Annotated in this window: 43 protein-coding genes, 2 tRNA genes and 6 pseudogenes; 31 read left to right on the top strand and 20 right to left on the bottom strand. The window is 69.7% G+C overall.

The window, feature by feature from the left end:
- Positions 1-418: pseudogene (locus tag AC2W7K_RS15515) on the bottom strand (P1 family peptidase); the annotation flags it as partial.
- Entirely contained in the window at positions 415-1917 is a 1503-nt protein-coding gene (locus AC2W7K_RS15510) for an aminopeptidase P family protein (protein ID WP_344249806.1), read from the bottom strand. The gene AC2W7K_RS15510 and the pseudogene AC2W7K_RS15515, both read right to left, overlap by 4 nt.
- A gap of 57 nt (positions 1918-1974) precedes the next feature.
- Between AC2W7K_RS15510 and AC2W7K_RS15505 the strand changes: the two genes are divergently transcribed.
- A complete protein-coding gene (locus tag AC2W7K_RS15505) occupies positions 1975-2832 on the top strand; it encodes a PHP domain-containing protein (protein WP_344249804.1) in 858 nt (285 codons plus the stop codon).
- A gap of 157 nt (positions 2833-2989) precedes the next feature.
- On the opposite strand, the gene AC2W7K_RS15500 is transcribed toward AC2W7K_RS15505, so the two are convergent.
- Positions 2990-4462: a DEAD/DEAH box helicase gene (locus AC2W7K_RS15500; RefSeq protein ID WP_344249802.1), complete on the bottom strand. Its 1473-nt coding sequence runs from the start codon at positions 4460-4462 to the stop codon at positions 2990-2992.
- 61 nt (positions 4463-4523) lie between these two features.
- Between AC2W7K_RS15500 and AC2W7K_RS15495 the strand changes: the two genes are divergently transcribed.
- Positions 4524-5156, top strand: a complete 633-nt coding sequence (locus AC2W7K_RS15495; protein ID WP_140955187.1) for a ferritin-like fold-containing protein — start codon at positions 4524-4526, stop codon at positions 5154-5156.
- An 81-nt stretch (positions 5157-5237) separates the two neighbouring features.
- Here AC2W7K_RS15495 and AC2W7K_RS15490 read toward each other — a convergent pair whose 3' ends face one another.
- Together AC2W7K_RS15490 and AC2W7K_RS15485 are read right to left on the bottom strand one after the other, a co-directional pair.
- A complete protein-coding gene (locus AC2W7K_RS15490) occupies positions 5238-5462 on the bottom strand; it encodes a DUF3107 domain-containing protein (RefSeq protein WP_198498562.1) in 225 nt (74 codons plus the stop codon).
- Between the two features lie 188 nt (positions 5463-5650).
- Positions 5651-6250, bottom strand: a complete 600-nt coding sequence (locus AC2W7K_RS15485; protein WP_232623565.1) for a TetR/AcrR family transcriptional regulator — start codon at positions 6248-6250, stop codon at positions 5651-5653.
- Positions 6251-6325: 75 nt separating this feature from the next.
- Here AC2W7K_RS15485 and AC2W7K_RS15480 point away from each other — a divergent pair, with 75 nt between their 5' ends.
- The 4 genes from AC2W7K_RS15480 to AC2W7K_RS15465 are packed head-to-tail and all read left to right on the top strand — an operon-like array spanning position 6326 to position 12687.
- Positions 6326-8422, top strand: a complete 2097-nt coding sequence (locus AC2W7K_RS15480) for an AAA family ATPase (RefSeq protein WP_486006372.1) — start codon at positions 6326-6328, stop codon at positions 8420-8422.
- On the top strand, positions 8419-9561 hold the full coding sequence (locus AC2W7K_RS15475) for a RecB family exonuclease (protein ID WP_486006374.1): 1143 nt from the start codon (positions 8419-8421) through the stop codon (positions 9559-9561). Before AC2W7K_RS15480 ends, AC2W7K_RS15475 begins: the two co-directional genes overlap by 4 nt.
- Positions 9561-12461 (top strand): ATP-dependent helicase, encoded by a 2901-nt coding sequence (locus AC2W7K_RS15470; RefSeq protein ID WP_486006371.1) that lies wholly within the window; start codon positions 9561-9563, stop codon positions 12459-12461. The genes AC2W7K_RS15475 and AC2W7K_RS15470 overlap by 1 nt, the downstream gene beginning before the upstream one ends.
- Complete coding sequence (locus AC2W7K_RS15465) at positions 12391-12687, top strand: PD-(D/E)XK nuclease family protein (RefSeq protein WP_486006370.1); 297 nt, start codon at positions 12391-12393, stop codon at positions 12685-12687. Before AC2W7K_RS15470 ends, AC2W7K_RS15465 begins: the two co-directional genes overlap by 71 nt.
- Positions 12688-12758: 71 nt before the next feature.
- On the opposite strand, the gene AC2W7K_RS15460 is transcribed toward AC2W7K_RS15465, so the two are convergent.
- Positions 12759-13460, bottom strand: a complete 702-nt coding sequence (locus tag AC2W7K_RS15460) for a hypothetical protein (protein WP_486006369.1) — start codon at positions 13458-13460, stop codon at positions 12759-12761.
- 605 nt (positions 13461-14065) lie between these two features.
- On the opposite strand from AC2W7K_RS15460, the gene nudC reads away from it, so the two are divergent.
- From nudC to AC2W7K_RS15445, 3 genes are all read left to right on the top strand, one after another.
- Positions 14066-15043 carry an NAD(+) diphosphatase gene (nudC, locus tag AC2W7K_RS15455; protein ID WP_344249791.1) on the top strand — a complete coding sequence of 326 codons (978 nt, stop codon included), beginning with the start codon at positions 14066-14068 and terminating at the stop codon, positions 15041-15043.
- Between the two features lie 114 nt (positions 15044-15157).
- On the top strand, positions 15158-16483 hold the full coding sequence (locus AC2W7K_RS15450; protein WP_486006368.1) for an ATP-dependent helicase: 1326 nt from the start codon (positions 15158-15160) through the stop codon (positions 16481-16483).
- Positions 16408-17076 carry an HRDC domain-containing protein gene (locus AC2W7K_RS15445; RefSeq protein WP_486006367.1) on the top strand — a complete coding sequence of 223 codons (669 nt, stop codon included), beginning with the start codon at positions 16408-16410 and terminating at the stop codon, positions 17074-17076. The genes AC2W7K_RS15450 and AC2W7K_RS15445 overlap by 76 nt, the downstream gene beginning before the upstream one ends.
- On the opposite strand, the gene AC2W7K_RS15440 is transcribed toward AC2W7K_RS15445, so the two are convergent.
- Entirely contained in the window at positions 17053-17889 is an 837-nt protein-coding gene (locus AC2W7K_RS15440; RefSeq protein ID WP_486006366.1) for a hypothetical protein, read from the bottom strand. The two genes, AC2W7K_RS15445 and AC2W7K_RS15440, sit on opposite strands and share 24 nt — an antisense overlap.
- Before the next feature lie 627 nt (positions 17890-18516).
- Here AC2W7K_RS15440 and AC2W7K_RS15435 point away from each other — a divergent pair.
- Positions 18517-19005 carry a M48 metallopeptidase family protein gene (locus tag AC2W7K_RS15435; RefSeq protein WP_486006365.1) on the top strand — a complete coding sequence of 163 codons (489 nt, stop codon included), beginning with the start codon at positions 18517-18519 and terminating at the stop codon, positions 19003-19005.
- 4 nt (positions 19006-19009) lie between these two features.
- Here AC2W7K_RS15435 and AC2W7K_RS15430 read toward each other — a convergent pair whose 3' ends face one another.
- Both AC2W7K_RS15430 and AC2W7K_RS15425 read right to left on the bottom strand, forming a co-directional pair.
- Entirely contained in the window at positions 19010-19570 is a 561-nt protein-coding gene (locus AC2W7K_RS15430) for an NUDIX hydrolase (protein WP_344249782.1), read from the bottom strand.
- Positions 19571-21163, bottom strand: a complete 1593-nt coding sequence (locus AC2W7K_RS15425) for a zinc-dependent metalloprotease (RefSeq protein ID WP_344249780.1) — start codon at positions 21161-21163, stop codon at positions 19571-19573.
- Positions 21164-21460: 297 nt separating this feature from the next.
- On the opposite strand from AC2W7K_RS15425, the gene AC2W7K_RS15420 reads away from it, so the two are divergent.
- Complete coding sequence (locus tag AC2W7K_RS15420; protein ID WP_344249778.1) at positions 21461-22501, top strand: YlbL family protein; 1041 nt, start codon at positions 21461-21463, stop codon at positions 22499-22501.
- Positions 22502-22530: 29 nt separating this feature from the next.
- Positions 22531-25491 (top strand): annotated as a pseudogene (locus tag AC2W7K_RS15415) (UPF0182 family membrane protein).
- 155 nt (positions 25492-25646) lie between these two features.
- On the opposite strand, the gene AC2W7K_RS15410 reads toward AC2W7K_RS15415, so the two are convergent.
- Together AC2W7K_RS15410 and AC2W7K_RS15405 are read right to left on the bottom strand one after the other, a co-directional pair.
- The gene (locus tag AC2W7K_RS15410) at positions 25647-26672 is read right to left on the bottom strand and encodes an ABC transporter substrate-binding protein (protein ID WP_344249776.1); all 1026 of its coding nucleotides are present in this window, start codon (positions 26670-26672) and stop codon (positions 25647-25649) included.
- Between the two features lie 86 nt (positions 26673-26758).
- Positions 26759-26835, bottom strand: a tRNA-Met gene (locus AC2W7K_RS15405).
- Between the two features lie 216 nt (positions 26836-27051).
- Here AC2W7K_RS15405 and AC2W7K_RS15400 point away from each other — a divergent pair.
- On the top strand, positions 27052-27600 hold the full coding sequence (locus tag AC2W7K_RS15400) for a YceI family protein (protein WP_211977782.1): 549 nt from the start codon (positions 27052-27054) through the stop codon (positions 27598-27600).
- Positions 27601-27810: 210 nt separating this feature from the next.
- On the opposite strand, the gene AC2W7K_RS15395 is transcribed toward AC2W7K_RS15400, so the two are convergent.
- From AC2W7K_RS15395 to AC2W7K_RS15375, 5 genes are read right to left on the bottom strand one after another with little or no spacing between them, the layout of a single operon-like run.
- Complete coding sequence (locus AC2W7K_RS15395) at positions 27811-29091, bottom strand: aminotransferase class I/II-fold pyridoxal phosphate-dependent enzyme (RefSeq protein ID WP_486006364.1); 1281 nt, start codon at positions 29089-29091, stop codon at positions 27811-27813.
- A 1-nt stretch (position 29092) separates the two neighbouring features.
- Positions 29093-29881 carry a histidinol-phosphatase gene (gene hisN, locus AC2W7K_RS15390; protein WP_344249771.1) on the bottom strand — a complete coding sequence of 263 codons (789 nt, stop codon included), beginning with the start codon at positions 29879-29881 and terminating at the stop codon, positions 29093-29095.
- Positions 29882-29890: 9 nt separating this feature from the next.
- The gene (gene rsgA, locus AC2W7K_RS15385; protein ID WP_344249768.1) at positions 29891-30910 is read right to left on the bottom strand and encodes a ribosome small subunit-dependent GTPase A; all 1020 of its coding nucleotides are present in this window, start codon (positions 30908-30910) and stop codon (positions 29891-29893) included.
- 1 nt (position 30911) lies between these two features.
- Entirely contained in the window at positions 30912-32225 is a 1314-nt protein-coding gene (gene aroA, locus AC2W7K_RS15380; protein ID WP_425546716.1) for a 3-phosphoshikimate 1-carboxyvinyltransferase, read from the bottom strand.
- A complete protein-coding gene (locus AC2W7K_RS15375; RefSeq protein ID WP_137827017.1) occupies positions 32212-32709 on the bottom strand; it encodes a DoxX family protein in 498 nt (165 codons plus the stop codon). Before AC2W7K_RS15375 ends, aroA begins: the two co-directional genes overlap by 14 nt.
- A gap of 221 nt (positions 32710-32930) precedes the next feature.
- Between AC2W7K_RS15375 and AC2W7K_RS15370 the strand changes: the two genes are divergently transcribed.
- Together AC2W7K_RS15370 and rsrA are read left to right on the top strand one after the other, a co-directional pair.
- A complete protein-coding gene (locus AC2W7K_RS15370) occupies positions 32931-33545 on the top strand; it encodes a sigma-70 family RNA polymerase sigma factor (RefSeq protein ID WP_137827018.1) in 615 nt (204 codons plus the stop codon).
- Between the two features lie 23 nt (positions 33546-33568).
- Positions 33569-33808: a mycothiol system anti-sigma-R factor gene (rsrA, locus tag AC2W7K_RS15365; protein ID WP_211977778.1), complete on the top strand. Its 240-nt coding sequence runs from the start codon at positions 33569-33571 to the stop codon at positions 33806-33808.
- A gap of 77 nt (positions 33809-33885) precedes the next feature.
- Here the strand turns inward: rsrA and AC2W7K_RS15360 are convergent, their stop codons facing one another.
- The 3 genes from AC2W7K_RS15360 to AC2W7K_RS15350 form a co-directional block, all read right to left on the bottom strand.
- The gene (locus AC2W7K_RS15360; protein ID WP_100227367.1) at positions 33886-33960 is read right to left on the bottom strand and encodes a 50S ribosomal protein bL37; all 75 of its coding nucleotides are present in this window, start codon (positions 33958-33960) and stop codon (positions 33886-33888) included.
- Positions 33961-34092: 132 nt separating this feature from the next.
- Entirely contained in the window at positions 34093-34710 is a 618-nt protein-coding gene (locus tag AC2W7K_RS15355) for a GDSL-type esterase/lipase family protein (protein ID WP_137827020.1), read from the bottom strand.
- The gene (locus AC2W7K_RS15350) at positions 34707-38516 is read right to left on the bottom strand and encodes a multifunctional oxoglutarate decarboxylase/oxoglutarate dehydrogenase thiamine pyrophosphate-binding subunit/dihydrolipoyllysine-residue succinyltransferase subunit (protein WP_344249761.1); all 3810 of its coding nucleotides are present in this window, start codon (positions 38514-38516) and stop codon (positions 34707-34709) included. Before AC2W7K_RS15350 ends, AC2W7K_RS15355 begins: the two co-directional genes overlap by 4 nt.
- Before the next feature lie 101 nt (positions 38517-38617).
- Between AC2W7K_RS15350 and guaB1 the strand changes: the two are divergent.
- The 9 genes and pseudogenes from guaB1 (at position 38618) to AC2W7K_RS15305 (ending at position 48076) form a co-directional block, all read left to right on the top strand.
- Positions 38618-40073, top strand: a pseudogene (guaB1, locus tag AC2W7K_RS15345) (GMP reductase).
- 131 nt (positions 40074-40204) lie between these two features.
- Positions 40205-41637: pseudogene (locus AC2W7K_RS15340) on the top strand (hemolysin family protein).
- Positions 41627-42673, top strand: a complete 1047-nt coding sequence (locus AC2W7K_RS15335; protein ID WP_198498581.1) for a hemolysin family protein — start codon at positions 41627-41629, stop codon at positions 42671-42673. Before AC2W7K_RS15340 ends, AC2W7K_RS15335 begins: the two are co-directional and overlap by 11 nt.
- A 259-nt stretch (positions 42674-42932) precedes the next feature.
- Positions 42933-43910: a M15 family metallopeptidase gene (locus tag AC2W7K_RS15330; protein ID WP_198498582.1), complete on the top strand. Its 978-nt coding sequence runs from the start codon at positions 42933-42935 to the stop codon at positions 43908-43910.
- Positions 43911-43992: 82 nt separating this feature from the next.
- A tRNA-Arg gene (locus AC2W7K_RS15325) sits at positions 43993-44065 on the top strand.
- Between the two features lie 123 nt (positions 44066-44188).
- A complete protein-coding gene (locus AC2W7K_RS15320; RefSeq protein ID WP_486006373.1) occupies positions 44189-44890 on the top strand; it encodes an ABC transporter ATP-binding protein in 702 nt (233 codons plus the stop codon).
- A pseudogene (locus AC2W7K_RS15315) lies at positions 44887-46029 on the top strand (ABC transporter permease); the annotation flags it as partial. The gene AC2W7K_RS15320 and the pseudogene AC2W7K_RS15315, both read left to right, overlap by 4 nt.
- A 166-nt stretch (positions 46030-46195) precedes the next feature.
- Entirely contained in the window at positions 46196-47425 is a 1230-nt protein-coding gene (locus tag AC2W7K_RS15310) for an FtsX-like permease family protein (protein ID WP_486006363.1), read from the top strand.
- Positions 47426-47497: 72 nt separating this feature from the next.
- Positions 47498-48076 (top strand): MFS transporter, encoded by a 579-nt coding sequence (locus AC2W7K_RS15305; protein ID WP_486006362.1) that lies wholly within the window; start codon positions 47498-47500, stop codon positions 48074-48076.
- Here AC2W7K_RS15305 and AC2W7K_RS15300 read toward each other — a convergent pair.
- Complete coding sequence (locus AC2W7K_RS15300; RefSeq protein WP_486006361.1) at positions 48039-48176, bottom strand: hypothetical protein; 138 nt, start codon at positions 48174-48176, stop codon at positions 48039-48041. The genes AC2W7K_RS15305 and AC2W7K_RS15300 overlap by 38 nt on opposite strands.
- Positions 48177-48239: 63 nt before the next feature.
- Between AC2W7K_RS15300 and AC2W7K_RS15295 the strand changes: the two genes are divergently transcribed.
- The 7 genes and pseudogenes from AC2W7K_RS15295 to AC2W7K_RS15265 form a co-directional block, all read left to right on the top strand.
- Positions 48240-48668: an MFS transporter gene (locus AC2W7K_RS15295; RefSeq protein WP_486006360.1), complete on the top strand. Its 429-nt coding sequence runs from the start codon at positions 48240-48242 to the stop codon at positions 48666-48668.
- 49 nt (positions 48669-48717) lie between these two features.
- Complete coding sequence (locus AC2W7K_RS15290) at positions 48718-49719, top strand: hypothetical protein (protein WP_486006359.1); 1002 nt, start codon at positions 48718-48720, stop codon at positions 49717-49719.
- Positions 49720-51154: pseudogene (lysA, locus tag AC2W7K_RS15285) on the top strand (diaminopimelate decarboxylase).
- Between the two features lie 50 nt (positions 51155-51204).
- On the top strand, positions 51205-52512 hold the full coding sequence (locus AC2W7K_RS15280; protein ID WP_198498588.1) for a homoserine dehydrogenase: 1308 nt from the start codon (positions 51205-51207) through the stop codon (positions 52510-52512).
- Positions 52513-52555: 43 nt separating this feature from the next.
- On the top strand, positions 52556-53644 hold the full coding sequence (thrC, locus tag AC2W7K_RS15275) for a threonine synthase (RefSeq protein WP_486006358.1): 1089 nt from the start codon (positions 52556-52558) through the stop codon (positions 53642-53644).
- Entirely contained in the window at positions 53641-54546 is a 906-nt protein-coding gene (gene thrB / locus AC2W7K_RS15270; RefSeq protein ID WP_486006357.1) for a homoserine kinase, read from the top strand. Before thrC ends, thrB begins: the two co-directional genes overlap by 4 nt.
- Positions 54547-54754: 208 nt before the next feature.
- On the top strand, positions 54755-55073 hold a 319-nt coding region (locus AC2W7K_RS15265; protein WP_486006356.1), incomplete at its 3' end, for a Rho termination factor N-terminal domain-containing protein.

Here is a 55073-nt window from a genome sequence, read left to right as displayed (position 1 = left end):
CCGCCGCCGCCCCCTCAGCGGGTGTCGGCGGGGCGACGGGACCGCTGCCGCGACCGAGGTCGTAGAGCGCGGCCGCGGGGACGAGCGGGATGACCGTGCCCGGCGGGTGAGGTGCGGGAAAACCGCGACCCGCCTCGGCGAGGGCCTCCGACACCCCGGCGACGGTGCGCAGACCGATCGCCGATCCGCCGGTGAGGACGATCGCATCGGCCCCGTAGGCATGGGTGCCCGGAGCGATGACGTCGGTCTCGTGCGTCGCCGGGCCTCCGCCGCGCACATCGACGCCGACCGTCGATCCCGGCGGCGGCACAAGTGCGGTGACACCGGTGAGGCGCTGCCGGGTGAAGTCACCGGCATGCCCGAGTCCGATCCCGGGGATCTCGAGGATGCCCCGCCCGCGGGTCGGGGTCGGGATCATCGACCCTGGACCCAGGCTTCGATCTCCTCGCGGGTGCGGGGGAACCCGGCGGAGAGGTTCTCCACTCCGTCGGCGGTGACGAGGACATCGTCCTCGACGCGCACGCCGATGCCGCGGAACTCCTCGGGCACGAGGAGGTCGTCGGCCTTGAAGTAGAGACCGGGTTCGATCGTGAAGACCATGCCGGGCTCGAGCACGCCGTCGAGGTACATCTCCGCCCGCGCCTGCGCACAGTCGTGGACGTCGAGGCCGAGGTGGTGGCTCGTGCCGTGGACCATCCACCGGCGGTGCTGCTGACCCTCGGGGGAGAGCGATTCGGCCGCGGAGACCGGGAGGAGACCGAACTCCTCGAGCCTCGCGGCGATGACCTCCATCGCCGCCTCGTGGAGTTCGCGGAAGCGCACGGTGCGCTGCGTGTGCTCGGCGGCCACGGCGAACGCGGCATCGGAGGCGTCGAGGACGGCGTCGTAGATCTTGGCCTGCACCTCGGTGAACGTGCCCGACACCGGCAGGGTGCGGGTGATGTCAGCGGTGTAGAGGGAATCGGCTTCGGCTCCGGCGTCGACGAGGACGAGATCGCCGTCGACGACGGGTCCGTCGTTGCGAATCCAGTGGAGGGTGCACGCATGGTTGCCCGAGGCCGCGATCGTGTCGTAGCCGATGCCGTTGCCGTCGGAGCGGGCGGCGGTCTCGAAGGCGGTTTCGATGACGCGCTCGCCGCGGCGGTGGGCGACGGCCTGGGGCAGGGAGGCGACGACGTTGTCGAAGCCGGCGCGGGTGATCGCGACGGCCTCGCGCATCGCCTCGATCTCGTGGTCGTCCTTGACCAGGCGCAGCTCGGACAGCGCCTGGGCGAGTTCGGCATCCCCGGCCTCGGAGGTCTCGAGGTCGGCCTGGACCTGCGTGCGGGCGAGGTCGATGACGGAGTCAATGCGGGTGTCGGCTGCGCGCACGAGGCGCACGGAGATCGCGCCGAGGTCCTTCGTGATCGCATCGTCGACGGTCGCCGAGTTCGCGGTCGCGATGCCGGTCATCGTCGCCATCGCCTCGAGGTCGGCGCGCGGGCCCACCCAGTACTCGCCGTAGCGGGCGTCGGAGAAGAACTCCTCCGTGTCGGCGCCGGCGCGGGGACGGAAGTAGAGGGTGACGGTGTGCTCGTCGCCCTCGGGTTCGAAGACGAGGACGGCGTCGGGTTCGGAATCGGCTTCGAGGCCGGTGAGGTGGATGAACGCCGAATGGGCGCGGAACCGGTAGTCGGTGTCGTTCGACCGGACCTTGAGTCCGCCGGCGGGCACGACGAGGCGCTCCCCGGGGAAGGCCGCGGAGATCTTCGCCCGCCGCTCAGGGGTGAACCCGGCGGCCGCGAGGGCCTCGGCGTTGAGCGGGGTGCGATCCCAGCCCTGCGCGACGAAGTCGCGGAATGCGCGGGAGCTGGGACGGTGCGAGCGGTTGTTGACGCGGTCGTTGATCGGCTGGTCGGTCTCCGTGCTGTCTGTCATGCCTCCATTCTAGGCACGCGGTCAGGACGGCTCCGGCGAGTGGATAGACTTGAGGGCATGGTCATCGATCTCCATGCACACACGGCGTTCTCGGACGGGACACAGAGCCCGTCCGAACTCGTTTCCGAAGCCTCGATGGAGGGCATCGACGTCGTCGGCATCACCGATCATGACACGACCGCAGGATGGGCTCCCGCCGAGGAGGCGGCCCGGGTCTACGGCCTGGGCCTCGTCCGCGGGATGGAGATCTCGTGCCGTCATGAGGGGATCAGCGTCCATCTCCTCTCCTATCTCCACGACCCCTACGACACGGGCCTGGCCAGCGTCGTCGAGGAGACCCGGCGGGCCCGCCTCGACCGGACCCACCTCATCATCGACCGGCTCGCCGAGGACTATCCCATCGACATGGACGCCGTGCTCGCCGTCGCCGGCGAGGACGCGACGATCGGGCGCCCCCACATCGCCGATGCGCTCGTGGCCGCCGGGCTCGTCGAGACCCGCTCGGAGGCGTTCGCCTCGATCCTCTCGAGCCACGGCAAGTACCACGTCACCCTGCCGACGATCGACCCGATCACCGCGATCCGCCTCATCGCCGAGGCGGGGGGCGTGTCCGTCTTCGCCCATCCCCGGGCGGCGATGCGGGGTCTCGTCGTCTCCGATTCCGCGATGGCCGACTTCATCGCCGCGGGACTCGACGGACTCGAGGTCGACCACCGGGACAACCCGCCGAACGAACGCGAGATCATGAGGCGCCTCGCTCACGACCACGACCTCATCGTCACCGGGTCGAGCGACTACCACGGCACGGGCAAGCCCAACCGCCTCGGCGAGCATTCGACGTCCGAGCACATGCTCGCCAAACTCCTCGACCGCGCCGCCGGCAGGCCCGGGGGAGTCGAGTTCATCCAGGGGTGAGCGCGGAGTCAGCGCCCTCGATCAAGCGATGGGCGCGTGCACGGCCCGCTGTCCGCACTGCCGCGTGATCGAGCGGGGGTCGCGGGTGCGAGGTTCTTCGGCAGACGACGAACGCCCCGCCGCAGGTGACTGCGGGCGGGCGCCGGTGGTGCCGGTCTCACTCGGTGCCGGTGTCCGAGGCCTCGGCACGGCTCGTGCGACCGACGGGCTTGCCGCCGCGGGTGCGACGACGCTGCCGGTTGCGGCGGGGCTTCTTCGCATCGGTGTCGGCCGCGGAATCGCCGCCGCGGGAGTCCGAGGAGTCGCCGCGACGGGAATCGGACGGGGATTCGCTCTTCTCCCCGCTGCGCCGACGGCGGGCCGGGCGCTTGTCCTCACCGACGTTGTCGGAGGATTCGCCGTGCTTGTGGGGCAGACGCCCCTTCGTGCCCTTCGCGATGCCGAGGTCGGAGAAGAAGTGGGGAGAGGTCGAGTACGTCTCCGCGGGCTCGTCGTGCTCGAGGCCGAGGGCCTTGTTGATGAGCCGCCAGCGGGGCATGTCATCCCAGTCGACGAGCGTCACGGCGGTGCCGGAGTTGCCTGCGCGACCGGTGCGGCCGATGCGGTGGACGTAGGTCTTCTCGTCCTCGGGGGACTGGAAGTTGACGACGTGGGTGACATCGTCGATGTCGATGCCGCGGGCGGCGACGTCGGTGGCGACGAGGACGTCGACGGTGCCGTCGCGGAACGACTTCAGCGCCTTCTCCCGCTGCGCCTGCCCGAGGTCGCCGTGCAGCGCCCGGACGGCGAAGCCGCGGTCGGAGAGTTCGGCGGCGAGCTTGTCGGCGGTGCGCTTCGTGCGGGTGAAGATGATCGTCCGCCCGCGGCCCTCGGCCTGGAGGAGACGGGCGACCATCTCGCTCTTGTCCATCGAATGCGCGCGGTAGACGAACTGCGTCGTGTTCTTGCCCGTCAGCGAGAGGTCCTCGTTGTCATGGGCGCGGATGTGGGTGGGGCGATTCATGTAGCGTCGGGCCAGGGTGATGACGGCGCCGGGCATCGTCGCGGAGAAGAGCATCGTCTGCCGGTTCGCGGGAACGGCGTTGATGATGCGCTCGACGTCGGGGAGGAAGCCGAGGTCGAGCATCTCGTCGGCCTCGTCGAGGACGACGGTGCGGACCTTGTTCAGCTTGAGCACCTTGCGGCCGTAGAGGTCGAGGAGGCGTCCGGGGGTGCCGACGACGACGTCGACGCCGGCCTTGAGGGCATTGATCTGCGGATCGAAGTCCTTGCCGCCGTAGATCGTGATGATGTCGATGTCACGTTGGCTCGACGCGGTGACGAGGTCCTGGGCGACCTGCTTGGCGAGCTCGCGGGTGGGGACGACGACGAGCGCCTGCGGCAGGCGCTGACCGGTGTCGGCCGCGCCGTCCTCGTCCTTGCCGACCACGCGCTGGAGGAGGGGAATGCCGAAGCCGAGCGTCTTGCCCGTTCCGGTCTTCGCCTGCCCGATGATGTCGGCGCCCGAGAGCGCGACGGGAAGCGTCATCGCCTGGATCGGGAACGGGTGGGTGATCCCGGCCGCTGCCAGGGAGGCGACGATCGGTCCCGACACCCCCAGATCAGCGAAATCGGCGTCTGTGTCCGCCATGTCTCAAACTCCTTTTGGCGCCTTCGCGCCCGTGCTGGATGCGAACCGGTACTCTTGAGCTATGCCCGATTCTTACCCCTTGGCCAGTACTGATGCTGCAACGCTTGCGCTGGTCGCGTACGGTGAGCTCACCGCCTTCGAGAGAATGGCGACCAATGCGTCCACGGCTGTGGAGCTCGACGACACGGTGACGCTGTCACGGCTGGCATCGCACTCATTCTCGCACTTCGAAGAGCTTTCGCAGCGCATCAGTGAGTCGGGCCAGGATGTGATCGAACTCTGCAGGATCTTCGAGCCGACGTTCTCCGTGCTGGCGGAGAGGACTCGTCCCCGTGACTGGTACGAGAGCCTCATGAAGGGCTTCGTCTTCGACGGGATCATGAACGACTTCTATCGCATGGCGGCCGATAAGCTCGCAGAACCCGAGCACAGCCTGGCAATTGCTGTTCTCGATGATACACGGGCCGCCGACTTCGTCCGCAATCGGCTGACCGCCGACGTCGGCGAGGACACGCAGCTGGCCTCCCGGCTCGCCCTGTGGGGACGCAAACTCGTCGCCGAAACCCTCGGTCGCGCCCGGCACCTGCTCACCGACCCGGTCCTCGGTATCGACGAGGCCGTCATCGTCGAGGCGATCCCCGCGGTCACCGCGAACCACTCTCGCCGCATGTCGGCCCTCGGCCTCGTCGCATAGGTATAGGTGTCGCATTGGCATAGGTGGAGACACGGCAGAGGCCCGGTCACGATGACCGGGCCTCTGCGCTGTCCGACTGCCTCAGGCGACGCCGAAGCCGACGCGTCGGGAGGTCTCGCTGCCGAGTTCGATGTAGCCCAGCGCCGTCGACGGCACGAAGACCTGGCGGCCCTTCGTGTCGGTGAAGGTGAGCAGAGCCTCGGCCTTGACCGCTTCCTCGATGCGCGTGGCGAGGTCCTGGGCGGACTCGTCCGTGTCGAGGACGATCTCACGCGGGGACTGGCGGACGCCGATCTTGATTTCCATTGTTCTCCTTAACGCGGTGGTAGTCGTCCTCAGCTTAACGTTGCCCTCGCCCCGGTTTCTTCCCGCCTCGCAGGGCTCGGCGCTCGGCTCTCAGCGAACGCGAACGACCGCGGGTGGAGCCGACGGACGCTCGATCGGGGCTATCGTCGGGTCCGCCCTCCGCCCCGGCCGAGCGGCGGGGGCGGTCCTCAGCGGGTGTGGGTCGCGAAGGAGGAGAGTCCGCCCCAGCTCATCTGGGTGAGCAGGTCGACGGTCGCATCGATGTCGAGTTCGTGCGTCGCCTCGATCTGCTTGATGACGACCTCGGCGGTGCCGATGAGCGTGCGGCACAGCAGATCGGCGTCCGCGTCGTCGAGATCGGTGAAGCTCTGGAGCGCACTGACGATGCGGGCGACGGTGCCCTCGCGCATCGTGCGCACACGCTGCTGCGCCTCGGGCTCGTAGACATCGGAGTTGAAGAGGATGACGAACTCCTCGCGATGGGAGATCGCGAAGTCGAAGTACGCCCGGTAGGTCGCGCGGATGCGCTCGCGGGGGTCATCGGTCGAGTTGAGCGCCTGCGCGACCTGTCCGGCCAGGTGCGCGGCCGAGTGGTCGATGAGGGCGAGGTAGAGGTCCTGCTTCGACGCGAAGTGCTGGTAGAGGACCGGCTTCGACACGCCGGCCTCCTCGGCGATCGTGTCCATCGACGTCGTGCGGTATCCCCGATTGGCGAACACGGCGCGCGCCACCCCGACCAACTGGTCACGGCGCTGTTCACGGGGCATTCTCTGCTGCGGACTCGGCATCCCCCAATCCTACGCGAATCCGCCCCGCGACCCGGGAGCGAACACCGTGTCAGCGGCACATGATGGAATACGGGTATGGATGACCAGGCACCCGATCACTCGGCGACGCTGTCCGCGGCGCTGCTCAACCGCGAATCCGCCGCCGTCATCGGACGGCCGGGGACGGGGAAGACGACGCTGCTCGAGGCGGTCTACGGCCGCCTCGTCGAGTCCGTCGATCCCTCGTCGATCCTCGTCCTCACCCCCAACCGCGACCATGCCGACGTCCTGCGCAACACCCTTCCCGTCCCCGCCGAGGCGATCCTCCGGGCCGCTCCGGCCCGGAGCATCTCGTCGTTCGCCTACGGCATCGCCCGCGCCGCCCACGCCACCCGCACCGGGGAGGAGCTCGAGTTCGTCTCAGGCGCGGACCAGGACGTCTTCCTCGCCGATCTCCTCGCCGGCCACGAGGCCGGTCACGGACACACCCCGCACTGGCCGACCGACATCACCGCCGAGGTGCGCGCCACCTCGGCGTTCCGCACCGAGATCCGCGACGTCCTCAACAGGGTGATGGAGTTCGACTTCGGGGTCCGGCTGCCGCCTGCCGACGAACACGGGGAGTACGTCTTCGACGCCGGACGCAGCGCCCTGGAACGGGTCCTCGCGACCCACCCCGACCCGCGGTGGGAGGCCGTCGCAGCGGTGCTCGAGGAGTACCTCGGGATCATGAGCATGCCCGGATACGGGGGCATCGATGCGGCGACGGTGCTCGCCCGCGCGGCCTTCGAGATCCTCCGTGAACCCGCCGAGGTGACCGCCGGGCGGCCGTGGTCGTTCTCTCCCGATCGGGTTCCCTCCGTCGTCCTCGCCGACGGGGTCCAGGACTTCCCCGCCGCCAGCTGGGGCGTCCTCGAGCAGCTGCGCGAACGCGGGACTGCGCTTGCGCTCTTCGGCGCCCCGGAGACGGTGACGGGCCGCTTCCACGGGGCTGACGCCTCCGTGCTCGACCGGGCGGCCTCCGATGCCCGGTTCGAAACTCTCGTTCTCGACCGCGTCGTCGACACCGATCCCGAGCTCGCGGCCGTCTCCGACGGATTCGGCGCACGGATCACCACCCGGTGGGGACTCGGGCACATGCCGCGTCCGCTCATGTCTGCCGCGGGGGAGGACGCGGTGGGGGACGACGCGGCTGCGCCCGCCGGGTCGGAGCTCACGACGGACGAGGCCGTCGAGACCCATGTCTTCGCCGGTGCCGCGTCGGCCCACCGCTACCTCGCCCGACGCATCGCCGAGTACGTCGCCGCCGGGCACTCCCACTCCGATGTCGCCGTCATCTGCCGCAACGCGTCGACGGCACGGGTGACCGCCGGCGAACTCCGCGCGGCGGGCACGCCGACGGCGACGATCGTCCAGCCCCTCAACGTCGACCCGGCGACCGCGCCCCTGCTCGACCTGCTCACCCAAGCGCCCGGCCTGGGCGACGACGACACCCTCACCCGGGTCGCACTGTCCCTGGCCGGCAGCGTCTACATCCGCCTCGACGCCGTGCAGCTGCGCCGCTTCCGCCGCCTCGTCCGCAGCGCCTACCCGGCCGCCGACAGCACGGCATCGCTCGCCCTCGCGCTCCGCGACGCCCCAGCGGACTCACCGATCCCGGGACTGTCGACGCTGTCCCGGATGCTCAGTGCCGCCGCCGACCACGCCGATGCGGACCCGCACACCGCGCTCTGGGCCATCTGGGAGGCCGCCGGCGTCGCCGAACGCTGGCAGACCGAGGCGCTGCGGGACCCCGACGGAACTGCCGGAGCCCACCTCGACTCCGTGCTGCGCCTCTTCACCCTGGCGGAGAAGATCACCGACCGCGGCGGGTTCACCGCCCGCTCGTTCGCCGGCATCGTCGCCGAGCAGGACATCGCCCAGGACTCGCTCGCCCGCACCTCCGGGTTCGCCGACCACGTCCAGGTCGCACCCCGGCCTCGCTTGCCCACCTCCGTGTGCCCTGCGTCATCATCACCGACGTCAACGAGGGGGTGTGGCCCAACCCGAAGCTGCGCGGCGGCATCCTCGGACTCGGCGACCTCACCGCGCTCCTCGCCGGCGACGACCCCGTCACCGCGGACCCCGGCTACCATGCGCACGCCAAGCGCACGAACCTCCGCGAGGAAGCCGAGCTCTTCTACACCGCCCTGACGCGGGGCCGGGAAAAGATCATCGTCACCGCACTCTCGGACTCCGAGTCCGCGCCCTCGGCGTTCTTCGACGTCATCGCCGCAGCCACGTCACGCGGCACCGCCTCGACCGACGGATACACGCTCACCGACGAGGATGAGCTGCCGCCCCTCGACCTCGCCGAGATCGCCGCGCTGGCCCGCTCCCAACTCCTCGACGCCGCCCGCGACTCCGCCGGTGAGGGAGACGATCCGACGCCGGCAGCCGCCGCGGACTGGGCGGCACTGTCGGCGGCGCTGACCGCCGCGGTTCCCGGGTCGCGCGCACCCGGACAGTGGCGGGAGGCCGAGGACGTCACCTCGACGGCACCGCTGTTCACGCCCGACGACGACGTCACCATCTCCCCGTCGCAGGTCGAGACATTCTCCGACTGCTCGCTGCGCTGGTTCCTCACCCGCCACGGCGGTGACCGGGGAGGGACGACCGCGCAGAGCATCGGCACGATCCTCCACGCCGCCGCCGAACACCATCCGACCGGCCCGACCTCGACGATCAGGGAGTACGTTGAACGCGAGTTCGCAACCCTCGAGTTCGCCACCGACTGGGAGCGCGAACGGGAGCACACGGCCGCGATGGCCATGGTCGACCGCCTCGGCGAGTACATCGAGGACGCCCCCGGGTCGGTGCTCGGCGTCGAAGCCCAGGTTCATGCCTCCGGCGTCGACGACCTCGGGCAGGAATGGACGATCACCGGCCGGCTCGACCGGGTCGAAGCGACCGCCGACGGGGTGCGCATCGTCGACTTCAAGACAGGACGGAATGTTCCCGCCGGCGCCGACATGCCCCGGCACGCCCAGCTCGGCGTCTACCAGGAGGCCGTCGACTCCGGGACGCTCACCCTGCCCGACGGCCGGGTCGTCGACGTCGAAGCCGTCGGCGCCGAACTCGTCTTCCTGCGTCGGACGAAGTCGACGAAGCGGCTGCAGGGTGCGGTGAGCGCCGACGAGGACCCGGACTGGGCGCGGGAGCTCATCGGTGAGGTCTCGACGAGGATGCGCTCCGCGGACTTCCCGGCCCGCGTCGACCCGCCGAAGTGCCTGAGCTGTCCCGTGCGATCGTCGTGCCCGGCGATCGGCCCCCACATGCTGGAGGAGTCCTGATGAGATTCAGCGCCGACGACCTCGCTCGGCTCACCGCCGCCGATCCGACGCGCGCGTTCGGTCCGAGTCCCGAACAGCAGCGCATCATCGAAGCCGACCCCGCCCAGACGATGAAGGTCACCGCCGGCGCCGGATCGGGCAAGACCACCGTCATCTCCCAGCGCGTCGTCTGGCTCGTCGCCAACGGGCACGTCGCCCCCGAGGAGATCCTCGGCCTCACCTTCACCCGCAAGGCCGTGGGGGAGCTCGGCAGCCGCATCCGGGTGCTGCTCTCGCGTCTGCGGCACAACCTCGGCGAGGGCAGCGACCTCGCTCTGCCCGGCCTCGACTATCCGCCGGTGTCGACGTACAACTCGTATGCGGCCGCGATCGTCGGCGAGCACGGCGCGAGCATCGGCATCGAACCCGAGACCGTGCTCCTCGACGAGGCGGGTGCCCACGCGATCGCCGCCGAGGTCATCGATGCCGCGTCCGCCGAGGCGGTGCCCGGCAGCTATGCGCGGGACACGATGATCGCCGACATCATCGCGTTCGCCGGGGCGATGAACGACCATGGCCGTGATGTCGCCGAGGTGACCGACTACCTTGAGGCGTGCCTGCGGGCGCTCGTGTCGAGCAAGGGCAAACCCGTCGACCCGAGCGGTCGGCGTCGGAAGCTCGAGGAGAAGATCCGCACGGCGGCCCTGGCCGGGGAGTACATGAGCGCGAAGCGCCGTCATCTCGCCATGGACTTCTCCGATCAGGTGCGGTTCGCCCAGCGCATCGTCGACGAGGTGCCCCAAGCCCTGGCGGCGGAGCAGGCGAGGTGGAGGATCGTCCTCCTCGACGAGTTCCAGGACACCTCCGTCGCGCAGCTCACGCTGCTCTCCACCCTGTTCTCGAGGACAGCGGTCACCGCCGTCGGCGATCCCCGGCAGGCGATCTACGGGTGGCGCGGCGCCAGCGCTGACAACATGATCCGCTTCGACGCGGACTTCACCGACGTCGAGCCGCTGACCCTGAGCACGAGCTGGCGCAACGACCGGACGATCCTCGACGTCGCCAACCGGGTCGCCGACGGGCTCACCGGCAGCCGGGAGACGCCCCTGACGACCCGCCCCGACGCCGGGGTCGGCGACGTCGTCGTCGACGTCTCCTCCGGCGCACACGACGAGTCGTTCCTCACCGTGGGGCTGCGCTCGCTCACCGAATGGGCGGCCGGACTGCCGGAGGGCGCCTCGACTGCGGTGCTGTGCCGCAAGCGCGCGCACTTCGCCCCCGTCACCGCCGCGCTCGAGACCGCGGGCTTCGCCGTCCACGTCCATGGGTCCTCCGGCCTGCTCAGCGACCCGTACGTCGCCGACCTCCGCGCCGTGCTCAGCGCCGCGGTCGATCCGCTGGCCGGGGACGAGCTCATGCGGCTGCTCAGCGGGCGGCTGCTCGGCCTCGGCGCGACCGACATCGCCGCGCTCTCGGCCTTCACCCGACGCCAGGCGAAGGGCCGGGAGACCGCAGCGAAGTCGCAGGCTGCCGGCGGGGGAGAGCTGCTGGCCGAAGCCATCGACGTGCCGACGATCGTCGAGGGCCTCGACGAGCTCATCGACCTTCCTGCCGCGCGGGCCACCGGGCTCAGCGACACCGCCCGCGAGCGTCTCGTCCGCTTCGCCCGGGCCCTGCGCGCGGTGCGGGCGGGCACCGGCACACTCACCTCGGTGGTGCGCACCGCGCTGACGGAGACGGGCATCGACTCCGACATCTGGGCGCTCGGCGACGCCCTGCGCCGGGTCCACCGCCAGGCGATCGACGGGTTCCTCTCCGCCGCCGCCCAGTACTCGGCGACCGCCGAGCGGCCGAGTGTGCCCGGCTTCCTCGAATGGCTCTCGCTCATGGAGGTCAAGGACGCGCTCAGCGCCGCCGAGCCGACCGTGGCCCCGGGAGCGATCAACGTCATGACCGTCCACGCCTCGAAGGGACTCGAGTTCGACGCCGTCGCCGTGCCCTCGCTCGTCGTCAAGGACTTTCCGACCGAACCCCGGGACAAGGAGGGGTGGATGGGACGCACCGCCCTGCCCTATCCGCTGCGCGGGGACCGCCTGCACCTCGTCGACTACGACCTGCGCAGCGCCGAGTTCGAGACGAAGAAGGAACTCGACGAATGGGTCAGCGAGTTCATCAAGCCGGCCGTGGCCGAGGCGCATGAGCAGGAGGAGCGGCGGCTCGCCTACGTCGCGTTCACCCGCGCCAAGCATCATCTCTGGCTCGGCGCCGAGCTCATGGGATCCCGGTCCACCCCCGACGAGCTCTCCCCGTTCCTTCGTGAGGCCGCCGAGGCCGCAGGGCTCAACCCGGAGATCCCCGACCCCGCGGAGGAGTCCGCGGCGGATCGGATCGAGACGACGGTGTGGCCGGTGCCGCGCACCGAGCGGGTCGCCATCGCCGAACGCGCCGGGCGCTGGGTGGAGGCCGCCGGTGACATCGACCTCGAGACCGTCGCGCGCGGGGACTCCCCGGTGGCCGTCCTGGCCAGACGCGCCCAGGCCATCCTCCGCGCCCAGGAGCCGGCGGCGGAGGGACGACTGCCCGACCGCCTGTCGACGACGGACCTCGTGTCATGGCGGCGGGACCCGGAGGAGTTCCGCACGCAGACGCTGCGTCCCGTGCCCGAACCCCCGAGCCGGGCGGCGGAGATCGGCACGAGCTTCCATGCCTGGGTCGAGCGGCACTTCGGACAGGCGAGCATCGACATCGATGAGCTCGAGACCGTGCGGCCGCGACACGGCGCAGCTCACGCGCCTCCAGGAGACGTTCCTCGCCTCGGACTTCGCGCGTCGGCAGGCGGCGGAGATCGAGATGTCCTTCGAGCTCGTCCTCGGCCGGTTCCGGGTGCCCGGGAAGATCGACGCCGTGTTCATCACCGGTGACCATGCCGAGGTCGTCGACTGGAAGACGTCGAAGAGGCCGAACGCGGAGACGCTCGAGGTGATGAAGTGGCAGCTGGCGCTCTATCGGTTCGCCGTCCAGCGGGTCCACCCCGAGGTCACCGAGGTGACCGGGACGTTCTACTTCGTCGGCAGCGACGACGTCGTCAGCTTCTCCGACCTGCCCGAGGAGGATGAGGTGATCGCATGGCTGGCCGTCCACGACTGAGCGCGAGCGGGTGAGTGCGGGCGGACACCACTCGAAATGGGAGCATCGGAGAGCGCACGAGTGCGCGCGGGTCAGCTCCGCTCGGGGCTGCTCGACCGCTCAGTGCTGCGCGCCTGCGCGGAGTCCCCGGGCCGCTCAGCCGTCGGGGACGCCGTCGGCTCGTCAGCGTCGTCCGCTGACTCGGACTCGGCCGTTGACTCGGACTCGGCCGTCGACTCGGCAGCGGGCGTCGACGGACGCCGGCTGCCCGTCGCGTGAGGCTCACCGGCGGCCGACCCGCCCGGACCGGAGGCCGATGACGGCCCGGCGTGCGACCCCTCGGCCACATCGTCCGACGACACCGGCGCCGTCGGCACGTCGGAGCCGTCAGGGTGCAGAAGCACCTGATCGAAGGACGTAAGGAGGTCGGCGGCGTCCTGGATCGCCTCCTCGTCGCCGGAGTCGACCGCTTCGAGGAGCCAGTCGAGGACGGCGAACTCGGCGAGGAGTTCGGCCCGGGTGACGATGTGGTCGTCGGCGCGGGGCCGTGAGCTGCGGTACTCGGTGAAGAACGTCGGCACCGCGGCCGGATCGATGAGCGCGGAGGCTGCGGCGAGATCGATCGCCGGATCCGAGACCCGGATCCGTCCGATCTCCGAGAGGGCGAGCACCCGCTCCTCATCGGTGTAGACGCTCGACTCGTCGATGGCGCCGTGGATGGGCGTGGCGAGGAAGTGCCAGAGCGCGACCTTCTCGAACTCCTCCTCCCAATGCTGGAGGAGAGTCGACGGCACCCGCCCGGTGGCCGCGGCTGATCGAGGCGGTCGAGGATCTGGAACTGGAAGCGGGAGGGCTCCTCGACGGGGAATCCGGCGTCGGAGATCGGTTCCGGGGCGGCCGAGTGGAGCGTCGCCAGCGTCTGCGCCAGCGAGCTCGCCCGCGCGACATCGGCGATCGGCTCGTCACCGACCGGGGCGCCGGGAAGCGGATCGGCGAGGGTGACGGTGACCGCCTTCTCGGTCGCGAAGAGCTTCGGTTCGACCTCGGTGATCGCCCGCAGGTGCGGCCACGTGAAATCGGCGTGCGGATAGGCGAGATCGTAGATCCGGGCCGCCTCGGCGATCGACCCCGTGTCAGCGGACCGGTCGACGCGGGTGTGCGCCGTCGCCACGTACTCGGTCTCGCCGTCGCCGATGAGAATCCTCACTCCCGCATCGAGGGAGGGCAGCGGTGTCCATGTCGTCGGGGAGAAGTCGTCGAGCATCGTCGCCGCGACCGCTGCCAACTTGAGCGCCTTCGTATCCACCCTTCCCAATCTACCGTCTGCGCCCCGCCCAGGCCGGGGATTGGACCCCTACGCGTGTCCGCCGCGTCAGACCCCTGAGCTATCGTGGAATCCATGGAACCGCTGCCCATGATCACGCCCGTCAGCCTGGCCAGGAACGGCATCGACCGCGATCATCTCACCCGCGGGGCAGACGGCGATCTCACCGAGGTGTGGGCCGGCGGACCGGCCGCGGTGTTCGAGCATCGCGGGTCCCTGCTCGTGGCCGGCGGCGGCCTCTTCCGCGCCGCCCGCGACCTCGTGCCGCATGGTCAGACGGAGATCTACCTCGGCCGGGATGCCGCAGACCAGCGCTACATCGGCATCGGGCTCAGCGACGAGGGGCGCAGCGTCCTCGACACCGCCCTGGCCACGGCCCGCGATCGCGACGCCACCGACCTCCTCACCGCCCCCGGCTCCGGCATCGACAGCACCGAACCCGTGTGGCTGCCGCTGCGCGAACTCGCCGACGCCCTCGACGACGTCGACGTGTCCCTGGCCTGTGAACTCGTGGCGCTGAGCAACTGGCACCGCGCGCACACCCATTCCCCGCGCACCGGCACCCCCACCGAGGTGGTCCACGGCGGCTGGGTCCGCCGTGATCCGGAGACCGGCAGCGAGCACTTCCCCCGCACCGACCCCGCGATCATCGTCGTCATCGTCCATACCGATGCCGACGGCGTCGAACGCGTCCTCCTCGGCAACAACGCCGCATGGCCCGCCGACCGCTACTCGCTGCTCGCCGGCTTCGTCGAACCCGGAGAGACGCTCGAGAACGCCGTGATCCGCGAGGTCTGGGAGGAGGCGCACGTCACCGTCGTCAACCCCCGCTACCTCGGTTCGCAGCCGTGGCCGTTCCCCTGCTCCCTCATGCTCGGCTTCTCCGCCGAGGCGGTGTCGCTGGACGTCGCTGCCGACGAAGCCGAGATCACCTCGCTCAAGTGGTTCACGAGGGAGGAGCTGACAGCGGACATCGCCGCCGGACGCGTGGGCACCCCCGGCACCGTCTCGATCGCCGGCCAGCTGCTGTGGTCGTGGCTGGAGAGTCGGTGAACGCTCGCGCCGCCGACCTCCTCGCCGCCCTCGACGACGAGCAGCGGGCCGTCGCCACCCATTTCTCCTCCCCGGTCATCGTGCTCGCCGGCGCGCACCGGCAAGACCCGGGCGATGACCCACCGGATCGCCTACGGGATCGCCACCGAGGTGTTCCCCGCCAATCACGTCCTCGCCCTCACCTTCACCGCGAAGGCCGCCGGGGAGATGCGCGCCCGTCTGCGCTCCCTCGGCGTGCCGGCCGTCCAGGCCCGCACCTTCCACTCCGCGGCTCTGCGCCAGCTGCGGTTCTTCTGGGACCGCTTCGCCACCGGCGACTTCCCCCGGATCATCGAGAACAAGGCGGGAGTCCTCGGCTCGGTCATGCAGGAGCTCGGCCACGAGGTCAGCCGGGAACTCGCCCGCGACGTCGCCGCGGAGATCGAGTTCGCCGCCGCCTCCCTCCTCGGCGTCGCCGACTATGCGACGAAAGCCCAGGCCAGGGACCTGCCCGGTGATCTCAGCGTCGAGGACATGGTCCGCATCGCCGAAGCCTACTCGGAGGCGAAGACCCGCGGCCGCCTCCTCGACTTCGACGACGTCCTCCTCGTCCTCACCGGCGTCCTCGCGGAGTATCCGGCGATCGCCGCCGAAGTCCGCGAGCAGTACCGGCACTTCGTCGTCGACGAGTTCCAGGACGTCTCCCCGCTCCAGTTCGATCTGCTCTCCCGGTGGCTGGGGCCGCGCGACAACCTCTGCGTCGTCGGCGATCCCGCGCAGACGATCTACTCCTTCGCCGGGGCCGACGCGTCCCTGCTCGAGGCCCTGCCGTCGCAGCTGGCGGCACCGGAGACGATCCGGCTCGTGCGCAACTACCGGTCGACGAAGGCGATCGTCGCGACCGCGAACAGCCTGCTCCGCCACACCTCGCGCACCGCCCTGACCCTGCGGACGGACAACGCCGAGGGCACGCAGCCGCGGATGACCGAATATCCCACCGACGACGCCGAATCGCTCGGTGTCGCACGGGCGATCGCCGCCGAGGTGAAGGCCGGTCGCCGTCCCCGTGACATCGCCGTCCTCTTCCGCACGAACGGGCAGAGCCCGGCGTATGAGCAGGCGCTGACGGCGGCCGGGATCCCCTACGTCCTGCGCGGCGGGGAGCGCTTCTTCGCCCGCAAGGAGGTCAAGGAGTCGATCCTCATGCTCCGGGCCGCGCGCGCCGCCGCGGGTGCGCGACCGCTGCCGGAGATCGTCGCCGAGGTGCTCGTCTCCGCCGGTTACACGCGGACCCCGCCGCCAGCCGGGGCCAGCCGCCAGCGCTGGGAGTCGCTCAAGGCGATCGTCGACCTCGCCGAGACCCATCAGGCCGCAGCGCGCTGCCGGTGCCGCTCGAGGACTTCCTCGCCGACCTCGCCGATCGTGCCGAACACCAGTTCGCACCCGACATCGAGGGGGTGACGCTCGCCTCGTTCCACGCGGCCAAGGGCCTCGAATGGGACAGCGTCCACCTCGTGGGCCTGAGCGAAGGGCTCATGCCCATCAGCTATGCGCAGACCCCGCGGGCGATCGCCGAGGAGCGCCGGCTCTTCTACGTCGCGCTCACCCGTGCCGGTCGCGACCTGTCGCTGAGCTGGTCGCTGGCGCGGCACGAGTCGAAGCAGAAGCCGCGGCAGGCCTCGCGCTTCCTCGGTGAGCTCGGCCGGCTCGAGGAGGCGCCGGGTCAGGCGCGGCGACCGGCGACCACGGTGCGGACGAACCGGTGCCGGACGTGCGGAAAAGTCCTCGTCTCCCAGGTGGAGCGGGCTCTGGGGCGCTGCGCGCACTGTCCTGCCGACGTCGATCTCGAGCTGCTCGATGCCCTGCGCCGCTGGCGGGCGCGCGTCGGACTCGAACAGGGGCTGCCGCCGTATCTCGTGCTCACCGATGCCTCGCTCTCGGCGATCGCCGAACTCCATCCGCGGGATCTCCCCGGACTGGCGCGGATGCCCGGCGTCGGGGCCACGAAGCTCGAACTCTACGGTGAGAGCCTACTGCGCCTCCTCGTCGATTAGGGTCAGCCCGGGTGCGGGGACGCGGCAGTGGCACTGCGGGTGGTAGGAGAGCGCGTCGTCGTCGACGGCGCCGGAGCGCAGATCCACCCGGCGGCGCACCGGCTCCGCCTCGGTGAGGAGGGCGGCCCGGAGCACGAGCACGAGGTGGGCGGCACCGAGTGCGGGCGCGAGCGGATCGGCGAGGTCATCGCGGTCGGTGAGCGCGCGGATGCGCGGGTACTGGTCGAACCACCCCTCGTCGGCGTCACGGAGGAGCAGGCACGCACAGACGGTGCACGGGGTCGCGCCGGGACGGACGAGCCCGGTGATCTCGACGGAGAACTCACCGGCCACGACCTGGCAGTGGTCGACCTCCCGATCGACGAGCCACGTCGCAGTGTGGAGATCGGGAACGAGATGCGACGTCGTCACGACGATCGGATCGGCAGTGAGATCGAGCTCGTCGATGCGGGTTGCGGGAGTGACGGCGAATCCCGCTCGCGACAGCTGCTGGACGACCGCGACGCGCAGCGGGCCGAACACGCCGAGCGGTCGGGCCGCCAGCGCCGCGGCGGCCTGATCGGGGGAGCGGTCGAAGAGGCGAGCGGTGGCGAGGAGATTCGTCCCGCGCCGCACGGCAGCGGCGTCGGAGTCCTCGGGAATGAGCACACCCGCCTCGTCGAGCAGGGTGAGCAGCGACGTCGCCGGCGAGGTCGACGCCGAGGTCCTGGGCCCGGGTGTGGAACTGACCCGATCCCAGACCCATCCGCAGGTCGTCGATGAGGGAGGCGTCGGCGGGGAGGAGGCCGTCGATGAGCACCGGGTCCTCGACACCGAACTGCAGGCACGCGGCGCTCCGCCATGTGATCGGAACGCTGGGACAGATCCGCAGCATCATCCACCTCGCCTCCGTGTCGGGAGACCCAGACTAGTGAATGGAAGCAGGCCGCGCCATGGTGTGCGCAGATCTGTGGAAAACCTTGTGGAAAAACGGTTGAGGACAGGCCGAAAACGCTGTCCGACTTGCCCTCAACCGCATAGTGCCCCAGGCGCTCGCGGTGACTCGTGCGGCTTCCCCTTCCGCACGCATCTCCGGGTTTTCCGGGGTCAAACATAGAACCTATTCCCCATTCGCGGCCCCGTCAATGGCGCTCCGCGCCGCGCTTCGGCCCCATCCTGTGGATAACGTGTGGACAGGTGTCGCTCGTCTGTGGAGGAGGCGCGGACCCGGCGTCGCGGTCGATGTGCCGAGGAGGCGATGAATGCGTAGGTCACTTGAGATTCGAGTGACGATCCGGCGGCGTCGGCGTCTGTGGACGAACGCCGACCGGCCCCGAGAAGCGATACTCAGGAAACTCACAAGTAATCTCGTGTCCGTGGCGTTTCCTATCATGGTGGGATGACTGAGCGGGAGCGGTGGACGGAAGACGGCGTGCTGCGGGCGATCGCCGGGGAGAGATCGTGGTGCGCCGCTCGGCGCGACGGAAGAAGACGATCGCGGTGTCGAAGGAGATCGACACGTACGTGCTCAGCGCGCCGACGCGCTACAGCGTCGAGTCGAACATCGCCTCCCTCACCGACCTCTTCAATCGGCTGGCGGCGAAGGACCATTCCTCGGCCGCCGACCTCGCGGAGATCGCCGAGGAGCTCAGCCGCCGGTACTTCGGCGGGCGACTGCGTCCTGCCTCGATCAGGTGGGTGACGAACCAGAACCTCAGCCGGTGGGCCTCGACGACGACGTCATCGGGGGACATCCGGATCTCCCACCGCCTGCAGTCCGTGCCGCGCTGGGTCCTCGAGACCGTCATCGTCCACGAGCTCGCCCACCTGCAGATCGGGCCGCACTCGAAGGAGTTCCATGCTCTCGCCGACCGGCATCCGCGGCAGGCGGAGGCGAAGCTCTACCTCGACGGCTTCAGCGCAGGGGAGCGGTTCAGCCGCGGCCGGTGATCACTCAGCGGCCGTCTGCGGCGTGGGCCGCGACGGTCGCGCGGTAGAGCTGGGGCAGCCGGGTGACGAGGTCGGGCATGAGGGCGGCGGGCAGCCCGGCGATGGGGAACCACGCGACGTCGAGTGACTCAGCGGAGACGGCCGGGTTCTGCTCGGCCGAGGCGACGGCGCCGTAGACGACGTCGAAGTGCCGCCGGCACGTGCCGAAATCACCGGCGAGATCGTGGACGTGGAGCTCGAGCGGGGCAGGGGAGACCCACCGGAACCGCTCGAGGCCGCTCTCCTCGGTCGCCTCCCGCCGGGCGGCGTCGCGCAGGCTGACATCGCCGGATTCGAGATGGCCGCCGAACTGCATCCAGGCGCCGGCCCGCCGGTGATGGTTGAGCAGGACCGCCTCGGTGTCGGGGTCGACGACGAGGCAGCTCGCGGTGACGTGCTCGCTCGTGCCCGCGCGCACGAGCGCCGAGGCGCCGCGGGACTCGAAGAGCCCGGCGAACGCCTCGGCGAATCCACTCGTGTGCGCGGTGTGCGCGACCTCGTCACGCGCCGTGGAGAGCGCGATCATTCACTTCTCGTCGCGGTCGGTGTCGTTGGTCCCCTTGGGCCCGGGGCCGTCGGAGTCCGCGTCGGATCCCTCCTCGGCCTCGGAGGACGCTTCCCGCTTCGACGCGGACGTGTCATCCGTCTCCTCATCACTCGACGTCGGGTCCGCCGAGGCGGCGGAGCCGGCTGCCGAGGAGTCGGTGCCGGCTTCCTCCTGCGAGTCGGAGTTCGTGCCTGCTCCCGTGCCCGCCTCACCGGCCGACGACGGGGTCGCACCGGACGCGCCGTCGGTGCCTTCGGCGAGGATGCGACTGAGCGCCTCGTCGAGCGTCGAGTCGCCCGCCCATTCGGCCTGACGGCGTTCGCTGTAGCCGAGCGGATCGTCGAGGTCCTCGGTCGTCGGCAGCAGGTCGGGGTGGGTGAAGACGTTGTCGCGCGCCTCGGCGCCGCCCTGCGATTCGAGGTAGGCGAAGAGAGCGGCGGCATCGCGGAGCCGACGCGGGTTGAGCTGAAGGCCCACGAGCGTCGAGAAGGTCTTCTCCGCCGGTCCGGCCGTCGCCCGTCGCCTCCGCAGCGCTTCGCGGATCTGCTCGCGGGCCGGCAGCTTGTCGCTCGCGGCGAAGACGACGACGTCGACCCAGCCGGCGATGACGGCGAGGAGGTTCTCCAGCGTCGTCAGCGCCCGCTTCTGCTCATCGGTCGTCGGCGGATTGAAGAGTCCCTGGCGGATGTTGTCGCTGAGATCGGAGATGTTCGACGGATCGATCGACGAGGCCATCTCCTCGATCTGCGAGGTGTCGACCTTGAGCCCCTGCGCATACCTCGTCAGCGCGGTCTCCACCTGGGCGGCGAGCCACGGGGCGCGTTCGAAGAGGGCGAGATGGGCGAGCTCCTGGGCGGCGAGGTAGATGCGGACCTGGGAGATGTCGACGTCGATCTCCTCGGCGAAGGCGGCGATGTTCGCCTCGACGAGCACGGCCTGATCGTGGGGGAGGAGGGGCAGGCCCACCTCGGTGCCGGTCAGGACGCTCTCCGACAGGGCGCCGACGGCCTGGCCGATCTGCATCGCGAACATCGAATCGCTCATCGTCGAGAACATCGACGAGGCACCGGCGAGGATGCTCTTCATCTCCTCGGGCACCTGCGTCTGCAGGGTGTCGGTGAGCGCCGTCGACATGTTCTCCTTGATCGGGAGGACGAACTTCTGCCACCCGGGCATCGTCCGCTTGACCCAGTCGGCGCGGGTCAGGGTCGCAGTTGCGCGGTTGGCCACGGACAGGTCGGTCGCCTCGGCGAGCCAGAGTTCGGAGAGGCGGAACGCATCCGTCGCGGCATGCGCGGCGTCATCGCTGACCGCGGGATCCGGCGAGGGCACGCTGCGCAGCGCGATCTGCGTCGCCTGCGCGCTCGGGTCGGCTCCCTGGCCGAAGAGACCCTGCATCTGGCTCATGATCGTCGCCATCATCGCCGGGTCGATGTTGAAACCCTGCGGACCGGAGGCGCCCTGGCCGGGACCGCCCGGATTGCCGGGACCGCCCTGGCCGAAGAGCATTCCGAAGATCTGCTCGAACGGGTTCTGCTCGTTGCTGTTGTCGTTGGACTTGTCGTCGCTCATGGTCTCACGCGCCTTCGAGAATCGTAGTCATCACCACGTTAACCTCGGGACATGTGCGAAGCTTCCCAATCGCGCGAAGTTTCGCTCCATGTTCGCACCCGGCGAAAGGGGTGCGTGTTCGCACCGGGCGTAAGGAGTCTGAGAAGTCGCGCGTCGCCTTTCAACTAGACTGGTGACGCGGTGCACCGAAAGGAATCCATGTCAGAGAATGCCCCCCGAGCGGTGCCTGTCCAGGCACCCGCCCCACGGAGCCGATCCCGTCGACGCTCGCCCCGTTTCGCCACCTCGGCGGGGGTCATGACCTACCTGCTCATCGCGCTGGCCGTGCTCATCCCGATTCCCTACATGCTGCAGCTGCCCGGGCCGGTGTTCAACACCCTCGGCGACTACCAGGGCAAGCCCATGATCAGCGTCTCCGGTGCCCAGACCTACCCGACGAGCGGTGAGATCGACATGCTCACAGTGGCCGTCAGCGGCGGTCCCGGTCGCGACACGTACGCGACCCAGGCCCTCGGCGCGCTCATCGACGGTCAGGAGACGGTCGTGCCCACCGAGGCCTACTACCCGCTCGACACGACGCGCGAGCAGGTCACCGAGGCGAACACGGTGGAGATGACATCGAGTCAGGACGTCGCCGTCGCCGCGGCCATGGGCGAACTCGACATGCCCTACACCGTCGACCTCCTCGTCGACGAGGTCACGCCCGGGTCCCCGGCCGAGGGCAAGCTGAACAAGGGCGACCGTCTCGTCTCCGTCAACGGGACCTCGCTCGAGAACGACTCGGCGGCGCCTGCGACGATGAGCACGACCGTACAGGACTCCGACACCGTCGATCTCGTCGTCGAGCGCGACGGCTCCGAGGTCGATCTCAGCCTCGACCCGGCGACCATCGACGGTCGCAATGCCATCGGCATCATGATGCGGCAGCAGTTCGACTTCCCGGTCGACGTGTCCTTCAACGTCGAGGGGATCGGCGGGCCCTCGGCCGGGACGATGTTCGCCCTGGCGATCGTCGACGAACTCACCCCCGGCTCGATGACCGGCGGCAAGCACGTCGCCGGCACCGGCGAGATCGATCCCGCCGGCACCGTCGGCCCCATCGGCGGGGCCCGGCAGAAGGTCGCCGCCGCCACCGCGAAGGGCGCCACGCTCTTCCTCTCACCCGCCGAGAACTGCGCCGAGGTGATCGGGGCCGCCGATCAGTCGCAGATCACCGTCGCCCGCATCGACACCCTCGACGACGCCCGCTCCGCCGTCGAAAGCTATGCCACCGGAGACACGTCCCAGCTGAAGTCGTGCACGTCCGGTGACACCACCAACGAGAAAGGTCAGCAGTGAGCACCACGTCCTCACCCTCCTCCGCGAAGATGCCCGGATCAGGATCACGGCGGTCGCCACTGCTGCTGACACTGGTGTCGGTGGCGATCCTCCTCGTCGCCTTCATCGCGTTCACCCAGGTCTACACCGAGGTCCTGTGGTTCGGTCAGCTCGGCGCCTCCGAGGTCTTCCGCACGATGTGGTTCACCCGCGGCATCACGTTCGCCGCCGGCTTCCTCGTCATGGCCGTGCCGGTGTGGCTGAGCCTCCACCTGGCCTACCGCAACCGTCCCGTCTACGCCCCCACGACACCGCGGCAGGAGAACCTCGACCGCTACCGTGAGGCCATCGAACCCCTGCGTCGGTCGCGACCTGGCGATCCCCGCCGTCGTCGGCATCCTCGCCGGCATCACCGCCTCGGCGCAGTGGAACGTCGTCCTCGAATGGATGAACGCGTCGTCCTTCGGGGAGACCGATCCGCAGTTCGGCATCGACAAGTCCTTCTATGTCTTCGTGCTGCCCGGTCTGCGCCTCGTCGGCGATCAGCTCGGGATGGCGCTCGTCCTCTCGCTCATCGCCGCCCTCGTCGCTCACTACCTCTTCGGCGGCATCCGGCCCGGCGAGCAGCGCGGGGTCATCCTGACGAAGACCGCGCAGTGGCAGATCGGCATCACCGTGGCTCTGCTCGTCCTCGTCCAGGCGGGACGTCTCTGGCTGAGCCGCTACGACCGGCTCACCGGGTCCGGCGGCATCGTGCCCGGCGCGACCTACGTCGACGACCGGGCGGCGCTGCCGGCGATGGCGATCGTCGCGATCGCGGCGGTGCTCGTCGCGCTCCTCTTCGTCTACACCGCGTGGAAGGGCAACTGGCGGATCTCGATCATCGCCACCCTCACCCTCCTCGTCCTCGGCGGTGTGTCGATCATCGCCTACCCGGCGCTCCTGCAGCAGTTCCAGGTCAACCCCTCGCAGCAGAGCCTCGAGTCCGAGTACATCCAGCGCAACATCGACGCCACCCGTGAGGCCTTCGACTTCAACGACATCGAGGTGACCCCGTACGAGCCGAGCACGAGCGGCGAAGCGGGCGCCCTGCGCGCCGATGCCGAGACCGCGGCCTCGATCCGTCTGCTCGATCCCAACCTCGTCTCCGACACCTTCCGCCAGCTGCAGCAGGTCCGGCCCTACTACTCGTTCCCCGCGCAGCTCGACGTCGACCGGTACAACATCGACGGGCAGATGCGCGACACCGTCATCGCGGTGCGCGAGCTCAGCCCGAGTTCGGTGAACAACCAGAGCTGGTACAACCGGGCGATCGTCTACACGCACGGCTTCGGTGTCGTCGCCGCCAACGGCAACCAGCGCAACCCCGACGGCGAGCCGACGTTCATGGAGTCCGACATTCCGCCGCGCGGTGACTTCCCCGAGTACGAGCCCCGCGTGTACTTCGGTGAGAGCTCCCCGGAGTACTCGATCGTCGGCGGCCCGGAGGGGTCGACCCCGCGCGAACTCGACTACCCGTCCGATGAGGACAGCGGCTCCGGTCAGGTCAACAACACCTTCCAGGGCGACGGCGGCCCGTCGGTCGGCAGCATCTTCAACCGCCTCGCCTACGCCCTGAAGTACCAGGACGAGCAGATCCTCCTCTCCGACGCGGTCAACGCCGATTCGCAGATCCTCTACGAACGCCACCCGCGCTCGCGTGTGGAGAAGCTCGCCCCGTTCCTCAAGATCGACGGCGACCCCTACCCGGCGGTCGTCGACGGGAAGATCAAGTGGATCCTCGACGGCTACACGACGGCGAAGGACTACCCGTATTCGACCCCGCAGCCCCTCCAGGAGGCGACCGAGGACTCGACGACCGCCTCGGCGCCGGGAACCGTGGCCACCCTGCCGGACGAAGAGGTCAACTACATCCGGAACTCCGTGAAGATCACCGTCGACGCCTACGACGGTTCGGTCGACATGTACCAGTGGGATGAGAACGATCCCGTGCTCAAGACGTGGATGAAGATCTTCCCGGGCCTCATCAAGCCGCCTCGGACATGTCCGGTGACCTCATGAGCCATGTGCGGTACCCGGAGGACCTCTTCAAGGTCCAGCGTGAGCTGCTCACCCGCTACCACGTGACCTCGGCCAGCGAGTTCTACACCGGCCAGGACTTCTGGGCCCTGCCGACCGATCCGACGCGCCGGGCCAACAGCGGACTGACCCAGCCGCCGTTCTACATGACTCTGCAGATGCCGGGTCAGGAATCCCCGTCGTTCTCGCTCACCAGCTCCTACATCCCCGCGCAGTCCTCGGAGGGCCAGTCGCGGAACAACCTCACGGGCTTCCTGTCCGCGGATGCGGATGCGGGGTCGACGCCGGGTGACATCGCGGAGAGCTACGGCAAGCTCAGGCTCCTCCAGCTGCCGCGCAACACCACTGTGCCCGGTCCCGGTCAGGCGCAGAACAACTTCAACACCGCCCCTGATGTCCAGCGCAGCCTCAACCTGCTGCGGCAGGGTGAGTCGCAGGTCCAGAACGGCAACCTGCTCACGCTTCCGCTCGGCGGCGGTCTGCTCTACGTCCAGCCGGTCTACGTCCGGTCAGCCGGTGACACGTCCTACCCGCTGCTCCAGCACGTGCTCGTCGCCTTCGGTGAGAACATCGGGTTCGCCCCGACCCTCGACGAGGCGCTCGACCAGGTGTTCGGCGGTGACTCCGGCGCCCAGGCCGGTGACGCCGGCACCGAGGGCGGAGGCGGGACCTCCGGCTCCTCGGGCGGCGACGGCGGCGGTGGCGGACAGCCCGCCGACCAGGGCCTCAACGAAGCCCTGCAGGAGGCGCGCCAGGCGATGGAGGACTCCGACGCCGCGCTCAAGGCCGGAGACTTCGAGGCCTACGGCAAGGCTCAGGACCGCCTCAAGCAGGCGATCGACGATGCGATCGCCGCCGATCCCTCGCTCGCCGAGGACGGCGGGGCGACGGCACCGCCCGAATCGCCGGCACCCGATCAGGGAGGCAACTGACCCGACGCGGGAGTGAGCCCGCAGCTCGGCTGACACGACGCCCCGGAAGGAGACATCCTTCCGGGGCCGTCGTCGTCGGGGGACCGGCTTCGGGGGACCGGCTGCGCGGACCGCTGCCGCGCGGAACCGGTTGGGAGAACCGGCTGCGGGGACCGCTACTGTGCGAGGTATCGGTCGAGATCCTCGACGACCTGCTTGGCCCCGATCGGCCCGAGTCCGAGGAACCACACGTCGTCATCGACGCGGTAGGCTCTGCCGTCCCTGACCGCCGGCAGGTTCGTCCACTGGCTCGTCTGCAGCGCCTCGGTCTCCCCGGTGGCGCCGGGTTCGCCGTAGCTCGAGTAGAAGATGACGTCACCGTCGGCCTCGTCGAGCTTCTCGGGGGAGATCTCGACGGCGAGATCATCGACGTTCTGGGTCTCGGGACGCGCGAGGCCGGCATCGGCGAGGATGACGCCGATGAGAGAGGCATTGCCGTAGAGGCGCAGCTTCCCGGGCATGAACCGGACGAGGGAGATCGTCGGATCGCCGGTCACGGAATCGCCCAGGGCCTTGACCTCACGTCCGTACTCGTTGAGCTCGGCCGTCGCCTCCTCTTCGAGGCCGAGGGCGTCGCCGACGAGGAGGAAGTTCTCCTTCCACGGGAACCCGGGGCGGATGGAGAAGACCGTCGGCGCGATCGCCTCGAGCTCGTCGTAGAGCTTCTCCGCACGCAGCTGGCTGCCGAGGATGAGGTCCGGTTCGAGCGAGGCGATCTTCTCGAGGTCGAGTTCGCTGATCGTTCCGACGGTCTCCACGCCCTGCGTCTCCTCGGCGAGGTAGGAGGGGACGGGCTGTGCGCCTTCGGTCGTCACCATGCCCACCGGGGTGATGCCGAGGGCGAGGACATCATCGAGTTCTCCGGTGTCGAGGACGACGACGCGTTCGGGCCGCTTCTCGATCTCCGTGGTGCCGAGCGCATGGTCGACGGTGCGCGGGAACTCGCCGGGCGCGGCGTCGCTGCCGAGTGCGGCGGTCTTCTCATCGGCGGTGCCGAACTCCTTGCCGCCCGCTGCGACGTCGGTGCTGCCGGCGGAGTCGCCCGCGGAATCGTCGGCCGCCGCGCAGCCGGAGGCGAGGAGGGTCAGAGTGAGCAGAGCGGCCGCAGCGGAGAGCGCGCGGGAAGGCTTGGAAGTTTTCACCAGGTTAGTCTAACCTCACCTTGCCGGGGCGTGCGTGAATGAGAAGAACCCCCAGCCAGATGAACTGACTGGGGGTTCTGCCACTGTGGTGGCGGGGGGAGGATTTGAACCTCCGACCTCCGGGTTATGAGCCCGGCGAGCTACCGAACTGCTCCACCCCGCGGCGTGGTCTCAACATTACACGAGCGTAATTCCTGCGCAAAATTCTCGTCGCGTGACCTTTGCCACAAGGTAACCTTGGGTTCACTCGTCCGCCCGAGGGTGAGGGGAGGTCTGCGGGGTCGCACACGCTGCGGCGCGCAGAGCTTGCATGTAGTTGAAAACTGAACTATAGTCATCCGCGTACTTCAAATTTCAACCATAAGGAGAAGCAGAGATCATGACCGCACTTCCCAAGGGACTCACCGCCGGCACCTGGAACATCGATCCGAACCACTCCGAGTTCACCTTCACCGCCCGCCACGCCGGCGTGTCGAAGGTCCGCGGCAACTTCGAGGACATCTCCGGCACCGTCGAGGTCGGCGACTCCCTCGAGGACAGCTCGGTGACCGCCGAGGCCGTCGTCGAGTCGATCAACACCCGCAACGAGCAGCGCGACCAGCACCTGAAGACGAGCGACTTCTTCGCCGCCGACGAGCACCCGAAGCTCACCTTCAAGTCGACCGGAGTCAAGGCCGAATCGGGCGAGGACTTCGAGCTCGAAGGCGAACTGACGATGCGCGGCGTGACCAAGCAGGTCGCGTTCGACAGCGAGTTCCACGGTGTCGCAACCGACCCGATGGGCAACGAGGTGGCCGGTCTCACGGCGTCGGCGACCGTCGACCGCAAGGAGTTCGGCATGGAGTTCTCGGCCGTCCTCGGCGGTGGCGAGCTCCTCGTCTCCGACAAGATCAAGATCGTCCTCGACCTCGAGCTGACGAAGGCCTGATCGCTGCCTGCGACAGTGCCGACCGCATGACGAAGGCGGACCGCTGAGGCGGTCCGCCTTCGTCATGTCTCCGCGTCCGTCGTGTCCGAGACCGGTGAGGGGACATCGAGGGCCGAAGCGCTGACCACGCCGCTGCGACCCTCCACCGGCGGACGGTAGCTGGACAATGACGGCAGAACTGCCGGGCGGCCGGACGAGGGAACTTGCGCGTCAACGGCGGCGCAGCAGGTCCGGATCCGTCCGGAGCGCCTCGGCCAGCAGGGCGATGCGCCGGGCACCCTCGTCGACGTCGGTCGGGGACTTGCAGAACGAATACCGGATCGCACTGCGGTACGTCTGTGCGGCAGTCGATCCCGGCCGGCAGAGCGCCGGCACGGGGATGCCGACGACCCCGTGCTCCCGAGCGAGCAGTTCATTGAGCGCGAACGCATCGAGTTCGGTGAGCGCGGCGAAGTCGACGACCGTGAAGTACCCGGCCGCCGGAATCGACACGGCAGCGCCCGGCACGCTCGCACATGCGGGAACGAGCACCTCGGCGCGGGCCCGCAGCGATTCCCGATTCACAGCTGTGAACCCGCTGCCGGACTCGAGGACGCGAGCGAGGCCGATCTGCATCGGCCCGCCCCCGGTGAAGGTGAGGAACTGCTTGACCGCCTGGATCGCCTCCCGCACCGGCCTCTCGGCGATGACCCAGCCGAGCTTCCACCCGGTGATGTTCCAGCTCTTGCCCGCCGAGGAGACGGTGACGACACGGGCCGGATCGCTCACCGCGACGGCCGGGGGAACATGGTCGGAGGGGGCGAGGATGAGCTCCTCGTAGACCTCATCGGTGAGGACCCACGCATCCGCAGCCGTCGCCGCATCCCCGATGCGCGCGAGGTCATCCGCTGAGAAGACGAAGCCGGTCGGGTTGTGGGGCGTGTTGACGATGATGAGGGAGACCGGGGGAGCGGAGGTCATGACGCGGTCGAACTCCTCCCAATCGGGGTGGAATCCACCGGTCCCATCAGGGAGGATGGGCACCGTCGAGAGCACTCCGCCGGCCGCGGCGACGGCCGCAGGATACCCGTCGTAGAACGGCTCGAACGTCACGACACGGCCCGCGGGGACGAGGGCGAGCACCGCCGCCGTCAGCCCCTCGGTCGCTCCGCAGGTGATGAGCACGTCAGCGGGGTCGACCGCCTGACCGAAGTCCCGGGCCCGCTGTGCGGCGACGGCCTCCCGCAGAACCGGGTGGCCCTGGCCGGGGGCGTACTGGTTGATCCCCTCGTCCATCGCCGCGGTCGTGGCGGCGATGAGCTCCGGGGGAGCGTCGGTGCCCGGCGCTCCCTGGCCGAGGTTGACCGCCCCGGTGGCTGTCGCCAGCGCCGTCATCTGGCCGTAGATCGTCTCGGCGATCGCGCCGTCGCTGCCGATGAGGCCGGCGGCTGCGGCCATTTCCCGCCACAGCGGCGCACGGTCGAGGTTCGGCCTCGTCCGATCCCGGTCCATGTCAGAATCCCTCCGGAGCCACGCGGCCGAGGGCGTCGAGGACGGTCTCGTGGAGGAGGCCGTTCGTTGCGACCGCATTGCCGCCGAACGGTCCCGTCACGCCCGTCGTGCTCGTGAAGGTGCCGCCGGCTTCGCTGACGATCGGGACGAGCGCTCCCATGTCGTAGAGCGCGAGCTCGGGTTCGCACGCGATGTCGACCGCGCCCTCGGCGACGAGCATATAGGAGAGGAAGTCCCCGTATCCGCGGGTGCGCCACAGCCGGTCGGTCAGTGCGATGAATTCCTCGCGGACACCGAGGTCGCGCCAGCCGCCCAGGGAAGCGAAGGAAAGAGACGCATCGGCGAGGTCCCCGACCTCGGAGACCGTGATGCGACGGGCCGGGCCCCCGATCGCCGAGGCGAAGGCCCCCGCGCCCGCGGCCGCCCACCACCGCCTGCCGAGCGCCGGAGCCGAGACGACGCCGACGAGCGGAGTCTCCCCGTCGTAGAGGGAGATGAGCGTCGCCCATACGGGCACCCCGCGCACATAGTTCTTCGTGCCGTCGATGGGATCGATGATCCAGCGGCGTGAGGAGGTCCCGTGCGACCCGAACTCCTCACCGAGGACGCTGTCGTCGGGCCGGGTCAGGCGCAGGCGGTCGACGATCGCCTCTTCGACGGCCCGATCGCATTCGGTGACGGGGGTGAGGTCCGGTTTCGTCTCGACTGTGAAGTCGGCGGCGACGAAGCGGGAGAGGCTCAGGGAGTCAGCGAGGTCGGCGAGGTCGAGTGCGAGGTCGAGGTCGTTCATCCCTCCACTCTAGCCAGCGTTCGACAGCAGCCGGCGCAGCGACTCCAGCCGTGAGACCCCGCCCGGCCCGGCCCGGCCCTCGGCCACCCATGAGTCGAGGCGGCATCCAGGGGCGTCGGCGAGATGGGTGCAGCCGCGCGGGCACTCGGTGGTCGCCTCGGTGAGCTCCGGGAACGCCGCGATGAGACCGTCGCGGTCGACGTGGGCGAGTCCGAAGCTGCGCACGCCGGGGGTGTCGATGAGCCAGCCGCCGGTCGTCAGGGGCAGGCACACGGCCGACGACGACGTGTGCCGACCACGGCCGGTGACGTCGTTGACGTGGCCGGTGGCGCGATCAGCGGCGGGCACGAGCGCGTTCGTCAGCGTCGATTTGCCGACCCCGGAATGGCCGACGAGGACGCTGATGTGATCGGCGAGGCGACCGGCGACGGCGTCATCGGAGAGCGTGCCGTCCTCGCGCAGCCCCGAGGAGACGATGTCGACGTCGGCCATCGAGAAGCGGCGCTCGATGTCCTCAGCGGGGGCGAGGTCGGTCTTCGTCACGACGATGAGCGGAGTGATCCCCGCATCGATCGCCGCGGCCAGAGCGCGGTCGATGAGGCCGTAGGAAGGCTCGGGATCGACCGTGGCGGTGACGATGCCCATGATGTCGACGTTGGCGACGATGACGCGCTCGGTCGGGTCGGTGTCGTCGGCGCTGCGGCGCAGCAGGGTGCGGCGCGGGGTGATCTCGACGAGGCGCGCGAGCGTGCCCTCGTCGCCCGAGGTGTCGCCGACGACCTTGACGATGTCACCGGGCACGACGGCCTGACGGCGCAGATGCGATGCCCGCACAGCGGTGACGGCCCGGCCGTCCTCGGGAAAGGCGCCGGTGTCGTCGGCCAGGACGATCCGGTAGCGTCCCCGGTCGACGGCGGTGACGAGGCCGAGCGCCGCGGAGTCGTGGCTCGGACGGTTCTTCGTCCGCGGCCGCGACCCTTTGCGGTTGGGCCGCGGACGATAGTCCTCGTCACGGAAGATGCGCGCCATCTCAGGCCCCGTGGCCCAGCATGTCCTCCCACAGGAGGGTGAACTCCGGCAGCGTCTTCGCCACGGTGCCGGCATTCTCGATGACGATGCCCTCGGCGACGAGCGCGAGGACGGCCCCGGCCATGACCATGCGGTGGTCGTGGTACGTGTGCCAGGTGCCCGCACCCGGGCGGGCGCCCGTGATCGTCAGCGCCGCGGGCTCCTCGTCGACTCCCACGCCGAGGGCGGTGAGCTCCCGGGTCAGCGCCGCGAGCCGGTCGGTCTCATGGCCGCGCAGATGCCCGATCCCGGACAGGTGCGAGGTGCCGGGGGCCAGTGCGGCGACAGCGGCGACGACCGGGGTGAGCTCGCCGACGGCGGAGAGATCGAGATCGACCGGGCGCAGGCGATGCGGCCCGCGCACCCGCAGACCGTGCCGATCGAGGTCGACGGCGGCGCCGAACGCCTCGGCGATGCGGCGGAAATCATCACCGGCCTGGGTCGTGTGCGCCGGCCACCCGGTGATCGTCACCTCACCGCCGGTGACGAGGGCAGCGGCGAGGAAGGCCGCCGCATTCGACAGATCCGGTTCGACGACGACGTCGAGACCGCGCGGCAGGCCGGGTTCGACGACCCAGTGCTCGTCCTCGGGTTCGCTGACGTCGACGCCGGCATCGGCGAGGACCTCCAGCGTCATGTCGATGTGAGGGCGGCTCGGCACGGCCTGCCCGGTGTTGCGCAGCTCGAGTCCCAGCGGCATCGCCGGAGCCGCGAGCAGGAGGCCGGAGACGAACTGGCTCGACGCGCCCGCGGCGATCTCGAGGTGACCGCCGCGCAGAGCGGAACCGGCATGGATCGTCAGCGGCAGCGAGTCTCCGGTCGCAGTGATGTCCGCGCCGAGGCGGGTGAGCGAATCGATCGTCACGCCCATCGGCCGCACCCTGGCCTGCTCGTCGCCGTCGATGACGACCTCACGACCGGTGGCCGCCGCGATCGGGGGCACGAAGCGCATGACGGTGCCGGCCAGGCCGCAGTCGACGACCGCAGGCCCGGCATCGGCCGCGGCGGAGAAGTCGATGGGAGTCACGTGGAGCGCCCCGTCGACCTCGGTGATCTGCGCGCCGAGGCTGCCGAGCGCGGCGATCATCAGCTGCGTGTCCCGGCTGGCGAGCCAGCCGCGGATCACGGAGTCGGACTCCGCGAGCGCGGCGAGGACGAGGTAGCGGTTGGTCAGCGACTTCGAACCGGGGACCGTGACGACGGCGCTGACCGCGTCGGGCGCCCGCGGCGGACGCCAGTCACCGGTGACGGGCAGGGGAGGCTCAGTCGACGCCAAGGGCACTCATTGCCTGCTTCGACGTGTTCTCGACCGAGGACCAGAGGTCCTCGGCGGCATGCTGCGTGCGCCACCACAGGCCCGGCTTGCCGTCGGTGTCGACGCTGGCGAGCAGCGCGCCGCCGAGCATCGAGGTGCGGGTGAGGGTGCGTTCGAGGCGCTCGCGCTTCTCCTCCTTCGACGTCGCCTTCTCCGCGGCGATGCGCTCACCGATGGTGTCGAGCAGGTAGGTGCCGACGAGCACCGAGGCGCTGAGCCGGGGGAAGCGTCCGATCGCCAGCAGCGAGCCGGCGGCGACCTGGGCGGCACCGGTGGCTCGCGCGACCGTCGTGGCGTCGAAGGGGATGTCGACGCGCTTGCGCGCCTGGGCGAGCAGTGGGCCGATCGAGGCGGTGGCCGCTTCGGGGTGCCGGAGACGGCTGATGCCGTTGCTGATGTAGCCGGCGGCGAGCATGGGACGGGCGATGAGACGAATGGGAGACACAGGGTTCCTTTCTGCGACTGTTGTCGGGCATCTCACCCGCAAGCATAGCCGCTGTCGGGGAATATCGGGACAGCGCCGAAACGTTGACACGACACTGTGAATGACCGGTCGAGCGCCGCGGCCCACCAGGGGTCCGCGGGTGCTGTCACACAGGCCGGGTGAGGAGGACTTTCGTGAGTGCCACTGCCGTGTTGGAGAGAACGGGCGTACCATTGTCGGTGATGACCGAATCAGTCAAAGAAGTCGACGAAACCGAGGCCGAGCGCTCGGCCCGCTTCGAGCGCGACGCTCTCGAATACCTCAACCAGCTCTACGCCGCGGCCCTGAGGATGACACGGAATCCCGCCGATGCCGAAGACCTCGTGCAGGAGGCGTACGCGAAGGCCTACGCCGCCTTCCACCAGTACACTCCCGGCACGAACCTCAAGGCGTGGCTCTACCGGATCCTCACCAACACCTTCATCAACAACTACCGCAAGAAGCAGCGCCAGCCGCAGGAGCACGGCAGCGAGGACATCGAGGACTGGCAGATCGCCCAGGCCGCGAGCCACACCTCCTCCGAGGGACGCTCGGCCGAACTCGAAGCCCTCGACCACCTGCCCGACTCCGACATCAAGGACGCCCTCTCGGCGCTGCCCGAGGACTTCCGCATGGTCGTCTACTACGCCGATGTCGAAGGCCTGCCGTACAAGGAGATCGCGGAGATCATGGACACCCCGATCGGCACCGTGATGTCGCGCCTGCACCGCGGCCGCCGGCAGCTGCGCGAGATGCTCGCGGAATACGCCGCCGATCGCGGCTTCGGCACCAAGGACGCCGAGGGAGGTGCGAAGTGAACAACGGAGACTGCTGCGAGAGCATGCGGGCTGAATCCCTCATGCGCATCTACCATTACCTCGACGGGGAGCTGACGACGACCGAGATCCGCGAGATCTCGATCCATCTCGAGCACTGCCCGGCCTGCCACGACGAGTACGAGATCGAAGCGATGCTCAAGGAGGTCGTGCGCCGGTCCTGCGGTCGGGAGGAGGCTCCTCTGGGACTCAAGGAGAAGATCCGGCGGCGCATCGCCGTCGAGCAGGTGCGCTGGCAGCGCTGAGCGCACCGAGAACGAAGGCGGGGAGAGTCATGATGACTCTCCCCGCCTTGTCGTGCACCCGGTGGTGCACTCACTTCTCAGCTGTTCGGACGCTTGCCGTGGTTGGCATTCGAACGACGGCGATCGCGGCGCTTGCGGCCTCGCTTGCTCATAGCGGTTCTCCTTCGATTGGACGGTTCATTGTTTCACGTTCCCGTGACCGGGACCAAGTCCACGGCACGCGTGTGCGCACCGGATGCCCGGGAGGAGGCAGGAGCCCGTCCGGCCCGGACTCCGGCCCGGTCTCAGGCGTCGTCGCCGATGACGTCGCGCACACCCAGCCACGGGAACCAGCCGCGATGGAGGACCAGCCAGGCGAGCAGTCCGTACCCCTCCTGGGCGGGCAGCCGGTCGTGGGACGAGGCGAGCTCGCGCTGCCACACTGGATGGCCGTGGAGCGGCGTAAACGTGTCGACGTAGGCGATGCCGCGGCGCTTCGCGACATCGGAGAAGCTCGTGTTGAGTTCGGCGATCCCGCGGTTGCGGTCGGAGCCGTGGTCCGGGGGAGGACCGATGACGAATGCGGAGACCTTCCGCGACAGCGCCTCGTCGAGGACATTGGCGACGTCGAGGCGGGCCCGGGCGACCGAGCGCCCGGAATCGAGGTCTCCGGTGCCGAGGGCGAGGACGAGGCGATTGTCGCCCTCGGGGCTGAAGCGCAGGGACGCCTCGGCCATCGCCCGCGAGTGGAGGCCCGCAGAGTCCTCGCTGCCGACCGCCAGCGGGTAGACGCGCAGGCCGGGCAGACTCGGCAGGGTCCGTGCGGTGACTCTGCCGACCCAGCCGAGACCGCGGCCATCGCCGTGGCCGGCGACCAGAGGGCCACCGACCACGGCGATCGTCGTCGAGGTCTCCGAGCTCACTTCTGGAGGACCCGCCCGACGACCTCCTGCTGCTGGAGTTCGTGCACGTTCTTCAGACCCGTCGCCGTCGACGCCGAGGCGGGACGGGAAACGAGGGTGAGATCGCGCCCACCGAGGAGGGGAGTGAGGTTGAGGGCCATGAACGGCCACGCACCCTGGTTCTCCGGCTCCTCCTGCGCCCACACGAGCTGGGCATCGGCCGGGTAGCGGTCGAGCACCGCGGTGATCGCCTCGTCGTCGAGCGGGTAGAGCTGCTCGACGCGCACGAGCGCGGTCGTGTCGTCGCCGTTCTTCTCCCGCTGCGCCAGCAGCTCCCAGTAGAGCTTGCCGGAGACGAGCACGATCTTCTTCACCTTGTCCGCGTCGACGGCCGGGTCGTCGATGATCGCCTCGAACTTCCCGGAGGTGAAGTCCTCGGGCGAGTTCGCCGCCGCCTTGAGGCGCAGCATCGACTTCGGGGTGAAGACGATGAGGGGCCGCTTGTTCGGCGTCAGCGCGTGACGGCGCATGAGGTGGAAGTACGAGGCACCCGAGGACGGGTAGGCCACGGTCATGTTCGACTCCGCGCACAGCTGCAGGTAGCGCTCGATGCGCGCCGAGGAGTGGTCGGGTCCCTGACCCTCGTAGCCGTGGGGCAGGAGCATGACGACACCGGAGTTCTGCTGCCACTTCTGCTCGGAGGAGGAGATGAACTCGTCGATGACCGACTGCGCCCCCTGGGCGAAGTCGCCGAACTGCGCCTCCCACGCCACGAGGGCGTCCTTGCGCTCGACCGAGTAGCCGTACTCGAAGCCCACGGCCGCGTACTCGCTCAGCAGCGAATCGTAGACGTAGAAGCGGGCCTGGTCGTCGCTGAGGTTCTGCAGCGGCGTCCACTCGTTGCCGTTGACGGAGTCGATGAGCACCGAGTGGCGCTGGACGAACGTGCCGCGGCGCGAATCCTGGCCGGCCAGCCGGACGGGGACGCCGTCCATGAGGAGCGAGCCGAAGGTGATGAGCTCGGCGAAGCCCCAGTCGATGCCGCCGTGCAGCGCCATCTCCTTGCGCTTCTCGAGGAGCGCGCGCAGCTTCTTGTGGACCGTGAAGCCCTCGGGGATGTCGACGAAGGCATCGCCGATGCGGGTCAGGGTCTCCGCGCTGATCGCCGTCGAGACGTCGTTGAGCGCTTCGATGTCGCTGGGCTGATGCGGGGCGTTGAACGCCGTGCCCTTGCCCGAGCCGGACTCCGCGGCCTTCGTCTCGGCGAACGCGGACTCCAGCTTCGACTGGTAGTCCTTGAGCGCCTCGGCGGCCTCATCGTCGGTGATGCACTTCCTGCCGACGAGGGATTCGGTGTAGAGCTTGCGCACCGACCCCTTCTTCTCGATGAGGGAGTACATGAGCGGCTGGGTCATCGACGGATCGTCGCCCTCGTTGTGGCCGCGGCGGCGGTAGCAGACGAGGTCGATGACGACGTCGCGGTTGAATTCCTGGCGGTACTCGAAGGCGAGGCGGGCCGCGCGGACCACGGCTTCGGGGTCGTCCCCGTTGACGTGGAGGATCGGGGCGTTGATCGACTTCGCGATGTCCGTGCAGTAGAACGACGAGCGCGCCGAGGCGGGCGGCGTCGTGAACCCGACCTGGTTGTTGATGATGATGTGGATCGTCCCGCCCGTGCGGTAGCCGCGCAGCTCGGAGAGGTTGAGCGTCTCGGCGACGACTCCCTGACCGGCGAAGGCGGCATCGCCGTGGACGAGGACGGGGAGCACGGTGAAGCCGGACTCGCCCTGGTCGATGACGTCCTGCTTGGCGCGCACGATGCCTTCGAGGACGGGGTCGACCGTCTCGAGGTGGCTGGGGTTCGCGGCGACGTAGACGTTCGTCGAGTTGCCCGAGGGCGAGGTGAACGAGCCCTGCGTGCCGAGGTGGTACTTGACGTCGCCGGAGCCCTGGACGCTGTCGGGCGACATCGTGCCGTCGAACTCGCGGAACATCTGGGCGTACGACTTGCCGGCGATGTTGGTGAGCACGTTGAGCCGGCCGCGGTGGGCCATGCCGATCGCGACTTCCTCGAGCCCGGCGTCGGCGGACTGGTTGAGGACCTCGTCGAGGAGGACGATCGCGGACTCGCCGCCTTCGAGGCTGAAGCGCTTCTGCCCGATGTACTTCGTCTGCAGGAACGTCTCGAACGCCTCGGCCGCGTTGAGGCGACCGAGGATGTGGCCCTGCTCCGACCGGGTGAACTCCTGGTGGGGGACCTCGATCTTCGCCTGGAACCAGCGGCGCTGCAGCGGGTCGGCGATGTGCATGTACTCGAAGCCGATCGTGCGGCAGTAGCTCTCGCGCAGCAGGCCGAGGATGTTGCGGAAGGGCATCATCGGCTTGGCGCCGAACCCGCCGGTGGGGAACTCGCGCTCGAGGTCCCACAGGGTCAGGCCGTGCTGATTGATGTCGAGATCCGGATGCGAGCGCTGCCGGTAGACGAGCGGATCGATGTTGGCCATGAGGTGGCCGCGGGTCCGGTAGGCGTCGATGAGCTCGATGACGCGGGCGGTCTTGTTGACGTCGTCCTGGTCCTCGGCGGAGACGTCGGGCACCCAGCGCACCGGCTCGTACGGCAGGCGCAGGGACTCGAAGACGTCGTCGTAGAAGCCGTCCTCGCCGAGCAGGTAGCCGTGGACGAGCTTGAGGAACTCGCCGGAGCCGGCGCCCTGGATGACGCGGTGGTCGTACGTCGAGGTCAGGGTCAGCACCTTCGAGACGGCGAGGTCGTTGATCGTGCGCTGGCTCGCGCCCTGGAACTCGGCCGGGTAGTCGAGTGCGCCGACGCCGATGATCGCGCCCTGGCCCTTGGTCAGGCGGGGGATCGAGTGGACGGTGCCGATGCCGCCGGGGTTCGTCAGGGACACTGTGGTCCCGGCGAAGTCGTCAGCGGTGAGCTTGCCTTTGCGGGCCTTGTCGACGAGGCCGTCGTAGGCGTCGACGAACTGGCGGAACGTCAGGGTCTCGGCGGCCTTGACGTTGGGGACGAGCAGCGAGCGCGTGCCGTCCTTCTTCGGCACGTCGATCGCGAGGCCGAAGTTGACGTGGGCCGGGGAGACCATCGCCGGCTTGCCGTCGCGCACGTCGTAGGAGACGTTCATGCTCGGGAAGTTCTTCAGCGCCCGGATCACGGCGAAGCCGATGAGGTGGGTGAAGGAGACCTTGCCGCCGCGGGTGCGCTTGAGGTGCGAGTTGATGACGATGCGGTTGTCGATGAGCGCCTTGGCCGGCAGCGCGCGCACCGAGGTCGCCGTCGGCACCTCGAGCGACTCCTCCATGTTCTTCGCGATGAGCTTCGCGGGGCCGCGCAGCGGGGTGATCGTCTCTTCGGGGGCGGGCTGGGGCTCGAGTTCCTTCGTCGTGACCTTGGGAACGGACTTCGTCTCCGCCTTGAGCGTCTCGGTCTCCGCCGAGGAGGGCGAGACCCCGCGCGAGGTCTCCTTGTTCGCGGGCACCGAGTCGGGGCGTTCGGCGGTGGCGGCCTCGGTGCTCTGCGGTGCGGCAGCGGCGTCCCCGGCCTTCTTCTCCGCCTGCGGCGCGGACTTCTCAGCCGTCTTCGCCGTCGAGCTCGTGGACTGGGGTGCGGAATCCGCAGCCGAGGAGGATGCGGAGGAGGTCGTCTGCGCCGACTCCGCTCCGTTCGCCTTCTCGTACTCGTCGAAGAACGGCCACCAGGACTTGTCCACAGAGTTCTTGTCTGACTTAAACTGTTCGTACAGTTCCTCGACCAACCACTCGTTCGACCCGAAGTCGTCGACGGTGCGGTTCGGAGTATTGACGGACACGGCGTTGATCGCCTACTTCCTGTTCAAGAATTGCTGCAATACGACACACACCAGCGTAACGCGATGTGCCTGCGAATGTGCACATAGGGGACAATAGTGTTATGCGTTTCATTTCACACCAACCAGAACACGATCTCACGTATTCCGACGTGTTCCTTGTCCCCAATTCCTCGTCGCTGACCTCGCGTTTCGACGTCGACCTCACCTCCACCGATCCGACAGGGTCCCCGACCCCCATCGTGGCCGCCAACATGACCGCCGTGTCGGGGCGGCGGATGGCGGAGACGATGGCCCGCCGAGGCGGTCTGGCAGTGCTTCCCCAGGACATCCCCCTGACCGCGGCCGAGGACACGATCCGCTGGGTCAAGAGCCGTGATCGGATCTTCGAATCCGCGCTCCGCTTCTCACCCGAGGACACCGTGCTCTCCGCGCTTCACGTGCTCGGCAAGCGCGCCCACGGATTCGGCGCCGTCGTCGACGGATCCGGTTCCCTCGTCGGCGTCATCGACGCCGCGAACCTCCGCGACGTCGACCGGTTCACCGCTGTCGGCGAACTCACCGAGACCTCCCCGCAGGTCATCAGGGCCGACGAGATCGACTGGGCCGACGCCCACGCGCTCGAAACGTTGTTCGAGACGATGAACGACGCGCGGACCTCCTATGCCGCGGTCGTCGACGACGCCGGGCAGCTCCTCGGCGCGCTGACGCCGAAGTCGCTCCTGCGCTCCTCGATCTACACTCCCAACCTCGACGCGGACGGGAATCTTCGGATCGCCGCAGCGATCGGCGTCAACGGCAATGCCGCCCAGCGCGCCGAGGCGCTCGTCGCCGCCGGGGCCGACGTCCTCGTCGTCGACACCGCCCACGGCCATCAGGCCAAGATGCTCGACGTGCTCACCGCCGTCGCCGACGCCGACCTCGGGGTGCCGATCGTCGCGGGCAACGTCGTCACCGCCGACGGCGTGCGCGATCTCGTCTCCGCCGGGGCCCAGATCGTCAAGGTCGGCGTCGGGCCGGGCGCGATGTGCACGACGCGGATGATGACCGCCGTCGGCCGCCCCCAGTTCTCCGCCGTCGCCGAATGCGCCGCGGCCGCGCCGAGCTCGCGCGCACGTGTGGGCCGACGGGGGAGTGCGCTACCCGCGCGACGTCGCGCTGGCGCTGGCCGCCGGGGCCTCCCAGGTGATGATCGGCTCGTGGTTCGCCGGCACCCACGAATCCCCGGGCGACCTCCTCGTCGACGGCGAGGGACGCCGGTACAAGGAGAGCTTCGGCATGGCCTCGGCGCGTGCGGTGGCGAACCGGACGCGGACGGAATCGGCGTTCTCCCGGGCCCGCAAGGGACTGTTCGAAGAGGGCATCTCCTCGTCGACGATGTACATCGACCCCGCCTCACCCGGCGTCGAGGACCTCCTCGACTCGATCACCTCGGGCGTCCGCAGCTCGTTCACCTACGCCGGCGCGCAGAGCCTCACCGAGTTCGCCGAGCGGGCGAGCGTCGGCGTCCAGAGCGCTGCCGGGTACGAAGAGGGTCGACCGCTGGCGGGAAGTTGGTAAGATCGGTCCATGCTCAGTGACAGTCCCCGCCGGCGGGAAGCCGGCGCCCCAGACGACGATCCTCCTCTGACAAGGGTCGTTGGCAGAGTTGACACTCGCATCGAGGTCTCGTCACGCGGGGCTCGTCACTGATGGAATGGCTGTACCTGGCCCTCGCCCTCCTTCTCATCTGCGGCACGGGCATCTTCGTCGCCGCCGAATTCTCCCTCCTCACCCTCGACCGGCACACCGCTGACAAGGCCGTGGCCGACGGGGTCGTCGGAGCGAAGACCCTGCGGCAGTCGATGACGCATCTGTCGACGCAGCTCTCGGCCGCCCAGGTCGGCATCACGATCACCACGCTGCTCACCGGCTACCTCATGGAGCCCTCGCTCGGGCGGATGCTCTCACCGGTCTTCGAGTCGTGGGGTGCGGGCCCGGGATTGGCCGAGCCGATCGCCCTGGCGATCGCCCTCATCATCTCCACGGTGCTGTCGATGATCTTCGGCGAACTCGTGCCGAAGAACCTCGCGATCGCGATCCCGCTCGCCACCGGGCGCATCGCCGCCCCCATGCAGTACGTCTTCTCCGTCGTCCTCAAGCCCGTCATCGCGTTCCTCAACGGCACGGCGAACAAGATCCTGCGGGCGATGGGCATCGAGCCGCAGGAGGAGGGCACGGTCGGTCGCTCCCCGGAGGAGCTGACCTCGCTCGTGCGCCACTCCGCCGAGGAGGGGGTGCTCGACGAGCAGACCGCTGACCTGCTCGAGCGCACCCTGTCGTTCTCCGAGCGCACCGCCGAGGACGTCATGACCCCGCGCACCCGGATGTCCTCGGTGACGAAGGACACGACGGCGCGCCAGATCATCGAACAGGCCCGGGCCACCGGGTACTCGCGGTTCCCCGTCGCCGGCGAGGACAAGGACCACATCCTCGGCGTCGTCCACGTCAAACAGGCCTTCGCGGTGCCCCCGGCCAACCGCGACGACGCCTACGCCGGGGGACTGATGACCGAGGTCACCGAGATCCCCGAGACCCTGCGCCTCGACCCGCTGCTCATGGAGCTGCGCGGCAAGGGCATGCAGATGGCCGTCGTCGTCGACGAGTTCGGCGGCACCGCCGGGGTCGTCACCCTCGAGGACGTCGTCGAGGAGCTCGTCGGGGAGGTCGCCGACGAACACGACCGGATGCGGGTGCCGCGCGGCCGGTCCGCGACGGTTCGTGGATCGTGCCCGGGCAGCTGCGCCCCGATGAGATCGAGACGACGATCGGGCTGACGATCCCCGAGGACTCCGACTACGAGACGATCGCCGGCTTCGTGCTCAAGGAGCTCGGCCGGATCCCGGAGCCCGGCGACGAGGTGCGCACACCCGATGCCCTCATCCGGGTCGAGCGGATGCACGGGCGCCGCATCGAGCGGCTGCGTGTGGTGATGCGCGCCACCGACGCCGAGGCCTACGACGCCGCCGACCCCCGGACCCGCGAGGCGAGCGACGCCGCCGAAACCCAGTCCACCGAGGCGACCGACGCTCAGCATCGCGACGCCCGCCACCGCGCAGAGGGAGGTCGGAAGCATGAGCTCTGATTGGCTCGGACTCGTCTGGCTCGTCGTCCTGCTGCTCGGCAACGCGTTCTTCGTCGCCTCGGAGTTCGCGATCGTCGCCGCCAAGCGCTCCCAGGTGGAGCCGCGCGCGGCCGCCGGGTCGGGGGCCGCGAAGACGGCGCTCTACGCGATGGAGCACGTCTCGCTCATGCTCGCGATCTGCCAGCTCGGCATCACCGTGTGCTCGCTGCTGCTCGGCAACGTCTCCGAGCCGGCGATCCACCATCTGCTCGCGGGACCGCTCGCCGGGCTCGGGATCCCCGAATCCGCGGCGTCGACGATCTCGTTCATCCTCTCCCTCGGCATCGTCACCTACCTCCACGTCGTCATCGGCGAGATGGTGCCGAAGAACATCGCGCTGGCGACCTCGGGCCGGGCCGTCATGCTGCTCGCCCCGCCGCTCGTCTTCCTCGCCCGGATCTTCGGCTTCGTCATCAAGCCGCTCAACGGTCTCGCGAACGCGGTGCTGCGCCTCATCGGCATCCAGCCGCGTGACGAGGTCAATGAGGCCTTCACGATCGAGCAGGTCGAATCGATCGTCGCGGAGTCCAAGCGCGAGGGCCTGCTCAACGACGAGACCGGACTGCTCAAGGGCGCTCTCGAGTTCAGCGACAAGACCGCCGCCGACATCATGGTGCCGATGTCCGATCTCATCACGATCAGCGCCGAGGTGACCCCCGACGAACTCGTCACCCTCGTCGGGCGCACGGGGTACTCCCGCTACTTCGTCGTCGACGAGGACGGGTATCCCGGGCACTACCTCCACATCAAGGACGTGCTCTACTCCGAGCGCGACACCGAGCCGGTGCCGGCGAAGCGGTTCCGTCCCCTCTTCACGGTCATGGCCGACGACGAGGTCGAGGAGGCGCTCGCGCAGATGCAGAAGGTCGGCATCCACGTCGCCCGCGTCCTCGACGCCGACGGCGAGGTGCTCGGCGTGCTCTTCCTCGAGGACGTCCTCGAGGAGCTCGTCGGCGAGGTCCAGGACGCGATGCAGCGGGGACGGTTCGGCAGCTGAGGTGAGCTTCGTCTCACGCGGTGGCCGAGGTCACGGCCGAGGCGTGGTCTGTGTAACGAAATGTAACGAACAGGGTGTGCCTGGTAACATCCCGGGCGCTGTCCGGCCGCTCAGACACGAGCATCGGTGCAGGTCACACCCGAGAAAGTGGAATTAAATGACATTCTGTAACAATGCCGTTATAGTGTTGTGACATAAGCTTTTCTCTCGTTGCGCAGGCGACGGGCATGCAGCACAGCAGACGACAGTATGGAGTGATATGTCGAGTGATTCCTCGACCGCAGTGGCACCGGTCCGCCGGCGCGATCTGCGCAAACAGCACACCGCTTCGAGCGCCTTCTCCCGCGACACCCCGTCGCAGCCCCGGGCAGCAGCCCCGTCCACCACTCTCTCTCCGCGCCGCGCCGCGATGGCCGCCGAGGCCAAGGCCGCGGCCGGATCCCCGCGCCGGGCGGCCATGGCCGCCGAATCGCGCGGCACCGGCACCCTCGCCGCGTCCCTGAGCGACCGCGGTTCGGACGGCGCGCTCCTGCGCTCGGTCCGCCGCAAGCGGGTGACCACCGCCTCGGCGCTGGCCACCGTCTCCGTCACCGGCACCGCGATCGCCGCGGTGATGATCGCCGGCAACATGAGCGGTTCGCAGGAGGTCAAGGTCGACACCTCCGCGGCCGAGGCGCAGACGCGCAGCATCAACGCCGAATCGGTCTCCGCGGACATCCCCGAGACCGATGAGACGACGAGCATCGAGATCGGCGCGCCCAGCGCGAAGCAGAACAAGGCCGAGGCCGCGTCCCGCGCGATCGAGAAGACCGTCCTGCCCGGCTGCTCCGGTGAGGCCCCGTCGGGCACCCCGTCGAACGGCGAGCTGCCCGAGGAATGGCTGTGCAGCGTCGGCGTCGGCGATCACAAGCTGCGCTCGGACGCCGCCGTCGCCTTCGCGGAGATGAACGCCGCGTTCAAGAAGGAGACCGGCAAGGACATCGGCATCACCGACTCCTACCGCTCGCTCGAGGGCCAGATCTCCGTGGCCGCGCGCAAGCCCGGCTTCGCCGCCCGCCCGGGCACCTCCAACCACGGGTGGGGACTGGCGCTCGACCTCGACACCTCGAACTACGCGTGGCTCGAGGCCAACGCCGGCAAGTACGGCTGGGAGAACCCGGACTGGGCCAAGGCGAACTCCTACGAGCTCTGGCACTGGGAGTACGTGCCCGGTCGCAAGGACATGAAGGGCTCCTGAGCCCTCACCCGCTCCGCCGCCCGACACCGTCGGGCGGCGTTTTTGGGTTCACCTCGCAGTCGGTGATAGCATGACATGCGTTGCCCGCGTAGCTCAGTGGATAGAGCGTCTGCCTCCGGAGCAGAAGGTCGTAGGTTCGAATCCTGTCGCGGGCACAGCGATCCGCCCATCTCAGTCGCTGAGGTGGGCGGTTTCTCGTTCTCCCCTCCGGTCAGCCAGACGATGAGGACAGTGATGACGACGACAACCGACACCGAGGTGGTGCTGCGGGCCCGCGCCTGCGCAAGAGCTTCGGCCGCGACGACACCGCGGTGACCGCGCTCGACGACATCAGCGTCGACTTCGACTCCGGTCGGCTCACCGCGATCATGGGTCCCTCCGGGTCGGGCAAGTCGACGTTCATGCACGTCCTCGCCGGACTCGACCGCGTCGACTCGGGCGAGATCCTCATGCGCGGTGAGGACATCACCGCGCTCAACGACCGCGAACTCACCCAGCTGCGCCGGGACAGGGTCGGCTTCATCTTCCAGGCCTTCAACCTCGTGCCCACGCTCAATGCCGAGCAGAACATCGATCTGCCCGTGTCACTGGCCCGCGGCACCATCGACACCGCCTGGAAGGCGGAGATCGTCGAGCGCCTCGGCATCGGCGACCGGCTCAAGCACCGTCCGCATGAGCTCTCCGGCGGTCAGCAGCAGCGCGTCGCCGTCGCCCGTGCGCTGCTCACCCGCCCCGACGTCGTCTTCGCCGACGAACCGACGGGCAATCTCGACTCCCTCTCCGGCGCCGAGGTGCTCGATCTCCTCCATGCCGCCGCCTCCCAGTACGGGCAGACGATCATCCTCGTCACCCATGATCCTGCCGCTGCCGCGCATGCCGACCGGGTCGTCCTCCTCAAGGACGGACGCGTCGGGGGAGAGATCACCTCGCCGACCCCGCAGGCGGTCGCCACCGGACTGAGCGAGCTGAGCGGACAGTGATCGCCGTCGCCTTCGCGCAGATCCGAGTCCACTTCGCGCGGTTCACCGCGATCGGGCTCGGCATCGCGTTGGCGGCGGGCTTCGTCTCCGCGACCCTCATCATCAGCGCCTCGCTCGATGCCAGCGTGCGCGACGGCATCAGCCAGTCGTACGCCAACGCCGATCTCGTGCTCATGCCCGAGACGGGAGCCGACCTCGATCCTTCCGCGGTCGCCGCCTTCAGCGACGACCTCGCCGCGCAGCCGGGGATCGGCGCCGTCGACGTCGCGGCGAGCGCGATCGCCTCGGGCCGCAGCGACGCCTTCGCCGACACGGACTTCGCGATCTCTCCGACCCCCGTCGATCCGGGTCTCGACACCTTCGCCGTGCGCGAGGGAACCCGGCCGCAGGCACCCACCGACCTCGTCGTCGACACTGGGACGGCCGCCGACCTCGGACTGGGCGTCGGCGACGTCGTGCGCTTCTCCACCGCCTCGGCGCGCATCGACACCGACGCCGAGGAGATGCCGATCTACCGCGCCCCGCGCAGCGCCGTGACCGACTTCACGGTCGTCGGCATCGCCGAGATGGGGGAGGACCCGACGCTCGCCGGCCTGCCCCGGGCCCTGACGACGGCGGCGAGCTACCGCGAGCACTTCGCCCAGATCGGCCGGGTCTCGGCGATCCAGATCGACCTCGACGCGGATTCCGTCGACCCCGCGGCGGTGCGCGCCGGGGTCGACGCGTTCCTCGCCGACTCCGCCCTGCGCGGGCAGCTGCAGACGCTCAGCGTCGACGAGGCGATCGACCGGCAGGTCGCGGAGTTCTCCCAGGGCAGCAGCTTCATCGCGTGGATGCTGCTCGGCTGCGCGGGGATCTCCGTCGTCGTCGCCGTCCTCGTCGTCTCCAACACGTTCTCCGTCATCGTCGCCGGCCGCCGCCGCGAGCTCGCCCTGCTCCGCTGCCTCGGCGCCTCCCGGCGGCAGCTCTACGGGTCGGTGCTCGTCGAGGGCCTCGTCGTCGGCCTCGCCGGGTCGGTCGTCGGCGTCATCGCCGGGATCGGGGTCAGTGCCGCTCTCATCGCCGTGGCGCGGCGCTTCTGGGAGAGCGAGTTCGCCTACGTCTCGCTCTCGGTGCCCGGCTGGGCGCTCGTCCTCGGCGTCGTGGTCGGCGTCATCCTCACCCTGGCCGCGACCATCCGGCCGGCCCGCAGCGCGATCGCCGTGACGCCTCTCGAGGCGCTTCAGCCCTTCGACGTCACGGGCGCCCGACCGCCAGTCACGGGTCCGCGGGGCGGCCGGCTGGGGGAGCACCGCGATCGGGGCGGTGAGCATCGTCGCCGCGCTGGTCTTCGCCGCCGGGTCGAGCGCCTGGATCGTCGTCGGCGCCGTGGGCGGCGCCCTCGTCGTCGTCGGGATCGTCCTCTGCTCGGGTCAGATCATCCCGCCCGTCGTCTCGTGGATCGGCGATCTCGCCGTCACCCCGTGGGGGCTGCCGGGCCAGCTCGCGACGCTCAACACGCTGCGCAACCGCCGTCGCACCGGCTCGACCGCCGCGGCCCTCGTCATCGGCGTCACCCTCGTGTCCACCCTCGTCGTCGGCGGCATGTCGACGAAGGCGACGCTGAGTGCGGGACTCGAACAGCACTTCCCGATCGATGTCGCCGTGTCGCTGGGCAACGGCACCGATGCGACGACGCTGAGCGACATCAGGGACATCGACGGCGTCGACACGGCGGTGCTCGCCTATCACGGGCAGGTCGTCGACGACGAGGCCGAGCTCTACATCCTCGATCCCGGGTCCGCCGAGGCGCTCCTCGGCGACGCCGCCCCGCCGCTCGTGCCCGGCCGGGTCACCGTGCCCGCCGACTATCCGCGCGACACCGTCGTCGTCCGCGGCCTCACCGACACCGCATTTCCCGTCGAACGCGCCGGCGAGTCGACCCGGGCGTACTTCACGACCGCCGACGTCGGCAACGCCATCGGGATCTCCCCGGCCGCGACCGCTGTGCTCATCACGCTCACCCCCGACCAGAGCGTCACCGACATCCTGCGGATCCGGCAGGACGTCGCCGAAGCGCTCGATGTCCCCACCGACGAGGTCATCGGCTCAGCCGTCGACCGCGGACTCTTCTCCCAGGTCATCGACGTGCTCCTCCTCATGGCCGTCGGCGTCCTCTTCGTCGCCGTCCTCATCGCCCTCATCGGGGTGTCGAACACGATCAGTCTCTCGGTCATCGAACGGCGGCGGGAGAACTCGCTGCTGCGGGCCCTCGGATTGAGCCTCGCCCAGCTGCGCGCCCTGCTCGCGTTCGAGGCCGTGCTCATCTCCGTCGTCGCCGCCCTCATCGGCCTCGCCCTCGGCGGGGCCCTCGGCATCGTCGCCACCCGGCTCATCACCGCCGACTTCTCGAACGCCTTCGTCGTCGACTGGTCGCTGCTGGCCTCGGCGGGCATCCTCGTCGTCGCCATGCTCGCCGGCATCCTCTCCGCCCTCGCCCCGGCCCGACGCGCTGCCCGGCTCTCTCCCGTCGAGGGCCTCAAGCAGGAGAACTGACCGGCGCTGGAGGGCTGGCGAGACCAGACCCGCTGGGCGGACGGCGGCAGGGACAGTGGTAGAAAGGCCTCTATGAGGGCTGCCTGGACGACCGCGATCATCCTGCTCGGCATCGTCGTCGCCGCCTTCAACCTCCGCCCCGGCGTCACGGGCCTCTCGCCGCTGCTCGATCTCATGGGCACCGAGATCCCGCTGAGCGCCGCGTTCCTCGCGATCATCGGCATGCTGCCGCCGCTCCTCTACGGTGTCGGCGGGTTCCTCGCCCCGCGGCTCGTCTCCCGGTATTCGGCGATCACCGTCAGCCTCGTCGCGATGATCATGATCGCCCTCGGCCTCGGTGCCCGCGCGCTCGTGTCCTCCCCGACGCTCTTCCTCCTCCTCAGCGTCGTCGCGCTCCTCGGCATGGGATTCGGCAACGTCGTCGTGCCCCCGATCGTCAAGTCGCACTTCCCCGACCGGGTCGCGCTCATGTCGACCGTCCACGTCGGTCTGCTCCAGCTCGGCACATTCCTCCCGCCGCTCGTCGCCGTCCCGCTGGCCCGACAGTTCGACTGGCGGGGCTCGCTGCTCGTGTGGGTCGCGTGTGCGCTCGTCGCCGTCGCCGTGTGGGCGGTCATCGCCGTGCGCAGGCCCCGGCCCGGGCGACCGTGACCGCGACCGTCGTCGCGCGCCGAGCTGCGCGCCTGCTGCGGACCCCGCGGGCCTGGGCGCTGATGACGATGACGGGGATGACGTCGTTCAACAACTTCATCCTCTTCACCTGGCTGCCCCCGCTGCTCACCCGCGCGGATTCGATTCCGCCTTCGCCGGGGCCATGCTCGCCCTCGTCACCGCCGTGCCCCTCGTCCTCGGCTTCGTCCTCCCGGCGCTCACGGCGCGTCTGCGCAGCGCCGCCCCGATCGTCATCGCCTTCTGCTTCAGCCTCGCGGCGGGCTACATCGGTCTCTGGCTCGCCCCGCAGGCGGCCCCGGTGCTGTGGACGCTGCTCCTCGGCATCGGCATCTCGACCTTCCCTCTCGCTCTCACCCTCATCACCCTGCGCTCGGCGACCCCGGAGGCCTCGGCGGCCCTCGCCGGCTTCGTCCAGGGCGGCGGCTACCTCATGGCCGCCACCGGGCCGCTGCTCTTCGCCCTCCTCGTCGAGAGCTCCGACACCCTCACCCCGGCGATCGTCCTCGTCCTCGCCTCCGTCGTCCTCAAGCTCGGCGTCACCATCCCGGCGAGCCGTCCCGGGCACATCTGAGCATGCGGACGATTCGGCCGGGGTCTGCCGCCCCGAGTACGCTGGGCACGTGACCCCGGAACACCTGCACGTCGTCCTCGCCGAGGCGGCTCTGTCGACGCTGCGCCCCGCGGAGGATCCGGCCCCCACCGGCGCTGTGCTGCGACGCGGCGGTGACGTCGCCGCGGGGGACTGGCAGTCCAATCTGCCCCTGCGCCTGGGCACGCGGGCACCGCTGTCGGCGGCGGAGTCCATCGCCGAGGCGGTCGCCTCCCACCCGGACATCGCGTCGGTCACGGTCACCGGTCCGGGGTTCCTCCGCATCGTGCTCGAGACCCCCGCCCTGCTCGACACGGTCGCTGCGATCGCCGCGGGCCGCCACCTCGGCGATCCCGGGTCCGGAGCGACCCTCGCCTCGTCCGACCGCACGACGGAGCCGGCTTGCCTCGGTGTCCTCGACGCCGATGCCCTCCGCTACGGGTCCGCCCGCTCGCGGACCGCGACCGCCCTCGCCCGTGACGTCGAGCTGCTTCGCACGGCCGCTCCAGCCAACCCGCTCCACCGCGTCCAGCACGCCCATGCGACCGGGCGTCGCGTGCTCCGCCGCGCCGCTGCGGCGGGAATCCGCGTCGCTGCGGACGAGGCAGAGCATCGCACGTCGGACGTCATCCTCGCTCCCGCCGACCGTCAGCTCGCGCTGCGGATCACCGAGGCCGCAGGAGTCCTCGCCCGGGCGACCGCATCAGCGGAGACCGGAACTGCGCCGATCGCATCAGCGGCGACCGGACCGCAGTCGGACAGCCCGCAGCCGACCGGCAGGCACGCCGGCACCGGGAGGCAGGCCGGCACCGGGAGGCGACCGGGGGAGTCCCTGCGCTCGGTGACCGCCGTCCTCGAGGACCTCGCCGCGGCCCTCACCGCATGGTCGGCGGCCGAGCGTGCCATCGTTCCGACACTCGATGCCGACATCACCGCCGTCCACGCAGCACGCTGCGTAGTCGCGGCCGGTGCGACCACGGTCCTCGCCACAGGACTGCGACTGCTGGGCGTCACCGCCCCGGAGAGGATATGAATGCCCGCCCACATCGCCGGTCAGCTCCACGCGACCCCCGCCCCCGTGTGGCTGCCCTACCCCGACGACGTCAACGCCGTCATGCCGAGCCTCTGGTCGGACAACGTGGCCAAGGGCGACGACGGTGTGCTCACGATCGCCGGGCACCCGGTGACCGAGCTCGCCGAGCGCTTCGGCACCCCGACCTTCGTCTTCGACGTCGATGACTTCCGCTCCCGCGCCGGGCTCTACCGCGATGCCTACGCGGCGGCGTTCGCCCCGGAGAAGGGCCTGTCGGGAGTCGACGTCTTCTACGCCGGCAAGGCGTTCCTCTGCACCGCCGTCGCCAAGTGGGTGCACGAGGCCGGTCTCGGGCTCGACACGTGCTCGCTCGGGGAGATGATGATCGCCCACGCCGCCGGCGTGCCGGGGGAGAGCATCGGTCTGCACGGGAACAACAAGTCGATCGCCGAACTCGAGTACGCCCTCGACTACGGCGTCGGACGGATCATCGTCGACAGCCTCGACGAGGTCGACCGGCTCGAGGCCGTGGCCGCCGCCAAGGGCGTCATCGCCCCCGTCATGCTCCGCGTCACCGTCGGCGTCGAAGCCCACACCCACGACTTCATCGCCACGGCGCACGAAGACCAGAAGTTCGGTCTCTCCGTCGCCGCCGGCAAGGCCGCCGAGGCCGCCGCCCGCGTCGTCGACTCCGCGCACCTGCGCCTCGACGGCCTCCACTCGCACATCGGCTCCCAGATCTTCGACATCTCCGGATTCCAGGTCGCGGCCGCGCGGGTGCTCGCGCTGCGGGCCCAGATCATGTCCGACCACGGCGTCGACCTGCCCGACGTCGACCTCGGCGGCGGCTTCGGCATCCGCTACACCTCGCAGGACACGCCCATCCCCGTCGCGGAGATGGCCACCGCCCTCGCCGAGGTGGTCGCCAAAGAGTGCCGCGGGCTCGGGACGAACGTGCCGCGGATCTCCATCGAGCCCGGCCGCGCGATCGTCTCCCCGGCGGTCTTCACCCTCTACGCGGTCGGCACCGTCAAGGAGGTCGTCACCGACTCCGGTGTGCGCACGTACGTCGCGTCGACGCGGCATGAGCGACAACATTCGGACAGCTCTCTACGACGCCGACTATTCGTGTACCTTGGCCAATCGGAACTCCGATGCCGCCCCCGCCGTCGTCCGCGTCGTCGGGAAGCACTGCGAGTCCGGCGACATCATCGTCCGCGACGAGTACATGGGCGCCGACGTCGCCCCCGGCGACCTCGTCGCCGTCCCCGGCACCGGAGCCTACTGCCGCGCCCTGTCGAGCAACTACAATCATGTCGCCCGACCGGGGGTGCTGGCCGTGACACCGGATAGGGTGGACTGGATCGTCACTCCCGAGACGTACTCGCAGCTCTTTGCGAACGACCCCGGGATGGCCGACGCCACCCGGCAGTGACGATGACGCAGCCCCCACCTGTGCAGAGACCGAAGAACAGAGAGTGAGCCATGCAGCCATTGAAAGTCGCGATGCTCGGAAGCGGAGTCGTCGGCACCGAGGTCGCCGCGCGCATCCAGTCCCGCTCCGAGGCGCTGGCGGAGCGGATCGGCGCCCCCCTCGAGCTCACCGCCGTCGTCGTCCGTGACCTGGGCAAGGACCGGCCCGGGATCGACCCCGGCCTGCTCACCACCGACGCCGAGGCGGCGATCACCGGGGCCGACATCGTCATCGAGCTGATGGGCGGGATCGAACCGGCGAAGACGCTCATCATGCAGGCGCTCGCGCAGGGATCCTCGGTCGTCACCGCGAACAAGGCGCTGCTTGCGGCCTCCTACGGCGAGCTCATGGCCGCCGCCGACGACACCGAGGTCCGCCTCGAGCACGAAGCCGCGGTGGCCGGTGCCATCCCGATCATCCGGCCCGTCGGCGACTCGCTCGCCGGTGACCGCATCGACCGGATCATGGGCATCGTCAACGGGACGACGAACTACATCCTCGACCAGATGGACACCGAGGGCTGGGACTTCGCCGACGCGCTGGCCTCGGCCCAGGAGCTCGGATACGCCGAGGCGGACCCGACGGCCGACATCGGCGGCCACGACGCCGCCGCGAAGGCCGCGATCCTCTCCTCGCTCGCCTTCCACGCCCCGATGACGATCGCCGACGTCCACGTCGAGGGGATCACCGGGATCACCGCAGACATGGTCGCCACGGCCAAGGAGCAGGGCTTCGTCATCAAGCTGCTCGCAGTGTGCGAACGCGTCGCCGACTCGCCGGCCGGACCCGGCCTCTCGGCCCGCGTCTACCCCGCGCTGCTGCCGCGCACGCATCCGCTGGCCTCGGTCCACGGGGCGTTCAACGCCGTCTTCGTCGAGGCCGAAGCAGCCGGCTCCCTGATGTTCTACGGTCAGGGCGCCGGGGGAGCGCCGACGGCCTCGGCGGTCCTCGGCGACGTCGTCTCCGTGGCCCGGCGCCGCGTGCTCGGCGGTCGCGGTCAGTACGAGCGTCCCTTCCACCCCGAGACGACGCTGCTGCCGATCTCGGCGATCACCACGCGCTATCACATCACCCTCGACGTCGTCGACCGTCCCGGCGTGCTCGCCGCGGTCTCCGAGGTCTTCGCCGCCGAGGGCGCCTCGATCGAACTCATGCGCCAGACGATCGGCGAGATCGACGACGACGGAGTCCAGCACGCCAAGCTCGTGCTCGCGACCCACGAGAACACCGACGCCGCGCTGTCGCGGACGGTCGAGCGCCTCGGCGAACTGCCCGTCGTCCGCTCCGTCGTCTCCGTCATCCGCGCCGAAGGCCAGTGACCCGACCAACCCGCATGCGACACAAGAGAAGGACGAACATCGCGTGAGCACTTACCCCAGGCACCAGTGGCAGGGCGTCATCGACGAATACCGCAGCCTCATCGACATCGGGGAGACCACTCCGTCGGTCAGCCTCGGCGAGGGCGGAACGCCGCTCATCCGCGCCGAGCGCCTCAGTGAGCGCACCGGCGCCGAGGTGTGGGTGAAGTACGAAGGCCTCAACCCGACCGGCTCCTTCAAGGACCGGGGGATGACGATGGCGATCACCCAGGCCAAGGCGCAGGGCGCGAAGGCCGTGATCTGCGCGTCGACGGGCAACACCTCGGCCTCGGCCGCGGCCTACGCGACGAAGGCCGGGCTCACCTGCGCCGTGCTCGTGCCCGCCGGCAAGATCTCCCCGGGGAAGATGAGCCAGGCCGTCGCCCACGGTGCGACCCTGCTCGAGGTCGACGGCAACTTCGACGACTGCCTCACCCTGTGCCGGAAGCTCGCGGAGTCCTACCCCGTCCATCTCGTCAACTCCGTCAACCCCGACCGCATCGAAGGTCAGAAGACGGCGTCGTACGAGGTCGTCGACGTCCTCGGCGACGCCCCCGACATCCACGTGCTGCCCGTCGGCAATGCCGGCAACATCACCGCGTACTGGAAGGGCTACAACGACTACCGGGCCGCCGGCGTCTCGACGCGGCTGCCGCAGATGTGGGGCTTCCAGGCCGCCGGCGCCGCGCCGCTCGTCCTCGGCCACCCGGTCACCGACCCGGACACTATCGCCACCGCGATCCGCATCGGCAACCCCGCCAGCTGGGAGCGGGCGATCGCCGCCCGCGACGACTCCGGAGGCCTCATCGACTCGGTCACCGACGACGAGATCCTCGCCGCGCACAAGGTGCTCTCGCGCGAAGAGGGCATCTTCGTCGAACCCGGATCGGCCGCCTCGGTGGCAGGTCTGCTGAAGATGTCCGAGGCCGGTCGCGTGCCGGCCGGCGCGACGATCGCGGTGACCGTGACCGGGCACGGGCTCAAGGATCCGCAGTGGGCCCTGCACACCGCCGACGGCGCCGACCTCGAACCCGTCCGGGTGCCCGTCGATGCCGTCTCCGCCGCCCGCGAGCTCGGACTCGAGGACCGGTGAGCCGGGTCTTCCGGCTCGAGGTGCCGGCCACCTCGGCGAACATCGGACCCGGTTACGACTCGCTGGGCCTGGCGCTGCGCCTCGTCGACACGCTCGTCCTCACCCTCGGGGACGAGCCGGTCGCCCCGGACGCTGCGGTGACCGTGCGCGGGGAGGGCGCTGAGGATGTGCCCACCGACCATTCACACCTCATCATGCGGGTGCTGTCGGACGTGCTCGCGCAGCTGCAGGGCGAGAGCGCTGCTGCGATCATGTCCCGGCTCAGTCTCGACTGCACGAACCGGATCCCCCATTCGCGGGGCCTCGGGTCGTCGGCGGCCGCAGTCGTCGCCGGCATCGCCCTGGCCGGGGCCGTCTCCGAGTCCCTCGGCGGGCCGGGGCTGACTCGGGAGCGGATGCTCGAGATCGCCGCGGACCTCGAGGGCCACCCCGATAATGCGGCGCCGGCGATCTTCGGCGGACTGACGATCGCACTGCCGGAGCCGGCCCGCGCCTGGACGGTGCCCGTCCGCACCGTCGATGAGGTCACGGTCCTCATCCCCGCTGTGAGACTCGACACACTCACCGCGCGCGGTCTCATTCCGGCGACGATCGCCCACGCGGTCGCGGCGGAGAACTCCGCGCGCACGGGACTGCTCGTCCACGCCCTGAGCACGGATGCGACCGCGCTGCTCGAGGCCACCGACGACCGCCTCCACCAGGAGTTCCGCCGCAGCGCCTACCCTGAGTCGATGGCGCTCGTCGATGATCTCCGGGCCCGGGGGATCCCCGCGGTGATCTCCGGCGCGGGACCGACCGTGCTCGCTCTGACCGGGGATGTGCCCGCCGAGGCGGTGCCCGCGGGGGTGCGCGCCGTGCCGGTGGGGATCGATGAGGAGGGATTCCGGCTCGAATTCGCGTGATCGGGCCGGAGGAAGTAAACTGGTGCATGTTCCACCAGTGAACGGGCTTGGCGGTGTCACCGCGAACCCCATCTCAACTTCACGAATCCTGGAACATCTCCTGCACTCTTCAAGCAGGATGTCTTTCACAATGCACCGTCAAGGGTGTTTCCGTCGCCGTGGGATTACGGCTCTTTGCCGCACGGCCGAATGAGGGAGAAGGACCTTCGTGTCTGAAACCACAACCCCGGATTCCACACCGCGCACCGGCAGTCTGACCGCTCTGCGCCTTCCCCAGCTGCAGGAAATGGCAGCGGGAATGGGAATCAAAGGATACCGTCGACTTCGCAAGGGCGAACTCATCGACGCCATCAACAACCAGGGCGGATCGGGCGCCGGCACGGCTCCCGCCCCCACCACCGCGGCGCCGGCCGAAACCGCTGACTCCTCGGCCTCCGAGGGCAAGCGCGGCCGCCGGCCCGCCCGTCGCAGCGCGGCTGCGACGCCCGTGAGGACTCCGCGGCCCGCGAGGACGCCGAGACTCAGCG

This window comes from Brevibacterium sp. LAARM2_SD2, assembly GCF_057364785.1.
The sequence above is the reverse complement of the archived record's forward strand: the minus strand, read 5'-3'. Positions and strand labels throughout refer to the sequence as shown.

Coding starts and splice junctions, on each gene's coding strand:
- AC2W7K_RS15510 (WP_344249806.1), bottom strand. CDS start 1,917: ATGACAGACAGCACGGAGACCGACCAGCCGATCAACGACCGCGTCAAC.
- AC2W7K_RS15505 (WP_344249804.1), top strand. CDS start 1,975: ATGGTCATCGATCTCCATGCACACACGGCGTTCTCGGACGGGACACAG.
- AC2W7K_RS15500 (WP_344249802.1), bottom strand. CDS start 4,462: ATGGCGGACACAGACGCCGATTTCGCTGATCTGGGGGTGTCGGGACCG.
- AC2W7K_RS15495 (WP_140955187.1), top strand. CDS start 4,524: ATGCCCGATTCTTACCCCTTGGCCAGTACTGATGCTGCAACGCTTGCG.
- AC2W7K_RS15490 (WP_198498562.1), bottom strand. CDS start 5,462: ATGGAAATCAAGATCGGCGTCCGCCAGTCCCCGCGTGAGATCGTCCTC.
- AC2W7K_RS15485 (WP_232623565.1), bottom strand. CDS start 6,250: ATGCCGAGTCCGCAGCAGAGAATGCCCCGTGAACAGCGCCGTGACCAG.
- AC2W7K_RS15480 (WP_486006372.1), top strand. CDS start 6,326: ATGGATGACCAGGCACCCGATCACTCGGCGACGCTGTCCGCGGCGCTG.
- AC2W7K_RS15470 (WP_486006371.1), top strand. CDS start 9,561: ATGAGATTCAGCGCCGACGACCTCGCTCGGCTCACCGCCGCCGATCCG.
- AC2W7K_RS15465 (WP_486006370.1), top strand. CDS start 12,391: ATGTCCTTCGAGCTCGTCCTCGGCCGGTTCCGGGTGCCCGGGAAGATC.
- nudC (WP_344249791.1), top strand. CDS start 14,066: ATGGAACCGCTGCCCATGATCACGCCCGTCAGCCTGGCCAGGAACGGC.
- AC2W7K_RS15450 (WP_486006368.1), top strand. CDS start 15,158: ATGACCCACCGGATCGCCTACGGGATCGCCACCGAGGTGTTCCCCGCC.
- AC2W7K_RS15430 (WP_344249782.1), bottom strand. CDS start 19,570: ATGATCGCGCTCTCCACGGCGCGTGACGAGGTCGCGCACACCGCGCAC.
- AC2W7K_RS15425 (WP_344249780.1), bottom strand. CDS start 21,163: ATGAGCGACGACAAGTCCAACGACAACAGCAACGAGCAGAACCCGTTC.
- AC2W7K_RS15420 (WP_344249778.1), top strand. CDS start 21,461: ATGACCTACCTGCTCATCGCGCTGGCCGTGCTCATCCCGATTCCCTAC.
- AC2W7K_RS15400 (WP_211977782.1), top strand. CDS start 27,052: ATGACCGCACTTCCCAAGGGACTCACCGCCGGCACCTGGAACATCGAT.
- AC2W7K_RS15395 (WP_486006364.1), bottom strand. CDS start 29,091: ATGGACCGGGATCGGACGAGGCCGAACCTCGACCGTGCGCCGCTGTGG.
- hisN (WP_344249771.1), bottom strand. CDS start 29,881: ATGAACGACCTCGACCTCGCACTCGACCTCGCCGACCTCGCTGACTCC.
- rsgA (WP_344249768.1), bottom strand. CDS start 30,910: ATGGCGCGCATCTTCCGTGACGAGGACTATCGTCCGCGGCCCAACCGC.
- AC2W7K_RS15370 (WP_137827018.1), top strand. CDS start 32,931: ATGACCGAATCAGTCAAAGAAGTCGACGAAACCGAGGCCGAGCGCTCG.
- rsrA (WP_211977778.1), top strand. CDS start 33,569: ATGCGGGCTGAATCCCTCATGCGCATCTACCATTACCTCGACGGGGAG.
- AC2W7K_RS15335 (WP_198498581.1), top strand. CDS start 41,627: ATGAGCTCTGATTGGCTCGGACTCGTCTGGCTCGTCGTCCTGCTGCTC.
- AC2W7K_RS15330 (WP_198498582.1), top strand. CDS start 42,933: ATGTCGAGTGATTCCTCGACCGCAGTGGCACCGGTCCGCCGGCGCGAT.
- AC2W7K_RS15305 (WP_486006362.1), top strand. CDS start 47,498: ATGAGGGCTGCCTGGACGACCGCGATCATCCTGCTCGGCATCGTCGTC.
- AC2W7K_RS15300 (WP_486006361.1), bottom strand. CDS start 48,176: ATGAAGTTGTTGAACGACGTCATCCCCGTCATCGTCATCAGCGCCCAG.
- AC2W7K_RS15295 (WP_486006360.1), top strand. CDS start 48,240: ATGCTCGCCCTCGTCACCGCCGTGCCCCTCGTCCTCGGCTTCGTCCTC.
- AC2W7K_RS15280 (WP_198498588.1), top strand. CDS start 51,205: ATGCAGCCATTGAAAGTCGCGATGCTCGGAAGCGGAGTCGTCGGCACC.